Annotated in this window: 50 protein-coding genes and 2 other RNA genes (2 of these 52 running past the window's edge); 12 read left to right on the top strand and 40 right to left on the bottom strand. The window is 64.4% G+C overall.

Annotated elements, in window-relative coordinates; translation table 11 throughout:
- The 6 genes from hflC to ACS5Q0_RS10045 all read right to left on the bottom strand — a co-directional run.
- On the bottom strand, positions 1–776 hold the 5' portion of the coding sequence (gene hflC / locus ACS5Q0_RS10070; protein ID WP_473126488.1) for a protease modulator HflC. 145 nt of this gene lie to the left of the window's left edge; 776 of the gene's 921 nt are visible here — the first part of the coding sequence; its start codon is at positions 774–776; its stop codon lies off the left edge, out of view.
- Positions 773–1933 carry an FtsH protease activity modulator HflK gene (hflK, locus tag ACS5Q0_RS10065; RefSeq protein WP_473126487.1) on the bottom strand — a complete coding sequence of 387 codons (1161 nt, stop codon included), beginning with the start codon at positions 1931–1933 and terminating at the stop codon, positions 773–775. The genes hflC and hflK overlap by 4 nt, the downstream gene beginning before the upstream one ends.
- Before the next feature lie 140 nt (positions 1934–2073).
- The gene (locus tag ACS5Q0_RS10060) at positions 2074–2586 is read right to left on the bottom strand and encodes a dihydrofolate reductase (protein ID WP_473126486.1); all 513 of its coding nucleotides are present in this window, start codon (positions 2584–2586) and stop codon (positions 2074–2076) included.
- Positions 2583–3065 carry a GNAT family N-acetyltransferase gene (locus tag ACS5Q0_RS10055; protein WP_473126485.1) on the bottom strand — a complete coding sequence of 161 codons (483 nt, stop codon included), beginning with the start codon at positions 3063–3065 and terminating at the stop codon, positions 2583–2585. The genes ACS5Q0_RS10060 and ACS5Q0_RS10055 overlap by 4 nt, the downstream gene beginning before the upstream one ends.
- 31 nt (positions 3066–3096) lie before the next feature.
- On the bottom strand, positions 3097–3402 hold the full coding sequence (locus tag ACS5Q0_RS10050; RefSeq protein ID WP_473126484.1) for a DUF2293 domain-containing protein: 306 nt from the start codon (positions 3400–3402) through the stop codon (positions 3097–3099).
- A gap of 5 nt (positions 3403–3407) precedes the next feature.
- A complete protein-coding gene (locus tag ACS5Q0_RS10045) occupies positions 3408–4202 on the bottom strand; it encodes a thymidylate synthase (protein ID WP_473126483.1) in 795 nt (264 codons plus the stop codon).
- Between the two features lie 156 nt (positions 4203–4358).
- Here ACS5Q0_RS10045 and ssrA point away from each other — a divergent pair.
- Positions 4359–4715, top strand: a transfer-messenger RNA (tmRNA) gene (gene ssrA / locus ACS5Q0_RS10040).
- 24 nt (positions 4716–4739) lie between these two features.
- Positions 4740–5345: an SspB family protein gene (locus tag ACS5Q0_RS10035; protein ID WP_473126482.1), complete on the top strand. Its 606-nt coding sequence runs from the start codon at positions 4740–4742 to the stop codon at positions 5343–5345.
- Between the two features lie 725 nt (positions 5346–6070).
- Here the strand turns inward: ACS5Q0_RS10035 and ACS5Q0_RS10030 are convergent.
- The gene (locus tag ACS5Q0_RS10030) at positions 6071–7465 is read right to left on the bottom strand and encodes a cytochrome P450 (protein ID WP_473126481.1); all 1395 of its coding nucleotides are present in this window, start codon (positions 7463–7465) and stop codon (positions 6071–6073) included.
- 88 nt (positions 7466–7553) lie between these two features.
- Here ACS5Q0_RS10030 and fumC point away from each other — a divergent pair, with 88 nt between their 5' ends.
- From fumC to ACS5Q0_RS10015, 3 genes are read left to right on the top strand one after another with little or no spacing between them, the layout of a single operon-like run.
- Entirely contained in the window at positions 7554–8948 is a 1395-nt protein-coding gene (gene fumC, locus ACS5Q0_RS10025) for a class II fumarate hydratase (protein ID WP_473126480.1), read from the top strand.
- Positions 8949–8962: 14 nt separating this feature from the next.
- Complete coding sequence (locus ACS5Q0_RS10020; protein ID WP_473126479.1) at positions 8963–9151, top strand: DUF4169 family protein; 189 nt, start codon at positions 8963–8965, stop codon at positions 9149–9151.
- A 1-nt stretch (position 9152) separates the two neighbouring features.
- Positions 9153–9368: a ribbon-helix-helix domain-containing protein gene (locus ACS5Q0_RS10015; protein ID WP_473126478.1), complete on the top strand. Its 216-nt coding sequence runs from the start codon at positions 9153–9155 to the stop codon at positions 9366–9368.
- 32 nt (positions 9369–9400) lie between these two features.
- Here the strand turns inward: ACS5Q0_RS10015 and ACS5Q0_RS10010 are convergent, their stop codons facing one another.
- Positions 9401–12964: an AsmA family protein gene (locus tag ACS5Q0_RS10010; protein ID WP_473126477.1), complete on the bottom strand. Its 3564-nt coding sequence runs from the start codon at positions 12962–12964 to the stop codon at positions 9401–9403.
- A gap of 82 nt (positions 12965–13046) precedes the next feature.
- Positions 13047–14462: an FAD-binding oxidoreductase gene (locus tag ACS5Q0_RS10005; protein WP_473126476.1), complete on the bottom strand. Its 1416-nt coding sequence runs from the start codon at positions 14460–14462 to the stop codon at positions 13047–13049.
- Between the two features lie 182 nt (positions 14463–14644).
- Here ACS5Q0_RS10005 and ACS5Q0_RS10000 point away from each other — a divergent pair, with 182 nt between their 5' ends.
- Positions 14645–15187, top strand: a complete 543-nt coding sequence (locus ACS5Q0_RS10000) for a thioesterase family protein (protein ID WP_473126475.1) — start codon at positions 14645–14647, stop codon at positions 15185–15187.
- Between the two features lie 51 nt (positions 15188–15238).
- On the opposite strand, the gene ACS5Q0_RS09995 is transcribed toward ACS5Q0_RS10000, so the two are convergent.
- Both ACS5Q0_RS09995 and ACS5Q0_RS09990 read right to left on the bottom strand, forming a co-directional pair.
- Positions 15239–16297: an acyltransferase family protein gene (locus tag ACS5Q0_RS09995; RefSeq protein WP_473126474.1), complete on the bottom strand. Its 1059-nt coding sequence runs from the start codon at positions 16295–16297 to the stop codon at positions 15239–15241.
- Between the two features lie 155 nt (positions 16298–16452).
- Positions 16453–16728 carry a hypothetical protein gene (locus ACS5Q0_RS09990; RefSeq protein ID WP_473126473.1) on the bottom strand — a complete coding sequence of 92 codons (276 nt, stop codon included), beginning with the start codon at positions 16726–16728 and terminating at the stop codon, positions 16453–16455.
- A gap of 142 nt (positions 16729–16870) precedes the next feature.
- Between ACS5Q0_RS09990 and ACS5Q0_RS09985 the strand changes: the two genes are divergently transcribed.
- Positions 16871–19249, top strand: a complete 2379-nt coding sequence (locus tag ACS5Q0_RS09985; RefSeq protein WP_473126472.1) for an ATP-dependent helicase — start codon at positions 16871–16873, stop codon at positions 19247–19249.
- 134 nt (positions 19250–19383) lie between these two features.
- On the opposite strand, the gene ACS5Q0_RS09980 is transcribed toward ACS5Q0_RS09985, so the two are convergent.
- Positions 19384–20295, bottom strand: a complete 912-nt coding sequence (locus tag ACS5Q0_RS09980) for a manganese catalase family protein (protein WP_473126471.1) — start codon at positions 20293–20295, stop codon at positions 19384–19386.
- A gap of 207 nt (positions 20296–20502) precedes the next feature.
- Between ACS5Q0_RS09980 and ACS5Q0_RS09975 the strand changes: the two genes are divergently transcribed.
- Positions 20503–21774 (top strand): class I SAM-dependent methyltransferase, encoded by a 1272-nt coding sequence (locus ACS5Q0_RS09975; RefSeq protein WP_473126470.1) that lies wholly within the window; start codon positions 20503–20505, stop codon positions 21772–21774.
- A gap of 33 nt (positions 21775–21807) precedes the next feature.
- Here the strand turns inward: ACS5Q0_RS09975 and ACS5Q0_RS09970 are convergent, their stop codons facing one another.
- Positions 21808–22683, bottom strand: coding sequence for an SDR family NAD(P)-dependent oxidoreductase (locus ACS5Q0_RS09970; RefSeq protein ID WP_473126469.1), 876 nt, complete (start codon positions 22681–22683; stop codon positions 21808–21810).
- Between the two features lie 143 nt (positions 22684–22826).
- Here ACS5Q0_RS09970 and ACS5Q0_RS09965 point away from each other — a divergent pair, with 143 nt between their 5' ends.
- Positions 22827–23747 carry a 50S ribosomal protein L11 methyltransferase gene (locus ACS5Q0_RS09965; RefSeq protein WP_473126468.1) on the top strand — a complete coding sequence of 307 codons (921 nt, stop codon included), beginning with the start codon at positions 22827–22829 and terminating at the stop codon, positions 23745–23747.
- A 149-nt stretch (positions 23748–23896) separates the two neighbouring features.
- On the opposite strand, the gene ACS5Q0_RS09960 is transcribed toward ACS5Q0_RS09965, so the two are convergent.
- Positions 23897–24121, bottom strand: coding sequence for a hypothetical protein (locus ACS5Q0_RS09960; RefSeq protein ID WP_473126467.1), 225 nt, complete (start codon positions 24119–24121; stop codon positions 23897–23899).
- A 294-nt stretch (positions 24122–24415) separates the two neighbouring features.
- Here ACS5Q0_RS09960 and ACS5Q0_RS09955 point away from each other — a divergent pair, with 294 nt between their 5' ends.
- Positions 24416–26236 (top strand): aminopeptidase P family protein, encoded by a 1821-nt coding sequence (locus ACS5Q0_RS09955; RefSeq protein WP_473126466.1) that lies wholly within the window; start codon positions 24416–24418, stop codon positions 26234–26236.
- Here the strand turns inward: ACS5Q0_RS09955 and ACS5Q0_RS09950 are convergent.
- The 26 genes from ACS5Q0_RS09950 to ACS5Q0_RS09825 all read right to left on the bottom strand — a co-directional run bounded on the left by ACS5Q0_RS09950 (position 26233) and on the right by ACS5Q0_RS09825 (position 55958).
- A complete protein-coding gene (locus tag ACS5Q0_RS09950) occupies positions 26233–26532 on the bottom strand; it encodes an AzlD family protein (RefSeq protein WP_473126465.1) in 300 nt (99 codons plus the stop codon). The genes ACS5Q0_RS09955 and ACS5Q0_RS09950 overlap by 4 nt on opposite strands.
- A complete protein-coding gene (locus ACS5Q0_RS09945) occupies positions 26529–27239 on the bottom strand; it encodes an AzlC family ABC transporter permease (RefSeq protein WP_473126464.1) in 711 nt (236 codons plus the stop codon). Before ACS5Q0_RS09945 ends, ACS5Q0_RS09950 begins: the two co-directional genes overlap by 4 nt.
- A 63-nt stretch (positions 27240–27302) precedes the next feature.
- Positions 27303–28184, bottom strand: coding sequence for a helix-turn-helix transcriptional regulator (locus ACS5Q0_RS09940; RefSeq protein WP_473126463.1), 882 nt, complete (start codon positions 28182–28184; stop codon positions 27303–27305).
- 47 nt (positions 28185–28231) lie between these two features.
- On the bottom strand, positions 28232–30391 hold the full coding sequence (ligA, locus tag ACS5Q0_RS09935; protein ID WP_473126462.1) for an NAD-dependent DNA ligase LigA: 2160 nt from the start codon (positions 30389–30391) through the stop codon (positions 28232–28234).
- Positions 30392–30472: 81 nt separating this feature from the next.
- Positions 30473–31678: a multidrug effflux MFS transporter gene (locus ACS5Q0_RS09930; RefSeq protein WP_473126461.1), complete on the bottom strand. Its 1206-nt coding sequence runs from the start codon at positions 31676–31678 to the stop codon at positions 30473–30475.
- Positions 31679–31842: 164 nt separating this feature from the next.
- On the bottom strand, positions 31843–33519 hold the full coding sequence (gene recN, locus ACS5Q0_RS09925) for a DNA repair protein RecN (protein ID WP_473126460.1): 1677 nt from the start codon (positions 33517–33519) through the stop codon (positions 31843–31845).
- Between the two features lie 12 nt (positions 33520–33531).
- Entirely contained in the window at positions 33532–34428 is an 897-nt protein-coding gene (locus ACS5Q0_RS09920) for an outer membrane protein assembly factor BamD (protein ID WP_473126459.1), read from the bottom strand.
- Positions 34429–34605: 177 nt separating this feature from the next.
- A complete protein-coding gene (gene lpxC / locus ACS5Q0_RS09915) occupies positions 34606–35550 on the bottom strand; it encodes a UDP-3-O-acyl-N-acetylglucosamine deacetylase (protein ID WP_473126458.1) in 945 nt (314 codons plus the stop codon).
- Positions 35551–35816: 266 nt separating this feature from the next.
- The gene (gene ftsZ / locus ACS5Q0_RS09910) at positions 35817–37490 is read right to left on the bottom strand and encodes a cell division protein FtsZ (protein WP_473126457.1); all 1674 of its coding nucleotides are present in this window, start codon (positions 37488–37490) and stop codon (positions 35817–35819) included.
- Positions 37491–37591: 101 nt separating this feature from the next.
- Entirely contained in the window at positions 37592–38914 is a 1323-nt protein-coding gene (ftsA, locus tag ACS5Q0_RS09905; RefSeq protein WP_473126456.1) for a cell division protein FtsA, read from the bottom strand.
- Positions 38911–39873, bottom strand: a complete 963-nt coding sequence (locus ACS5Q0_RS09900; protein WP_473126455.1) for a cell division protein FtsQ/DivIB — start codon at positions 39871–39873, stop codon at positions 38911–38913. Before ACS5Q0_RS09900 ends, ftsA begins: the two co-directional genes overlap by 4 nt.
- Complete coding sequence (locus ACS5Q0_RS09895; RefSeq protein ID WP_473126454.1) at positions 39840–40763, bottom strand: D-alanine--D-alanine ligase; 924 nt, start codon at positions 40761–40763, stop codon at positions 39840–39842. Before ACS5Q0_RS09895 ends, ACS5Q0_RS09900 begins: the two co-directional genes overlap by 34 nt.
- 64 nt (positions 40764–40827) lie before the next feature.
- On the bottom strand, positions 40828–41751 hold the full coding sequence (gene murB, locus ACS5Q0_RS09890) for a UDP-N-acetylmuramate dehydrogenase (RefSeq protein ID WP_473126453.1): 924 nt from the start codon (positions 41749–41751) through the stop codon (positions 40828–40830).
- Positions 41748–43163 carry a UDP-N-acetylmuramate--L-alanine ligase gene (murC, locus tag ACS5Q0_RS09885; RefSeq protein WP_473126452.1) on the bottom strand — a complete coding sequence of 472 codons (1416 nt, stop codon included), beginning with the start codon at positions 43161–43163 and terminating at the stop codon, positions 41748–41750. Before murC ends, murB begins: the two co-directional genes overlap by 4 nt.
- A complete protein-coding gene (murG, locus tag ACS5Q0_RS09880) occupies positions 43160–44281 on the bottom strand; it encodes an undecaprenyldiphospho-muramoylpentapeptide beta-N-acetylglucosaminyltransferase (protein WP_473126451.1) in 1122 nt (373 codons plus the stop codon). The genes murC and murG overlap by 4 nt, the downstream gene beginning before the upstream one ends.
- A complete protein-coding gene (locus tag ACS5Q0_RS09875; RefSeq protein WP_473126450.1) occupies positions 44278–45420 on the bottom strand; it encodes an FtsW/RodA/SpoVE family cell cycle protein in 1143 nt (380 codons plus the stop codon). Before ACS5Q0_RS09875 ends, murG begins: the two co-directional genes overlap by 4 nt.
- Before the next feature lie 2 nt (positions 45421–45422).
- Positions 45423–46814, bottom strand: a complete 1392-nt coding sequence (gene murD, locus ACS5Q0_RS09870) for a UDP-N-acetylmuramoyl-L-alanine--D-glutamate ligase (protein WP_473126449.1) — start codon at positions 46812–46814, stop codon at positions 45423–45425.
- Between the two features lie 4 nt (positions 46815–46818).
- The gene (gene mraY, locus ACS5Q0_RS09865; RefSeq protein WP_473126448.1) at positions 46819–47904 is read right to left on the bottom strand and encodes a phospho-N-acetylmuramoyl-pentapeptide-transferase; all 1086 of its coding nucleotides are present in this window, start codon (positions 47902–47904) and stop codon (positions 46819–46821) included.
- A gap of 7 nt (positions 47905–47911) precedes the next feature.
- Entirely contained in the window at positions 47912–49345 is a 1434-nt protein-coding gene (locus ACS5Q0_RS09860; RefSeq protein ID WP_473126447.1) for a UDP-N-acetylmuramoylalanyl-D-glutamyl-2,6-diaminopimelate--D-alanyl-D-alanine ligase, read from the bottom strand.
- A complete protein-coding gene (locus ACS5Q0_RS09855; RefSeq protein WP_473126446.1) occupies positions 49342–50808 on the bottom strand; it encodes a UDP-N-acetylmuramoyl-L-alanyl-D-glutamate--2,6-diaminopimelate ligase in 1467 nt (488 codons plus the stop codon). The genes ACS5Q0_RS09860 and ACS5Q0_RS09855 overlap by 4 nt, the downstream gene beginning before the upstream one ends.
- Before the next feature lie 2 nt (positions 50809–50810).
- Positions 50811–52574 carry a peptidoglycan D,D-transpeptidase FtsI family protein gene (locus tag ACS5Q0_RS09850; protein ID WP_473126445.1) on the bottom strand — a complete coding sequence of 588 codons (1764 nt, stop codon included), beginning with the start codon at positions 52572–52574 and terminating at the stop codon, positions 50811–50813.
- Between the two features lie 5 nt (positions 52575–52579).
- The gene (gene ftsL, locus ACS5Q0_RS09845; protein ID WP_473126444.1) at positions 52580–52975 is read right to left on the bottom strand and encodes a cell division protein FtsL; all 396 of its coding nucleotides are present in this window, start codon (positions 52973–52975) and stop codon (positions 52580–52582) included.
- Complete coding sequence (gene rsmH / locus ACS5Q0_RS09840) at positions 52972–54021, bottom strand: 16S rRNA (cytosine(1402)-N(4))-methyltransferase RsmH (RefSeq protein WP_473126443.1); 1050 nt, start codon at positions 54019–54021, stop codon at positions 52972–52974. The genes ftsL and rsmH overlap by 4 nt, the downstream gene beginning before the upstream one ends.
- Positions 54018–54515 carry a division/cell wall cluster transcriptional repressor MraZ gene (gene mraZ / locus ACS5Q0_RS09835; protein WP_473126442.1) on the bottom strand — a complete coding sequence of 166 codons (498 nt, stop codon included), beginning with the start codon at positions 54513–54515 and terminating at the stop codon, positions 54018–54020. Before mraZ ends, rsmH begins: the two co-directional genes overlap by 4 nt.
- Positions 54516–54825: 310 nt before the next feature.
- An RNA gene (rnpB, locus tag ACS5Q0_RS09830) (RNase P RNA component class A) lies at positions 54826–55206 on the bottom strand.
- A gap of 47 nt (positions 55207–55253) precedes the next feature.
- A complete protein-coding gene (locus tag ACS5Q0_RS09825; RefSeq protein WP_473126441.1) occupies positions 55254–55958 on the bottom strand; it encodes a transglycosylase SLT domain-containing protein in 705 nt (234 codons plus the stop codon).
- Between the two features lie 326 nt (positions 55959–56284).
- On the opposite strand from ACS5Q0_RS09825, the gene ACS5Q0_RS09820 reads away from it, so the two are divergent.
- Both ACS5Q0_RS09820 and ACS5Q0_RS09815 read left to right on the top strand, forming a co-directional pair.
- Positions 56285–56563 (top strand): glycine zipper domain-containing protein, encoded by a 279-nt coding sequence (locus tag ACS5Q0_RS09820; protein WP_370436716.1) that lies wholly within the window; start codon positions 56285–56287, stop codon positions 56561–56563.
- 87 nt (positions 56564–56650) lie between these two features.
- Positions 56651–56747, top strand: partial view of a TerB family tellurite resistance protein gene (locus ACS5Q0_RS09815; protein WP_473126440.1) — the start only. It continues 629 nt past the right edge of the window; 97 of the gene's 726 nt are visible here — the first part of the coding sequence; the start codon lies at positions 56651–56653; its stop codon lies beyond the right edge, outside the window.

The raw sequence follows: 56747 nt of genomic DNA, 5'->3' as shown, positions 1-56747 counted from the left end.
TGCATGGAGCGGTAGAAAGAGAAGAACTCGGGATCCTGGCCAAAGGCCTCGGCCAGAATGCGGTTGCGATCGGCGTCGCCCTCACCGCGCAGTTCTTCGGCCTTCTGGTTCGCCTCGGCGCGAATGACCGTCGCCTCGCGCTCGGCGCGGGCGCGGATGGTCTGCGCCTGCTGGTTGCCGTTCGCGCGAAGATCGGCCGCCTCACGCTCACGCTCGGTGCGCATGCGCTGGTAAACCGCCTGGCTGTTGGCGTTGGGCAGGTCGACCCGGGTGAGCCGCACGTCGATCATCTCGATGCCGAGGCTGGAGGCCTGCTTGTTGACCTCCTCCTGAATGCGATCCATCAGCTGCGGGCGCTCGGTGCGCACGATGGCGTCGCGCGAGGCGCTGGCGAGGATGTTGCGCATGACCGAGTTGGTGAAGCTCTGCAGGCGCTGATTGGCGAGCGGGATATTGCCGACCGCCTGGTAGAAGCGCAGCGGATCGACGATCCGGTAGCGGGTGAAGGCGTCGACCTCCAGGTTCTGCCGGTCGGCAGAGAGCAGCGTCTGCACCGGCAGATCGAGATCGAGAACCCGCTTCTCGAAATAGGTCACATTGTCGACCAGCGGCATCTTGAACTTCAGGCCCGGCTCCGAGATCGCGGACTGCACCGCGCCGAAGCGCAGCACGAGCGCATATTGCGTCTGCTGGACGATGAAGGTCGAGCTGTAGAGGACGATCGCCGCCACGGCCAGAAGGATCAGCAGACCTGTGCGAAGGACGGAGTTATTCATCGCGTGGTCCCCTGATTGCTGCCTTGGTTGCCGCCCTGATTGCCGGTGGCGTTGTTCTGGGATTGTGGCACCTGGTTGAGCGGCAGGAAAGGCACGACCCCCTGCCCTTTCTGATCGACGATGATCTTATCCACGCTGCCGAAGACGCGCTCCATGGTTTCGAGGAAAATACGCTCGCGGCTCACGTCGGGGGCCTTGCGGTACTCTTCATAAACCTGGCGGAAACGCGCGGCCTGACCGGTGGCGTCGGCCACGGATTGCTCGCGGTAGGCTTCCGCCTGCTGGACCGTGCGGGACGCCTCACCGCGCGCCTCGGGAACGATGCGGCTGGCATAAGCCGACGCTTCGTTCTGCACGCGCACCGCGTCCTGCTGCGCGGCGTTCACGTCGAAGAAGGCCTGCTGGACTTCCGACGGTGGACGCACAGCCTGAAGCTGGACCACGTTGATGAGCACGCCCGCGCCATAGGCGTCGAGGGCCTCCTGCATGATCTGACGCACTTCCTGGGCGACGCTCGCCTGCTCGGTGGTGAGGATAGCCTGGATGTTGCGGCGGCCGATCACCTCACGCATGGCGCTTTCGGCCACGGACTTGATGGTGCCGTCGGGATTCTGCAGGTTGAAAACGTAATCCTGCGGACGGGCGGGATTGATCTGCCAGACCGCATCGAAATCGATGTCGACGATGTTCTCGTCGCCGGTAAGCATCAGGCTTTCCTCGATCACGTCGCGGGCGCGTCCCTGGCCCGTCGCCGTGGAGCGGTAGCCGACCTCGACCCGCTGCTGCGCCGTCACGTTCGGCTTGATCACCCGGCCGATCGGATAGGGATAATTGTACCGCAAGCCCTCGCCGCTGGTGCTGCTGTACTTCCCGAAGATCATGTTGATGCCGACCTCGTTGGGCCGCACCGTGTAGAAGCCGGTCAGGAGCCAGATGGCGATGACGGCCAGAACGAGAAGGACGAGGCCCTTGCCGCCCATGGAGCCGCCGGGGATGAAATCCCTGAGGCGGTCCTGGCTGCGGCGCAGAATATCCTCCAGGTCGGGGGGATTGCCGTTGCCCTGCGGCCCGCCGGAGCCCCATGGGCTCTTGCCGCCGCCTGATCCGCCGCGCTGCCCCCAGGGGCCACCGCCGCCGCTTTGGTTACTCCAAGGCATAGGACGCCTTTCCTCACTCTGAAAAGACCGGCCGGGAAAGCCGAAGGGAAACTATATAGACGGGTTTTGGGTTTTCCCTCTTCCGCCTGTCAAGCCTGCGAATTGGGGTTTCTAGAGGCGTTCGTCAACCTTGGCGTCGGTCAGGGACGCCTTTCCAGGTCAATAAAGGTAAACGGGTGCTCGTCATCGGGGCTTTTGGGATGCGAGATCCGCGCCACTTCACGAAAGCGTGTGCGATCGACCGGCGGGAAGAAGGCGTCTCCTGCAGGGGTGGCTGCGACCTCCGTAAGGTAAATCGTCCGCACGTGCGGCAGGGCGAGCTTGTAGATCTCGGCTCCGCCGACCACCGCGACCGCATCGGCGCCCATGGCCCCGGCGAGCGCCTCCCCCTTCGCCACAGCCGCGTCCCACGTGTGAGCGACATGGATGCCGGGCGCGGAGAAGCCGCTGTCGCGCGTCAGCACGATGGTCTCCCGCCCCGGCAGGGGCTTGCCGATGGATTGATAGGTCTTGCGGCCCATGATCATGGGCTTGCCCATCGTCAGATCGCGGAAACGCCTGAGATCCGTCCGGAGGCGCCAGAGAAGCTGGTTGTCGCGACCGATCACGCCGTTCTCGGCGACGGCGACCACAAGGATGAGAGGAAACGTCATTCTGCCGCCGCCAGTCTTGTCAGCGCCTCGCCGGTGACGCGCTGCACGGTCCATTCGTCCATCGGAACGGCCCCGATGGCGCGGTAGAAGTTCAGCGCGGGCTCGTTCCAGTCGAGCACCCACCATTCGAGCCGCGCCAGCCCCTCCGTCACGCAGCGGTGCGCGAGGTGCTTGAGCAGGGCCTTACCGATGCCCTTGGAGCGGAACTCGGGCCGCACGAAGAGATCCTCCAGGTAGATCCCGTGGCGTCCCCGGAAGGTGGAGAAATTGTAGAACCACAGGGCAAAGCCCGCGGGGCGTCCCTCCCACTCGGCGATATCGGCGAAGGCGCGCGGATCGGGCCCGAAGAGCGCCTTCGCGATATCGGCCTCGGTGGCGTCGACCTCATGCGCGAGACGCTCGTATTCGGCGAGGTCGCGAATGAAGGAGTAGACGAGCGCCGTGTCGCGCTCTTCGGCTTTGCGGATCGTCAGTGCCATCGGTCCGTTCTGTTTCTTGAAAACTGCATCGTCAATCCGCTTCGTCCTCGGCCGCGACGCGGCGCGGCGAACCCCATTCTTCCAGAATGGCGTTCATGTCGTCGAGCACGAAGAAGCGGGCGCTTTCCACGTCGTAGCCCTCATCAAGCAGATTGTCGTAATCCGTCAGGCGGTGACGGATATAGGACGTGATGGAGAGCCAGGCCGCGGTTTCGGGCGAGGCCGTGTGAAGGCCCCTGCTGCCGAGGGCGTGATCCGTCACGGACTCGAATTCATGCTTCGGGATCCGCGGAGCAAGAACCCGGACGGCGCTTTCAATGAACTCGCGCCTGTTCATGGAAATCAGACCGCGACGGGAGCCTTGATGGCGGGATAGGGATCGTACTCCTCGATGGCGATGTCATCGAAGGTGAAATCGAACAGCGATCGCACGGTGGGATTGAGCCGCAGCTTCGGCAGGGCGCGCGGCTCGCGCGAGAGCTGCAGGCGCGCCTGCTCCAGATGGTTCAGATAGAGATGCGCATCGCCGAAGGAATGCACGAAATCGCCCGGCTGAAGGCCCGTGGCCTGCGCCATCATGTGCGTGAGCAGCGCATAGGACGCGATGTTGAACGGCACGCCGAGGAAGACGTCCGCCGAACGCTGATAGAGCTGGCAGGAGAGTCTTCCTTCCGCCACGTAGAACTGGAACAGGCAATGGCAGGGCGCGAGCGCCATCTTGTCCAGCTCAGCCGGGTTCCAGGCCGAGACGATGAGGCGGCGAGAATCGGGATTGCGGCGGATCTCGTCGAGCACCCACTGGATCTGATCGACCGTGCCGCCGTCCGGCTTCGCCCAGGAGCGCCACTGCTTTCCGTAGACCGGGCCGAGGTCGCCGTTCTCGTCGGCCCACTCGTCCCAGATCGTGACGCCGTTCTCCTGCAGGTAGCGGATGTTGGTGTCGCCCTTCAGGAACCAGAGCAACTCGTGAATGATCGAGCGGAGATGCAGCTTCTTCGTCGTGACGAGCGGGAAGCCCTGGCTCAGATCGAAGCGCATCTGGTGCCCGAAGACGGAAATCGTCCCGGTTCCCGTGCGGTCGTCCTTGCGGACGCCCTCGTCCATGATGCGGCGAAGAAGATCGTGATAGGCTTGCATTGGGTGCTCCTCGGCTCATCATAGGATAGGAACCGCCCGCCTCCGAGTCATGAGTTCTCGTTTTATGTGAATCATATGGATCCGGAAGCCGCGCGGAGCCAGCCTGGCGCTGCACGTCTGCAACACCCGCCGAAGTCTCATTTCAACGCCATCCCCGCTCTTTCAAATTCGATCCGGCCTCCCTATATTGGGGATGCTGGTCGCGAGACCGGCTATGGCGATAAACGGCTATCGGAATAAACCCATCGGACCCGGGGGCGGTACCCGGCGCCTCCACCAAAACCCAGGCCGAGCTTGGGTTTCGGCGGGGGCGAAATAGGATCGACGAGGGCGTAAAGGGTAGACTTTCGCTCGGCATGGTTCCGCCGATATCGGGCCGCTTCAATAGTTGCCAACGACAACTATGCTCCGGTTGCAGTGGCTGCGTAAGCAGTCCCTAAAGCCGACTCAAAGCCCTGGCGGGTAGCACCGTTAGGCGGGGTTCGGAGGCACCTGGCAACAGAAGCCTCCACTTCTGTTTCTCGATAGGGACCGCGTATGGCCGGCAAAGACCTGATCCGCTACGATCTTCTGGTGCAGGACGCGCTGAAGGGCGTCGTGCGGAAAGTGCTGATCGATGCCGGCAAGGATGGCCTTCCTGGCGAGCACCATTTCTACATCTCCTTCCAGACGGATTATCCGGGCGTCCGGCTCTCGAACCGGCTGCGCGAAAAATATCCTCAGGAGATGACCATTGTCCTCCAGCATCAGTTCTGGGACCTGAACGTCACGGAGCACACCTTCGAGGTGGGGCTCTCCTTCTCCGGCGTTCCCGAGCGGCTGCTCATCCCCTTCGATGCGCTCACCGGCTTCTTCGATCCGTCCGTCCAGTTCGGCCTCAAATTCGACGGCCAGGACGACGAGGAGGAAGAGGTCGCCGAAGCCCCGCCCGCGCCGCAGCCGATTCGCGGATCCGAGCCCGTGGAGCTGAAGCAGTCCCGCAAGCCTGGCCCCGCGGCGGACAAGAAGCCCGCTCCCGAGAAGGCTCCGGCCAAGGCCGAGCAGTCCCCGGGCGAAGCGCCCCCCGCACCGAAGCCGGAAGCCGCCGATGCCGCCGGCAGCGCCGAGGTCGTGAGCCTCGACGCCTTCCGCAAGAAGAACTGACACCTCCCCTTTTCTTCCCAGTCCACTGGTTCCGCCACGGCCTTCCCGGCCGTGGCGTTTGCTTGTCGTGGTCCTCACATCGTCATGATCCGCCGTCGTGCCCGTCCCGTCGTTTTCCTCCCGTCATGGCCTTCTCTCGTCATGGCCGGGCTTGTCCCGGCCATCCCCGTCTTGGGACCCGCCACGGCGTAAAGACGTGGATCCCCGGCTCAAGGCCGGGGATGACGGGGAGGGTGGTCGCATGGGGACGAGGTGGCATGTTCCACTTTTGTTCTTGACAGGCTCGGCAAGCTAAGCTATATCGTGACCTGTCCCGGCTCACCGAGGGGCGCGCTCGCGAGGCGTCGCAGGTTGTGGAGCCGGGGCACGGTCCCGCGCTCCAGGCCACGCAGCCTGAGCTGACGGGAGGCCCTGGCTCGGCCCAGGGGTCCGGGCATGCACAGCCGCCCGCCTGCTCCGGCGCGTCGCAGGGCGCAACGGCAGGCGCGCTCGCCAACGGCATCCCGGAGCCTGCGCCGACAGTCCGCCTAAAAGAACCGTGCGCGAGGAGCCGTCGGGTTCCAAAGCCATCACCATTCTCCATCGAGCCGGACCGCTCCTCGCGCGACCCCTCGACTGCTCCCCCTCGGTGCCAATCCGCTCCGAGGCCGATCCTCCATGCCCTGCGCTCTTTGACAGCTCCGCTCATCTTGCATCATGCCCACGCCTGCCACGCGCCCCATCGCTCACGGCAAGCGATGCGTCAGACGCATCGGAAGGCCCCCGTGCGGTCGCAGCGTGATGCGGTGCAGGGGCGTGACCTGGTGCCCTTCCCTAAGGTCCAGCCGCACCGCCTTCACGATGGTGGCGAGAACGATCACGGCTTCCTGCAGGGCGAAGGCCGCCCCGATGCAGACCCGCGGGCCCGCTCCGAAGGGGAGATAGGCGAAACGGTCGATCTTGGCCTTCTCCTCGGGCAGGAACCGCTCGGGCCGGAAGGCGTCGGGCTCTTCCCAGAGGGTCCGATGGCGGTGAAGCACGTAAGGGGCGATCGTCACCACCGTCCCGGCAGGGATCGTGAGGTCGCCGATCCGGTCGTCCTCGATGGCCGCGCGGCTCAGGAAGGGCGCGGGCGGATAAAGGCGCATCGCTTCGTCCAGCACCGCGCGCGTATAGACGAGCCTGTCCAGGTGCCGAGGCTCGATCGGGCCCTTCCCCAGAACCTCATCCACCTCCCGCTCGATCCGGCGGCGGACGCGCTCGTCCTGCGAAATCAGATAGATCGACCAGGCCAGGGCATTGGCCGTCGTCTCATGGCCCGCGCCGATGAAGGTCACGATATTGGCGCTCACCTCCAGGTCGCTGAGCCCCTTGCCGGTTTCCGGGTCGGCGGCTTCGAGAAGCAGGGTCAGGAGATCGCGGGGAGCGGGCTCGCCCCGTTCGAGCAGGGCCTTCCGGCTCTGGATGAGTTCATTCACGAGCTCCTCGAAGAAGCGGATGGCGGGCCGGGCGCGCCAGCGCCCGATGCGCGGCACCCAGTCCGGCAGGCCGAAGATGTCCACGGGATCGATCCGGCCCAGGCCCTCGAAATAGCGGGTGATGGCGCGCCCCAGGGCATCCGGATCCCGCGCCACGCCCTTCGAGAAGATCGTCCGCTCCAGCACGTCGAGGGTCACGCGGGTCATTTCGAGGGAGATATCGACCTCCCTCCCGTCGGGCCGCCGCTGCCAGCGGCGCACGAGGCGCTCCGCCGATTCGACCATGGCGGGGAAAAACCCGGCCACGACGCGCGGCGGAAACAGGGGAGCGATGGTGCGGCGCTGGAGCTTCCACTCCTCCCCTTCGGCCGTCAGCAGGCCCCGCCCGAGCCCGGGAGCCAGAACCCGCAGCTGCAGATCGTCCTTCCGGTAGTTGGCGGCGTTGTCGACGAGGATGTGGCGGATGACATCCGGATCGTTCACCACGGTGATGCGCCCGAGCGCGCCGCTGCCGGAGATGATCCGCTCCTCGAAATGGCGCTCGGTCCATGTCGTCAGCGGATTTCGACGCACGGCCCAGAGAAACGAGAGCAGCCCCGGCGCCTCCTGGAGCGGTTTGGGCGCCGGAGGGCGGAAATGGGGAGCGTCGAGCATGTCGGTCATCGGAATTTGCAAGCCCTGTATGTGCGTTCGATGTTGCGAGAGCGTCAGTTTGAGATAAGAACACCCAACTCCATCGAAAGAGGTCAGGATGTCGCCCGCAACCCGCATCGAAACAGATACCTTCGGCCCCATCGAAGTTCCCGCCGACAAGCTCTGGGGCGCTCAGACGCAGCGTTCCCTCCAGAACTTCCGGATCGGCACGGACCGCATGCCGCTCCCCCTCGTCCACGCGCTGGCCATCGTCAAGCAGGCCGCGGCCCTCGTGAACAAGGACCTCGGCAAGCTGGATCCCCGCCTCGCCGACGCCATCGCTGCGGCCGCTGCGGACGTGGTGCAGGGCAAGTACGACGACGAATTCCCGCTCGTGGTCTATCAGACGGGTTCGGGCACCCAGTCCAACATGAACATGAACGAGGTGCTCTCGAACCTCGCCATCGAGCGCCTCGGCGGCGAGCGCGGCAGCAAGAAGCCGGTTCACCCCAACGATCACGTGAACATGGGCCAGTCGTCGAACGACTCATTCCCCACCGCCATGCACATCGCCGTGGCGCGCGAGATCCACGACCGCCTCATCCCCGCCCTCAAGCATCTGCTCAAGGCCCTCGAAGCCAAGGCGGAAGCCTTCAAGGACCTCGTGAAGATCGGCCGCACGCACCTCCAGGACGCGACGCCGGTCACGCTCGGCCAGGAATTCTCCGGCTATGCGGCGCAGGTGCGTCTCGGCATCGCCCGCATCGAACAGACGCTGCCCGGCATCTATGCGCTGGCACAGGGCGGCACCGCCGTCGGCACGGGCCTCAACGCCCATCCCGAATTCGCGGATCGCTTCGCCGCCAAGGTGGTCGAGCTGACCGCCCTGCCCTTCACCTCGGCCACCAACAAGTTCGAGGCTCTCGCCGCCCATGACGCCCTGGTCTACACCCATGGCGCATTGTCGAGCCTCGCCGCCGGCCTGTTCAAGATCGCCAACGACATCCGCCTCATGGGCTCCGGCCCGCGCTCGGGCATCGGCGAGATCTCGCTGCCCGAGAACGAGCCCGGCTCGTCGATCATGCCAGGCAAGGTGAACCCGACGCAGGCCGAGGCCATGACGATGCTGTGCTGCCAGGTGGCAGGCAACCAGACCACCGTCACCTTCGCGGGCAGCCAGGGCCATTTCGAGCTCAACGTGTTCAAGCCAGTGATGGCGAATGTCGTGCTGCAATCGATCCGTCTGCTCGCCGACGGTGCGATCAGCTTCACCGACAACTGCGTCGTGGGGATCGAGGCCAACGAGGACCGCCTCAAGGAGCTGCTGGGGCGCTCCCTCATGCTCGTGACGGCTCTGGCGCCGAGCATCGGCTACGACAAGGCCGCGGCGATCGCCAAGTCCGCGCACAAGAACGGCACGACGCTGAAGGAAGAAGCCCTCAAGGCGGGCGTCTCCGAGGCGGATTTCGAAGCCGTCGTCCGTCCCGAGACGATGCTTCAGCCGGGCGAATAAGATACAATCGCGCCATGGCTGAGATCATCAATCTGCGCCAGGCGCGCAAGCAGAAGGCGCGGGCCGAGAAAGAGGCCCGCGCCGAACAGAACCGCGTCACCTTCGGCCGCACCAAGGCGGAGAAGGAACTGACCAGGGCCGAGCGCGAGCTGGCGCAGCGTCGGATCGACTCTCACAAGCGCGACGAGCCCGAGACGCCCTGAAATGGCCGCCGGCATCGTCAAGCGCTCGGTCTCGATTGCCGGTCACCGGACCAGCATTTCGCTCGAAGAGCCGTTCTGGCAGGTCCTGCGGGAAATCGCCGAGCGCGAGAAACTCTCCATCCAGGCCCTGATCGGGCGCATCGACGCCGAACGCGGAGAGCAAAACCTTTCATCCGCCATTCGCGTGTTCGTGCTGATGGACCTGCGCAACCGCTGACGCCGCGTTCCCAGCAAGCGGTGGAAGCGCCTTTACCGCTCGGGACTGCCGTAGACGGGCGGTGGGGCACTCAGCTCGACAGGAGAATTCAGCGGCGGCAGCGAGGTCCGGGGCGCAGGCGTTCCATCCTCCGGTTGCTGCCGTTGCTCCAGCTGAAGGCGCTCCGCGTCCCGGCGCGCTTTCTCGGCCTCCGCCTGCGCCTGAGCCTGGCGAGCCGCCTCTTCGGCGGCAGCCTTTGCCCGTTGCCGCTCCGCCTCCTGCTGCGCCTGGATCTGGCGCTGACGCTCGGCGGCCGCCCGCTCGAAGGCCTCGATCTTTTCGAGTTCCCGCTTGAGGACGATGGCGGCAAGCCCATTGCGGAACGGGCCTGCATCCACCTCCCGTACGGGATTGGCGAGCGGGCCGCGCCAGTTCAGGCCGATGGAGGGCGGCGCGCCGGTCCATGCGGCGGGCGATGTTTTCGCAACGAGGGAACCGCGCGCATCGAGTTCCAGGGTATTGAGATCGAACGTCACCGCGCCCTGCCAGGTGGACGGCCCGCCATCGACGAGGAACGGGGACAGCCGCAGCGATCCACCGACGAGCGCCGCCGATGTGGCGACCGTTTGCGCCGTAAGCGCGGAGCGGCCTAGCTCCCCATTGATGATGCCTTCGGCCTTCCCTTCGACGAGAGGTTCGTTCTCGGCCAAGGCGCGCTTGAGTGCACGGTCGAACACGGCGGGATCGGCGGACGGAACGCGCAGCTTCGTGATCTTCCAGTCGCCGGCGCCGCCGAGCGCGGAGATCAGCTGCGACATGCTCTCGCCCGCCGTGCCGAACTTCAGGTTGCCCGACAGGATCGCCTCGATGGGCGTCGTTGCGCCCAGAGCCCAGAGCGGCACGCTGTCGAGGGCGCCCTCGCCCACGACGGTGGCCGCCGTCCCCTGGCGGGTGATGGTCGTCGAGCCCGTCAGGCGCCCCGTGCCGAGGCTCGCGTCGAGATTGCGGATCGAGATGCCGTCCGGTTGCGCCTCGACGGTAAAGCTCGCGCGGGTCGTCTGAACGCCGCGTCCCATGTCCAGGGCTCCGACCCGGAAGAGCACCTGCCCGCCGCTCACGAGCCGTCCGCTCTGGCCGAACGTGGCATTGGACCAGATGGCGGTGGCGTTCGGATCGCCCGGCACATTCAGCGCAAGGGCCGCCGTCAGCCACGGCAGGGACAGCTTATCGAGCGAGACCTCGCCGTCGATCTCTGAACGGGAACGCACGTTGAGGCTGGCCTGCACGGCATTGCCCGCCACCTGTCCGGCGACATCGAGATGACTCGAATCACGAGCACGGCCCAGGGTGACCCGTGCCTTGACCGGCACTGGCGGCTTCACGCCCGCGCCGTCGCCCAGGAGCAGCATGAACGGCGTCACGTCCGCCGTGGTGAACTCCGCTTCGCCGCTGTCCACGACATCGTCGCCTTCGCTCAGGGCGAAAGGCCGCGAGGTCGTGATCTGTGCTCCTGCAACATTGCCCGAAACGGCGACGTTGAACTGGCCGGATCCGACCCGGGCGCCGCGCAGCTCGATCCTGGATGGACGATCCAGGCCCGCCATATTGGCGCGGTTCACCCAGCGGCCGGTATTCTCGGTCGTGAGGGCGAGGTTCAAGCTCTCGGTGCGCCCGTCGACGGCATCCACGCTGCCCTCGATGGCGCCTCCTGCGGCCGTGCCCCTCATCGTCGTGCGCAGGCGCAGCTCGGTGGAGCCTGGAGGCGGAGCCACGCGCTCGGCTCCCACCTGCACGTTGAGCGCGCCTTCGCGCAGGAAATACGGCACCAGCTTCGAGACGCCGCCGATCCACACGCTGCCGATCAGATCGATCAGGGGAGCCGCGCGTTGTGCCGTGACCCTGCCGCTGATGCTGCCGGATCCGTCAGGCGCAATGCGCCCGCTCACGCGGGCATTGGCCCCAGCGAGATCGACGATGTCGAGATTCTCGACCAGCAGAGCCTTGCCGTCGGAGAGGATGCGCGCCGCGATGCGGCCCGTTGCCGGACTCTTGCCCGCGCTGACGCCGCGCGCATCGAGAATGAATCCGACATCCAGGTTCTGGGTCGCCTCGAACACGCTGGAGACCTGCGGCAGCTGATCGAGATTGAGGTTCTGAACGGCGACCTGAGCTTCGAGCTTGCCGCGCTCGTCGGCTTCGGGAACCGTGTAGCGCAGATTGCCGGTGGTGAGCGCGTCGCCGATCTTCAGCCGCATCCGGCTCAGAGACAGAACCGGGTTGCTGAAGACGACGTCCGAGGACGCTTCGATGGGACGCCCGTCGAGCATATCGAGGAACGGCGAGCGGATCTTGATGCGGTTGAGATAGCGCGCCAGCCGATCCGAGGCGTTCGAGGCCAGGGCCACCTTGCCGTGGATGCCGCCCTGGGTCGTCAGGCCCAGCTGACCTTCCACAGCGACGCGGGTTTCGCCCGGCGCATTGAACTCGACGCGGTCGAGCCGTGCCTTTCCGCGCTCCAGCGACAGGCGGAGATTGGCGTTGGTCAGGTCCTCCTGCCCCAGGCCGATGCTGTCGATCTTGAGATCGAGATCGATCGGGAGGGCGATGGGGGGCAGAGACCATTGCTTGAGACGGGAGGCGAAATCCTGGCCGTTGGAGGAGAGGATGAAACTGTCGGCATCGAGCCGCCGCCCCTCGAGCTTCAGCGCGATGCGGGGATCGGCGATGCCGATGCTGCCCGTTCCCGTCATGCGCAGGCTCGCGCCGCCCTCGCCAGCTTCGACAGCGACGGTCTCCAGCGCCACGGCGCCATTCGCCGTTTTGAAATCGGATTCGACGGCGATGGGGATGGGAATGCCGGCGGCCGCGATCTGCGCCGGGGGGCCGAACAGGACCTTGGCCTTGCCGGAGATATCCGGAATAGTGTTGCCGGACGCCGTATCGCCCAGGGCGACCCGGGCGTCGATGTCGAAGCGCGGATAGATGTCGCCGCCACCTGACAGCTTGACCTGGACGCTCTTGTCCTCGGCGAGTTCGCCGGTCGCCAGCCGGAACGGCACCCCGGCCGTGGTGCCCTCGACCCGCCAGGGACCGATGAGCTTCTGGCCCTCGATGTGGACGTTCTCCGCGAAGGCCTGATTCGTATGCCCCGTGGCCGGCGCCTGGGTGGTGACCAGAAGCTGGCCGATGCCGAGGCTCTCGATGGCCCATTCACGGCTGCGTCCGCTGCCGGACACGAGATCGGGTGGCAGGCGCCAGTCGCCTTTCCCCGAGACGGGAACGCGGATATCGGCCCGGCCGACCCGCGTCTCCGTGAAGCGGACCTCGCCCTTGAGGAGCGGCGTCAGGGCGATTTCGGCCAGGACATCGTCGGCGGTCAGCGTTGGGGAATCGGCGGTCTTTCCGCCGAGCCGCAAGCGGTCGAGAACGATTTTCGGCGCGGGCAGCAGGCGAATGGAAATGGCCCCTTCGGTCCGGGCCTCGGTGCCCGACGCGCGCGAGATCATCCCGTCGACGGTGTCACGGTAATCCTTCCAGTCGATGAAAGGAGGGGCAGCGACGGCAACCGCCAGGATCAGGATCACGATGGCTGCGATGATCGTCAGGATATCGCGCAAGAGGGTTCTGGTCTCCGTTTCACTCTAGCTCTCTAGCCCATCGATCGGGCGATCGGGAGCGCACCAGGCGCTCCTTCCACCGTCAAAGTGCAACGATCTTACCCGGATTCATGATGTTGTGCGGGTCCAGGGCCCGTTTCAAGACACGCATGAGGTCGAGCGCGGCTTCTCCATGCTCGATTTCCAGGTATTTCATCTTTTTCTGGCCCACGCCGTGCTCGCCGGTGCAGGTCCCCTCCATGGCGACGGCCCGCTTCACCAGGCGATCCACGAAGGCTTCGCAGGCCGCGACTTCCGCGGGGTCGTCCATGTTCACCAGCGGCTGAACGTGGAAATTGCCGTCGCCCACATGCCCGACGATGGGCGCGATCATGCCGCTCTCCAGGATGTCGTGCTTCGTTGCGTCCACGCATTCGGCCAAGCGCGAGATCGGCACGCAGACGTCCGTCGCCACCGATTGCGCGCCGGGGCGCAGGCCCCGCGCCGCCCAATAGGCGTCGTGCCGGGCCTGCCAGAGGCGCGAGCGCTCCTCGGGTTTCGTGGCCCATTCGAACGGCTGGTCCGTGAATTCCGCCGCGATCTCCCCGAACCGCTCGGCCTGCTCCCGGACGCCCGCATCGGTGCCGTGGAACTCTAGCAGCAGCAGGGGGCTCTCCGGCAGGGAGAGTTTCGCGTGCAGGTTGACGGCCCTCACCTGCACCTCGTCGAGGAGCTCGATGCGCGCCACCGGGATCCCCGACTGGATCGTCATGATCACCGCGTCGCAGGCGGCTTTGACCGTCGGGAAAGGACAGATCCCGGCCGAGATGGCTTCCGGGATGCCCTGCAGCTTGAGCGTAACCTCGGTGATGATGCCGAGCGTGCCCTCGGAGCCGATCATCAGACGGGTGAGATCGTAACCTGCCGAGCTTTTCCGGGCGCGGCTCGCGGTCTTCACGATCTCGCCATTCGGCAGCACGACCGTGAGCGCGAGCACCGCATCCTTCATCGTGCCGTAGCGGACAGCGTTGGTTCCGGACGCGCGGGTGGCGACCATGCCGCCGATGGAAGCATCGGCACCCGGGTCGATGGGAAAGAACAAGCCCTTGTCCCGCAGGAACTCATTCAGGGCCTTGCGGGTCACACCGGCCTCGACCACGCAGTCCAGGTCCTCCTCATGGACGGCGATGATGCGCTTCATGAGGCTCAGGTCGATGCAGACGCCCCCGTCCGGTGCGTTGATGTGGCCCTCGAGCGAGGTGCCCGTCCCGAAGGGGATGATTGGCACGCCCCGTGCCGCGCAGAGCTTCACGATCTCGGCCACTTCCTCCGTGGTCTGCGCGTAGACCACGATGTCCGGCGGCTGGTTCTTCACCCAGGTGAGCGTGTGCCCGTGCTGCTCCCGCACAGCGGCGGAAGTGACGACGCGATCGCCGAAACGGCTGGAGAGATCGGCCGATAGAGAGGCGACAGTAGCCTCCGAAGGTTTGGGGCGGCTGGGCGAGAGGGGAGCGTTCATAATGGTTCTGTCGGTTCCGATTGGGATGATCGTTATCCATACCTAACAAAACCTGCCCTAACGCAATACTCTAGAAGGCAAATGGGCCAAAAAGCCCATGCATGACTCGAAGATACGTGCTAACATTCCTACTCTTAGGAAGGGACGATGCTCGTGACCCGTACGGAAACAAAGAGCTGACCATGGAGAGGAAGACCCCCGTGTTCTTCTTCGCACCCTTCGTCTCGTCCGCGATGCAGGTCGAGCCTGCCTGGATCGACTACAACGGCCATATGAACATGGCCTATTACCATGTGCTGTTCGACCGGGCCGTCGAGGAAGGCTTCGGGCTCGCCGGGCTGGGCCGCGAATACATGGAGGAACGCAACGCGTCCTTCTTCGCCGCAGAGACCCACACGCTCTACAGGCGCGAGCTGACAGCCCGCGATCGGGTTCGCGTGACGCTCCAGCTGATCGATCACGACGAGAAGCGGATTCACTACTACCTCGAAATCCGCCATGCGGAAGAAGGCTGGATTGCCGCCACGATGGAGGGACTGTCCCTTCACGTCGACATGGAAACCCGCAAGGTCTCATCCTTCCCGGACGATATCGCCGCCAATCTCGCCGTCATGAAGGCGGCTCACGCGCGGCTCGCCAGGCCGCAATCCCTCGGGCGGATCATCGGCATCCCGACGCGGCTCGAGCGTCACGAAGCCCTGCTCGCCTCCAGCACGCGCCACTAGATCCGTTCGACACGCAGATCCCGTTTGCCCGTCCGGCGCGATCCGCTCGGATCACGCCAGCTTCAGCCGTCCCGGCTCCGACCGCCGGCGAATCCACTCGGTCATGGGGCGCTCGTACCAGCGGAAGACCAGGAGGGAGGCCGCAACGGCGCCCGCGAGAACCAGCGCGATATAGCCCCACGGCCCAAGCACGGTGCCGAGGCCTGTCCGGAGAATGGCTTCCCGCCCGGCCCGAATGACGAAGGGGTGGATGAGGTAAAGCGCATAGGACGCCTCCCCCAAGGAATTCCCCAGGCGGGCGAACCACGTCTCCGGTCTCGCGCGGTCGGCGCCGAGGGCCACAGCGGCGACGAGAAGTGCGGCCGGGAGGCCATAGGCGAACGGTCGCGGCATGTGGGAGCTCTCTCCGGCGAGGAGCAAAGCGATCCCGCCGACCGCGAGAACGGCACGCAGGCTGCGCGGAAGAACGAATCCCTGAGCCTTGAGGAGAGCGAGCGCCATGCCGAACGCGAATTCCAGGACGATCGGCTTGGTCCAGAAGTCCAGGGGCTGCGGGAGCGGGACGATCCTGCCGATGACCACCGTGGCGAGCAGGATGCCGATCAGCATCACGACCGGTTTCCGCTTCGACCACACAAGGGTCAGGGCGAAAAGGGCGTAGAAATACATTTCGTAATTGAGCGTCCAGCCCAGGGAATAAAGCGGCTGGGCCGCTCCGTCCGGGCGCTCCACGGGTATGAACAGATAGGAAGCCAGGACGAAACCGGGCTCGAGAACTTCGCTGTTGAGGATCCCGGGCAGCGCAAGGGCGACGGCGAGGTAAAGGCTCGTGGTGGCCCAGTAAAGGGGAACGACACGCCCCAGGCGACGGGCGAGGAAAACCCTGGCGGCGCCGGGAGAGCCGACCAGCTTCTGCGACGAATAGACGATGATGAAGCCGGAGATGACGAAGAAGACATCGACCCCGGCGACCCAGGGAATCCCATCGAGCGGCTGGAACGACCGGCCAAGCCGTGCGGCCACCGCACCCGCATCGAACTGGGCATGGTGGATGGTGATCGCCAAAGCTGCGCAGGCCCTGAGAATTTGGATGTATAGCAGCTTCGACATTCTGCGGGCCCGCCCCCACACGCCTAAACCTCGTGCTTAACCAGGGGAGCCTGTCATGACAAGGCGGCGAGCGAGACCAACCGGCAGAGCAGGAAGGCTCAATGCGCAACGGGGCAGCGTTTCAGAGAACGCCGGTCAACCAGGATCGGCGACCTTTAATAGCAGCGAACCGCTTCAGGGGGGCACGAGGTTGCCCCGATGGGCGGCCTCGAAAACAGCCTGTCCCGGTCGAGATTCTGCCTGTAGAGGTTGTGCTCGACCTGGTTCTGCTGCTGCAGGCTTTTCAGGCGCTGCTCGTCCTGAATGTTGCGGTTGATATCCTCCACCTGCCGTTCGTTGACGCTCTTGCGCGGCAACCTGGCCGTCTGCGCCTCTGCAGCCAGAGGCAGGACGACGCCCAAACAGAGGACGGCCGTGACGAAGAAACGCATGGGAACATTCCTTTAAAAGCCATGGATCCTTATATGGCGATGAGAGCCCAGTCCGACAACGGCGGCGAGCTTTGGGTCACCCGCGGACCAAAGGGCATTTCCGGGCTCGACGCAGTTCGCCTTTTGATCCATGGTCGCGCCGATGAATCAGCCTGATAACAGCCCCGATCCCCAGAACGATCTGGCGCACCAGCCGTCCTCCGGCTCCTTGAGCGCCCGTGCCCGCGCGGCGGTCGCGCCGCAAATGGCCTATCTGAACGGCTTGAACCCCGAGCAGCGGGCGGCCGTGGAGGCCACCGAGGGCCCCGTCCTCGTGCTCGCGGGAGCTGGTACGGGGAAGACGCGTGTGCTCACCACCCGCATCGCCCATCTGATCGCCACCGGCAAAGCGTGGCCGTCGCAGATCCTGGCGGTCACCTTCACCAACAAGGCGGCCCGGGAGATGCGGGAACGCATCGGCCGCGCCATCGGAGAGGTGGCCGAGGGCATGCAGTGGCTCGGCACCTTCCACTCCATCGGCACCAAGATCCTGCGCCGCCATGCAGAGCTCGTGGGCTTGCGTTCGGACTTCACCATTCTCGGCACGGACGATCAGCTTCGCCTGATGAAACAGGTGATCGAGGCGGAAGGAATCGACGAGAAGCGCTGGCCTGCGCGCCAGCTCGCCGGTCTCATCGACAGCTGGAAGAACCGCGGCCTCGGCCACGATCAGGTCGCCGCCGGGGAAGCGGGCGCATTCGCCAATGGCAAGGGCGCACGCCTCTACCGCGCGTATCAGGAGCGCCTGAAGGTTCTCAACGCCGTCGATTTCGGCGACCTGCTGCTCGAATGCCTGCGCCTGTGGCGCGAGCATCCGGATATCCTGGAACAGTACCAGGAACGCTTCCGCTACATGCTGGTGGACGAGTATCAGGACACCAACGTCGCACAATACCTTTGGCTGCGCCTGCTTGCGCAGAAGCGCAAGAACCTGTGCTGTGTCGGCGACGACGACCAGTCGATCTACGGCTGGCGCGGCGCGGAGGTCGACAACATCCTGCGCTTCGAGCACGACTTCCCGGGTGCCACCGTCATCCGCCTCGAGCGCAACTATCGCTCCACCGGCCACATCCTCTCCGCGGCGTCCGTTCTGATCGCCAAGAATCAGGGACGGCTGGGCAAGACCCTGCGCACCGAGGACGAGCTCGGCGAGAAGGTGACGATCACCGGCGCCTGGGATTCGGAGGACGAAGCGCGCCTCATCGGCGAGGAGATCGAGGCGCTGCACGCCAAGAAGCATCCGCTTTCGGAAATAGCGATCCTCGTGCGCATCTCGGCCCAGATGCGCGAGATCGAAGATCGTCTCGTGCAGCTCGGCGTTCCCTATCGCGTTATCGGCGGCCCGCGCTTCTACGAGCGCGCGGAAATCCGCGATGCTCTGGCTTACCTGCGCGTCGTGAACCAGCCCGCCGACGATCTGGCCTTCGAGCGCATCGTCAACGTGCCGAAGCGCGGCTTGGGCGACGCGACGATCCAGGTGCTCCACAACCATGCGCGCGCCGCGCGCGTGCCGCTGACGGAAGCGGCCCGTTTCATCGTCGAGACGGACGAGCTGAAGCCGAAGCCGCGCGCGACCCTGCGCGACCTCCTCATCTCCTTCTCGCGCTGGTCGAAGCTGTCCGAGACCATGTCCCAATCGGAAGTGGCGCAGACGGTGCTGGAGGAATCCGGCTACACCGACATGTGGCAGAAGGAGAAATCCGCCGACGCCGCAGGCCGCCTCGAGAACCTCAAGGAACTCGTGCGCTCCATGGAGGAATTCCCGGACCTTCAGAGCTTCCTGGAGCACGTCTCTCTCGTCATGGAGGCGAACGAAAGCGATACCTCCGAGCGCGTGAGCCTGATGACGCTCCATGCGGCCAAGGGCCTCGAATTCGATACCGTGTTCCTGCCCGGATGGGAGGAAGGCCTCTTCCCCAATCAGCGCGCCCTCGACGAGAGCGGCCGCGCCGGTCTGGAGGAAGAGCGCCGCCTGGCCCATGTGGGCCTCACCCGCGCGAAGCGGCATGCGAAGATCTACTTCGCCTCGAACCGGCGCATCCATGGCCTGTGGAACTCGACGGTGCCGAGCCGTTTCATCGACGACCTGCCGGAAGCGAACGTGGAAATCGTGGAAGCGCCCGCGAACTTCTCCTATGGGGGCGGATACGGCGGCGGTTCGCGCTTCGACCGGATGCAGCCGTTCGGCGGCTCGTCCTATCAGACGCCCGGCTGGCAGCGCGCCCAGGCGCATCGCGCGAGCACCACAGATGGCGGCTATTCCGGCCGCCGCTCGGGCGACCGTCGCGGTCCGATGATGATCGAGGGCGAGCTTGTCGCGAAATCCACCGGTGCTTCGGGCTTCTCCGTGGGCGGCCGCGTCCTGCACGCAAAATTCGGCCCCGGCACCGTCGAGGCCGTGGACGGCAACAAGCTCACCGTCGAATTCGACAAGGCCGGCCGCAAGATGGTGCTCGACAGCTTCGTCGAGGCGCTGGGTTAGTATCCCGAGCAAGCTCCATTCGTCATGGCCGGGCTTGACCCGGCCACCCACGCCTTGAGCATCTCAACGCGTTGAAGACGTGGATGCCCGGCACGAGGCCGGGCATGACGATGAGGGATCGCTGACGCGAAACGTCACTCCGCGGCAGCGGGCGGCACCGGCATGGCGGGCGTGCCATAGACGCGCGGATCGACTTGGCTGAGCTGGCCCTCGTCCTCGGTGTAGGCCGGGGGACGATCCACATAGCTGAACTGCCCTTTGCCATCCGGCGAGGGGCCCCTTGCCCAACGGCCGTCCTGGCTTTCCATGCCTTCCGAATGATTGAGGAACTGATAGGCGACTTCGCTCTTCTCGAGATTCTGCGGGAAGTTCGAAGGTACCGGGGTCATTTCGAGTCCGTCCTCCTCCAATTCCTTGATCGCGGCGAGCCATTGGTTCTGGTGCATGGTATCGCGGGCGATGAGGAACGAGAGCATGGTATCGCGGGCGATGAGGAACGAGAGCATGTCCCTCACTCCAGAATCGTTCGTCATGTTGTAGAGGCGGCTCACCTGAAGCCGGCCCTGGCTTTCGGCCGTCACGTTGAAGCGAAAGTCCGCGAGCAGATTGCCGCTTGCGATCGTATAGGCGGAGGTCCACGGATTGCCGATGCTGTCCGACGGGCGCACTCCCAAACCGGAGACGATCATGTGCTGCGGGTTCATGCCGGCCACGATGGCGTCTTCCACACGGGCGCCGCCCATCACTGCGCCGACGATCGAGTTCTTCGCCATGTCTTCCTGCTGCTCGACGGGCGAGGTTTCGAGCAGGCGCGCGATCATGGTGGCGAGCATCTCCACGTGACCGATCTCCTCGGTCCCGATATCCATGATCATGTCCTTGTACTTCTGCGGGCCGCGGCAATTCCAGCCTTGGAAGAGATAGGTCATCATGACGCTGATCTCGCCCCATTGGCCGCCGAGGGGCTCCTGAAGCATCTTGGCGAAGAGAGGATCGGGCCTCTCGGGCTTGGCTTGATAGGCCAATTGCCGCTGACGGAAGAACATCGGCTTGCTCCTGTCTGGATTGGGGGTGGCGACTCCGTCCCTCGGATGAAGAGTCAGCCTTCCAACAAGAGCGATTTGCGGTTGTTCCCGATTTTTGGGCCAAGACCCCTTACTTTAGACTAGTTCCGATCCGCATTTAACCTCTAGCTTCAGGTGGGTAACTGTGGAACCATTCGCCCCGCACGGGTATGGTCGAGAGAGGTTCTCATGTTCCCCCTGTCCCACATGTTGAGGTCCTTCGTGCGAACGGGGACGCTGAAGGTCATCGACGCGGATGGCGGTGTGCATGTCTTCGGCGGAACGAAGCCGGGCCTGAACGTCACTATGCGGCTCACGGACCGCTCGCTTTATCACAAGCTCTTCCTCAATCCGGAGCTGCATGCGGGCGAGGCCTATATGGACGGCCGCATGAGCTTTGAGGAAGGCTCCACTTTACGGGACTTCCTGAATCTCTTCTCCCAGAACCGCTCGACCCTGGCCAATTATCCGCTTCAAAACGTGCTCAAGCGGATCTCCCGCACCGTGAAGCGGTTTCAGCAGGCCAACCCGGTCGGCAAGGCGCAGCAGAACGTCGCGCATCATTACGATCTCGGAAACGACTTCTACAAGCTCTTCCTGGACAAGGGCATGCAGTATTCCTGCGCCTATTTCATCAACGATGACGACACGCTGGAAGAGGCTCAGCAGAACAAGCTTCGTCTGATAGCAGCGAAACTGCAGCTGAAGCCCGGCCTCAAGATTCTCGACATCGGCAGCGGATGGGGCGACCTGGCGCTCTATCTCGCGGCTATGGAGGATGTGGACGTCACCGGGGTAACGCTTTCGAAGGAGCAGTTCGAACTCTCCAACGAGAAGGCGCGGCGCGCAGGACTGTCCCATCGCGTGCGCTTCGAGCTTCTCGACTACCGCAAGATGGACAGACGCTTCGACCGCATCGTGTCGGTCGGCATGTTCGAGCATGTGGGCGTGCACCATTACGGCGAGTTCTTCGCCAAGATCAACGCGCTTCTCGACGATGACGGCCTGATGGTGCTGCACTCCATCGGCAAGATGAGCCCGCCCGGAACCGCAAGCCCGTGGCTGCGGAAATACATCTTCCCCGGCGCGTATTCCCCGGCCCTGTCGGAGGTCTTTCCTGTGGTGGAGCAGAACAGCCTCTGGGTCACCGACCTTGAGTTCCTGCGCCTGCATTACGCGAAGACCCTCAACCATTGGCACAGGCGTTTCGAAGCCAACCGCGAGACGATCGCGGCTATGTACGACGAGCGCTTCTGCCGAATGTTCGAGTTCTATCTCATCAGCGCCGAGACGATGTTCACCACGGGCAGCCAACTCGTCTTCCATATGCAGCTCGCCCGCAAGCGCGATGCCGCACCCATTGTACGCGATTACGTCACCGACACGCAGCGCGCCTACATGGCGAAGGAAAAGGAACGCCTCAAGGTTCTCGACGCCGCAAGAGAGCTGACGCCGGTCTGATCTCCGGCGTCGGCGCCCGTCAGGATCGTGGCATCAGGTCAGCGTCTCGTAGTCCTTGTTCTTCAACCCATCGTGGGAATGGCGCGTCGGCAGCGTGCCCTTCGGCTGCGTTTTGAAGTGGGAGGATGCCTTGGCTCCCACGGGGCCCTTGGAAATCGTGATGCCGCCATCGACCGCGTAGAGCGCGCCGGTGACGAAGCTCGCCTCGTCCGAGGCCAGGAAGCAGAACACGTTCGCCACCTCCTCCGGCGTGCCAGGCCGGCCCATGGGGGTCGCCTGCGTGATCATGGTGGCCAGTTCCGCATCCATCGGACCGCTCGACTTGCGCGTCCAGGCCGTATCGATCGGCCCCGGGCAGACGCAGTTCGCGCGCACGCCGTACGGCACCTGCTCGGCCGCGACGCCGCGAACGAAGGAATGGATGAAGGCCTTCGTGCCTCCATAAGGCGTGTTCTTGGGATGGCCGAGCATGCCGGCTTCGGAGCCAGTGGCGATGATGTTGCCGTGCGTCTCCTGCAGGTGAGGCAGGGCGAATTTCGTCATCAGGAAGACCGAGCGCACGTTGGAGCGGAAGGTCTCGTCGAACTTGTCGATGGGATAGTCCTGTGTCTCCGCGACGGCCAGGAACACGCCCGCATTGTTGACGAGCACGTCGATGCGTCCATAGGCGCTCACGCAGGCCTCGACGGCAGCTTGAGCGTGATGCTCCTCGGCGATATCGCCAAGGTAAACCTCCGCGAAGCCCCCTGCCCCGATGATGAGCCCGGCCACGTCCTCGACGGGATCGTCGGGCAGGCCGACGAGGAGAAGGCGCGCGCCCTCGCGGGCGAATTTGAGCGCGATGGCCTCACCGATCCCGGTGCCGGCACCGGTGATGATGGCGACCTTATCGAAAAGGCGTCCGGACATGGGGATCTCCTGCGGGGCGCACCCGCCATTGCAAGCACATGAGGGATTTGGCGTTTGCAAAACGGGCGTGACTCCGGGCAGTTCCGGTTCCTGCGCCGCCATGGTCGCTTGAGGCATGACACAGGGGGTGCTAGAGCAGCCCCATGCTTGAAGGTCTGCATCCCAATCGCCCTACCCATGTCTTCCGGATTACCACGGACGAGCGCTCCGCGCGCGCCATGACGGATCTGATCGGAGAGATTTTCGATCCGGTCGAAACGGCCGTCGCCGCCTTCGAGACGACGGAGGACGGCCCCTGGCTGCTCGAGGCCTATTTTGCCCACGAGCCCAACGAGACCGCCATCCGCGACCTCGTTCGTCCCGTTGTCGGAGCAGAAGCCGACAAGGGTGTGTTCCTGCCTCTGGAGCAGAAGGATTGGGTGAAGACGTCCCTCGAAGGGCTGAAGCCCGTACGGGCCGGACGCATCCTGGTTCACGGCTCCCATGACCGGGAGCAGCGCCGGAGCAACGACCTTGCCATCGAGATCGAGGCGGGCCTTGCCTTCGGCACGGGTCATCATGGTACGACGCTGGGATGTCTGAAGGCGTTCGCGGACGAACTGAAGATCCGCACGCCCCGCCACGTGCTGGATGTGGGAACCGGCACCGGCATTCTGGCCTTTGCCGCGGCCAAGGTTCTCAAGCGCCCCGTGGTCGCGGGCGATATCGATCCGGAAGCGGTGCGCGTCGCGAAGGAGAATGCGCGGCTCAACGGCATCGGGCCGTGGATGAAACTCTATGTAGGACCCGGCACGCGCAGCCCGGAAGCCGACCGGACGGGCCATTTCGACTTGGTCTTCGCCAACATCCTGGCAAGGCCCCTGCGGATTCTGGCGCCCTCGCTGGCGCGTGTGGCGAGCAACGACGGGACGCTGATCCTGTCAGGGCTCCTCGCCCATGACGTTCCCGGCGTGCTGTCGGCTTATGCGCATCAGGGCTGGTATCTTCAGCGGCGGTATGATCTCGAAGGCTGGGCTGCCCTCGTGCTGAAGCGGGGCAGCGCGCGTCCGCAACCCCGCCACTGACGTTAAGGCTTACTCGACGAGAACGCCGGGATAACGCTTCGCCAGCTCGCGGCGGAGCTTGATGGTATCGGCGACGATCTCGCGGATGGCTTTCATGGCGGCAACGATCAACATGGCTTGTCTCTTCTTTCTTCAGTAAAACTCTTGTCTCAGATCTTGAACGGCAGATCATTGCTCTGCATCAAGAAGCCTGCGGTGTGCTCCTGTCTGCGGCTCAAATCCGCCATCAGAGCTTCGTGTCGGCGCAGCTGGCGCGCGGCGCTCCGGGAACGGCTCTCGGCAAGAGCGTTCACGACATTCCTGACGATCAGCGAAAACGTGGACGGGGTCTGGATCCGACCGGCATAGACGGGCGCTAAAGTGGCTGTATTCATGGGCTCATCTCCAACGGATTGGTGTTGAGACCCTTCAGATCAGCGTTCCTCTGTTCTTGTTACGGTATATGTAAGCCATACTCGACTTTAGTAGTAGACGGCCCGCCTGCATGCGAGCCATGCGCCTTTTGCACCGCACAATCAGACGATGCCCTCTCACGGGCAGATCACGCCCCATAGACAGGCAAATCGCCTGCGGCATATGCATTTCCATCGGCAGCGTCGCGGTTGCAGGGCATCCCGCTCCGGCATAGCGTGCTGCCTTCCTCATTTCGCATTTCCGGTGCTGCTCGGATGGCTCAGTTTCAATTCTTCGACGATACGACCTCCCCCTCCCAGGGGCCTGCCCATATTGCCAAGCTGCGTGCCGAGCTGATCCGGCGGGGCTTCGACGGCTTCATCGTGCCCCGGGCCGACGAGCACCAGGGAGAATACGTGCCCAAGAGCGCCGAGCGCCTGGCTTGGCTTACCGGCTTTACCGGATCGGCGGGCACGGCCGTCATCCTGCAGGACAAGGCCGCTCTCGTGGTCGATGGGCGCTATACGGTCCAGGCCGCCGAGCAGCTCGACACCTCCGTGATCGCCCCGGTACAGCTCGCCGACATGTCGGCGGAAGACTGGATCGCCGCGAATCTGCCTGAAGGCGGCACGCTCGCCTACGATCCCTGGCTCCACACGAGCGACAGCCTCAAACGCCTGGAACAGGCGGTGGCATGCGCCGGGGGCTCTCTCTCACCCGTCGACATCAATCTGGTCGACGTGATCTGGATCGACCGCCCTGCCCCGCCCCAGGCGCCGGTCCGCCCCCATCCGCTCGACTATGCTGGCGAGACGGCCGAATCGAAGCTGGAACGGGTCCGGAAGAAGATGGCGGAGGCCAAGCTCGAGGCGCTCGTGATTTCCGACCCGCACAACCTCGCCTGGGCCTTCAACCTGCGTGGCGGTGATGTCGGCCACACGCCATTGCCGCTCGGCTATGCGATTCTGCCGAGGCAAGGCCGCGCGAGCCTGTTCTTCGACCCCGCGAAGATCACCAACGAAGCCGGAGCCGCAGTGGGCGATCTCGCGGAGTTTGCCCCGATCGCCTCCTTCCAGAGCGCCCTGGACGCTCTCGGCCAGAAAGGCGGCAAGGTGCGCATCGATTCGGCGACGGGCGCAGTTGCCCTGATCCGCCGCATCGAAGCCGCCGGGGGCACGGTGGATGTGGGGGCAGACCCCATCGCGCTCATGAAGGCGGTGAAGAACAAGGCCGAGATTGCGGGCTCGCATGCGGCTCACTTACGCGACGGCGTTGCGGTCGCCCGCTTCCTCGCGTGGCTCGACCGTGAGGCACCGAAGGGGCAGCTCACAGAAATCGACGCGGTCGAGGCCTTGGAAGCCTTCCGCATTGAGACGGGAGCGCTGAAGAACATCTCGTTCCCGAGCATTTCCGGCGCGGGCCCCAATGCGGCCCTGCCCCATTACCGGGTGACCGCTTCGAGCAATCGCAGGATCGAGAAAGACCAGATCTTTCTGATCGATTCCGGCGCGCAATATGAGGACGGCACCACGGACATCACGCGTACGATCATCGTGGGCCAGCCGACGGCCGAGATGAAGGATCGCTTCACCCGCGTGCTGCAGGGGCACATCGCGATCGCGCGCGCGGTCTTTCCGAAGGGCACCACGGGCGCGCAGATCGACTCCTTCGCCCGCAAGCCGCTGTGGGATGCGGGTCTCGACTTCGATCACGGCACCGGCCACGGCATCGGGAGCTATCTCTCCGTGCACGAAGGCCCGCAGCGCATCGCTAAGACCGGGACGACGCCGCTGGAGATCGGCATGATGCTGTCCAACGAGCCGGGCTTCTACAAGCGGGGCGCCTACGGCATCCGCATCGAGAACCTGATTCTCGTGGAGCCGCGCACGATTCCCGGCGGCGACCGCGAGATGATGGGCTTCGAGACCCTGACCTTCACGCCCATCGATCTGCGGCTCGTCGAGCCCGCTCTAATGAATGCGGACGAGATTGCATGGCTCAACGACTACCACGCCAAGGTGCGTGAGAAGATCGGCCCGCTTCTCGATGCCGAGACACGGAGCTGGCTCGAGGACGCGACCCGCCCCATCGGCTAGATCAGGCTGCGCAGCACCACGACGGACACGACACCGACGGCGATTGTCGCCAGAAGCGGCAATCGGAACGCGACAATGGCGGTGATGGCGGCGGCAATCGCCTCCGCCCACCCGGTCGTCAGCGCTGTCGGCGCGATCACGGAGACCAGCACCGCGGGCGGGATCGCGTCGAAGGCCGCCTTGGCGCGTCCGGTGAGCACGAGACGGTCAGCCACGAAAAGTCCCGCGATGCGCGTGAGATATGTCACCACGGCCATGGCCACGATGGTGAGAAGGGTCATCGTGTCGAGGCTCATGACTGCACCTCCCTGGAGGCCGTGAGATAGGCCGCAGCGATGCCTGCCAGCGCGCCTGAGGCCACGTGCCATGGCGCTCCGACGAAATGATGGACGAGAGCCGCGACAGCCGCGCTGACGCCCACCGTCACCAGGGTCACGCGGCTGCGCCCGAAACCGGCAACCAGGCCGATGAAGAGAGCCGTGAAGGCGAAGTCCGCGCCGATGCGCGCGGGATCCCCCATGAAGGAGCCGAGCACGGCGCCAACTGTCGTCGATACGGTCCAGTTCGCCCAGAGGACGAGGGCCATCGCTGCCCAATAGGCGCCGGTGACGGGCCGTTCGAGGGCCCGGCGCTCCGACAGGGCCCACGCCTCGTCCGTCAGAAAGAAGAAGGCCGAGAATCGCTGAATTCCGGAGAGATGGACCTTCGGCCCGAGCGAGGCTCCCATCAGCACGTGGCGGGCGTTGATGAGCAAGGTCGCGAAGGTGAGAGCCGCAATCGGCACAGGATGCGCCCACGCCTCGATGACGGCGAATTGCGCTCCGCCCGCATAGACGAAGGCGGACATCAACGCGACTTCGAGCGCCGACAGCCCCTTGGCCGCGGCGATCGCGCCGAAGAGAAGGCCGATGGGAACCGCGGCAACGGCCACGGGAGCGATATCGCGCAGGCCCGCGCGGATCTCACGCTTGTACGTGGGGAAAAATGGGGTGGGTTGATCCATGGTCATCCTCGTTCCCTCTCATATGAGACGGAGATGAGGAAGCGTCTTGGATGAAATTGCGGTTCACGCCCGGCCGCAAGCGCCTTGGCGATAGGCTCCCGGGGTCACGCCCATCCGCGCCTTGAAGACCCGGTTGAGATGGCTCTGGTCGAAGAACCCACAGGCCACGGCCACATCGCCCGGGGGCTCGCCTTTCGCCAACAGGCGGCTTGCCGCCCTGAAGCGCCGGTCCATGAGATAGGCATGGGGCGTCAGGCCTGTTTCCCTGGTGAAGGCCCGGATGAAATGGCTTCGCGACAGTCCCGCAAGCCGGGCGAGCTCTGTCAAATCGACCTCACCGTCGAAATGAGCCTCCAGATAATCGGTCACCTGCGTCATATCCCTCGACGCGTAGCGCACAGGCGGAAGTCCATCGAGATCGGCCCAGCGGGCGATCAGCCTGGTCAGGAAGGCGATGAGGCGCGTATCCTGCTCAAGCTCGGACGTGTGGACTCCCTCCTGCCCCAGGCAGGCGAGAAGCCGGGCAAGCGTGAGGGCAAGTTCGGGGTCGTGGATCACGGAATGGCGGAACCAGGGGGCGTGCGGCAGCGGCCGTTCAGCGACGTCCTCGGCAATCTCCTTCATCAGCTCGGGCGACGGATAGAAGGTCCGATAGACGAACCCCTCCCCGTAAGGCTCACCGTCATGGATTTCATCCGGACAGACGACGGCGATGCTGCCGGCGGGGGCATAGCGCTGCTCGCCGCGGTGAAAGAAGGTTTCGCATCCTGCCAGGATGGCCGCGATGGCGTAGGTTTCATGAGTGTGGCGAGCATAGGAATGTCGTCGGAAGGTCGCGCGCAGGCACTCCAGGCCACGCAGCCGCGACACCCGCCAGAAATGCGTCACATCGCCCGCTACCCTATGGTCCGGATCGATCGAAAGCTCAGGAGCGATCACCGTCATGCCGCCGATCATGCCATATCGGCGGGCTCACGTCTTGGACGGGAGTCTCATCCCCGCCCCACGAGAGCGAACCAGCCGTCCTCGTCCATGACCTGCACGCCGAGTTCGGCCGCTTTGGCGAGCTTCGACCCGGCTCCGGGGCCGGCGACCACGATGTCGGTTTTCTTGGATACCGAACCCGCGACCTTGGCGCCGAGACGCTCGGCCATGGCTTTCGCCTCCTCGCGGGTCATCTGCTCGAGGGAGCCGGTGAAGACCACCGTCTTGCCTGCAACGGGCGAGCTGATGCTTGCAGGCGCTTCCATGACCTCGACACTTACCTGCGCCAGTAGCGCATCGAGCATCTCCTCGTTGTGCTCCTCCTTGAAAAACTCGACGATGGCCTCGGCGACCACGGGGCCGATTCCACCGATGGCGGTGAGTTCCGCATGGGCTTCCGAAGCCGGATCCGCTGCGGCCTTCGCCGCCTCGCGCAAGGACTCGAAAGTGCCGAAATGCCGGGCGAGCAGGCGCGCGGAGGTTTCGCCCACATGCGGAATGCCGAGGGCGAAGACGAAGCGGTTGAAAGCGATCGAGCGCCGCGCCTCGATGGCTGCGAAGAGATTGCGCACGCTCGTCTCGCCCCAGCCCTCCCGGTTCTCCAGTCGCTTGAGGCCGCGCGCGTTGCGCTCCGCCAGCGTGAAGATGTCCTGCGGGCGCCGCACCAGACCTTCTTCATAGAACTCGTCGATGCGCTGCTCGCCCATGCCCTCGATGTCGAAGGCGTTGCGCGACACGAAATGCTTCAGGCGCTCGCGCGCCTGCGCCGGGCAGATGAGGCCGCCCGTGCAACGGCGCACCGCATCCTCCTTGCCCGTGCGCGGATTGACCTCGCGCACCGCGTGACTGCCGCAGGCCGGGCAATGGGTTGGAAACTCGTAAGGCTTCGCGTCAGCGGGCCGCTTCTCCAGCACCACATCGAGCACCTTCGGGATCACGTCGCCCGCACGATTGATGATGACCGTATCGCCGATGCGGATATCGACGCCGTTGCGGATCTTCTCGCCGTTTCCGCCGATGCCCTTGATGTAATCCTCGTTGTGCAAGGTGGCGTTCGAGACCACGACGCCGCCCACCGTCACCGGGCGCAGACGCGCGATCGGATTGAGCGAGCCCGTGCGCCCCACATTGATCTCGATGTCCTCCAGCACGGTCACCGCTTTCTGCGCGGGAAACTTGTGCGCGAGCGCCCAGCGCGGCGAACGGGACACGAAGCCGAGACGCTGCTGGAGAGCAAGATCGTCGACTTTGTAGACGACGCCGTCGATGTCGTAACCGAGATTGGCGCGATCGGTTTCGATGGCATGGTAATGCTCGAGCATTTCCGCGACGCTGGAGCAGCGGCGCGTGATCGGGTTCACCTTGAAGCCGAAGCCTCTCAGCGCTTCCATCATGCCGTACTGCGTATCGGCGGGCATCGCACTCACCTCACCCCAGGCATAGGCGAAGAAGCATAACGGACGCGAAGCCGTGATCTTTGGATCGAGCTGGCGCAGGCTGCCGGCTGCCGCGTTGCGGGGATTGGCGAAGACGGGTTTACCCGCAGCCTCCTGCCGCTCGTTGATGGCCGCGAAATCCTTGTGGGAGAGATAGACCTCGCCGCGGACCTCGAACACGTCAGGGATGTTCTTGCCCTTCAGCACGTGCGGAATGTCTCCGACCGTGCGGGCATTGTTGGTCACATCCTCGCCTTCGGTGCCATCGCCCCGGGTGGCTGCCGTCACGAGCCTTCCCTTCTCATAGCGGATGCTCAGCGAAAGGCCGTCGATCTTGGGCTCCGCCGTGAACACCAATGGCGCATCGGCCTTCCATTGCAGGAAGCGGCGAATGCGTTCGACGAACTCCTCCACCTCCTCGTCGGCGAACCCGTTGGCCAGCGAGAGCATCGGCACGCGATGCCGGATCTTGGCGAATTTCTCCGACGCCTTGGCGCCCACCTTCTGCGTCAGGCTCTCGGAGGTCTTGAGTTCGGGAAACAGCCCTTCCAGAGCCTCGTAGCGCTTGCGCAGGGCATCGTATTCCGCGTCCGAGACCGTGGGCGCGTCTTCCTCGTAATAGCGTCGATCGTGCTCCGCGATTTCGCGCCCCAGAGCCTCGTGCTCGGCACGGGCTTCCGGGAGTGTCAGTTCATCGACGGGCTTCAAGGCGGGAGCGTGTTTTGCGGACATGATCGAATCGAGGTTGGTGTGAGATGAACCATAGCGCCTTGGCCGCGACTCTCCAGGGGGCCAGAGACACGAAGGCTCAAGCTAAACCTTGAAGGTCCCCTCCTGCCGCAAGGCAATCCAGAAGGCGGCCTGGCTGATCACCCCGGCTACGGCTAGAACGCCCGCGGCGGCAAGCGCCGGGTCTGGCCCTAAGCCGGACAGGGAGGTGCAGACGGCTCCGACCGCCATCTGCGAGAACCCGTAAAGGCCCGACGCCGAGCCGATCATCCGCGGATTGACGCTCACGGCCTTGGTCAGAGCGGCGGGACTCGACAGACCGGCACCGATCGTGAACAGGACCATCAGCCCGATCATGGAGAACGCATCCACCGTCCCCAGCAAAACGAGCCCGAGGAGCACCAACGCCGCGCAGGTGCTCAGCGCATTGGCCCCGATCATCAGATGCTCCATCCTCACCCGCCCGATGAGGCGGCTCGCAAGGGCGCTGCCGATGGAAGCGCCCACCGCCAGCAATCCGAGCGCGATCCCGACGTCATGCGCAGGGCGACCCAGCTCCTCGAAAATGAAGGGGCTCGCCGCGATAAAGGCATAGCTCGACGTCGTCGCGCAGCTTCCGCCGACCGCATAGCCGAGGAAAGAGCGTGAGCCCAATAGCCCCTTGTAATCGCGCGCGAGGGACACGGCGCTGATCGTGCCGGATCGTGGCCCGGTTTCCGGCAGCAGCCGCCATGCGCACAGGATGTTCGTGGCCCCCAGCACGACGAGCAGCAGGAAGATGGAACGCCAGCCGAAGCTCGAAGCCAGAAGGCCGCCGAAGAGGGGCGCGAGAGCCGGCCCGACGACCACGATCAGGTTCATCACCGCGAGCTGCCGGGCGGCAGCCTCGGGCCCCGAAATGTCCCGCACCATGGCCCGCCCCAGAACCAGCCCGGCGCAGCCGCCGAGCGCCTGGAAGAGCCGCGCAGCGATCAGGGCATAAACACCGGGTGCGAGGCCCGCGGCAATTCCGGACGCCGTATAGAGGACGAGCCCCACCATGAGGATCGGCCGGCGCCCGAAACAATCGGACAGGGGTCCGTAGACGAGCTGACCGAAGGCAAGGCCGAGAATGTAGAGGCTGATGGTCATCTGCATGGCGGCGAAGCTCGCGCCCAGATCCTGGGCCGCAATCGGGAGCGCCGGCACGAACATGTGCATCGCCAGGGTGCCTGTGAACGTGATCAGCACCAGAAGCCAGAGAGCGGGCTTGCGCTTCGTCTCGCCTACAGAAAAGGGACTGTGCCTCACAAGGATGAAGCCTTGCCAAAGGATGAGGAGTGAAGGTCCGAGCCGGCTCATGGAGCCTGACCTTAAGTGAGCCTCCTGTTTGCGCCCTAATTTCTTATCAACTCGTTAGCCGGCTCTCCCCGGCAGGACGACAAGAGCCCGGCGTCGCTTCGCCGGTGCCGTCCTCAATGCGCGGCCGCTTCCAGCAGGCGGGCGGCGGCGGCGCGGGCTTCCTCGGTGATCGTTGCGCCGGCGAGCATGCGGGCGATCTCCTCCCGGCGGGGAGCCGCATCTAGGGGGATGACCCGGGTCGCGACGCGGTCCTCGGCGCCGACGATGCCTTCCTTGGCGATGAGGAAATGGCTCGAAGCCCGGGCTGCGACCTGCGGAGCATGAGTCACGGCCATGACCTGAACGCGCTTGGCCAGGCGCGCGAGGCGCTGGCCGATGGCATCCGCCACCGCACCGCCGACGCCGGTGTCGATTTCGTCGAAAACCAGGGTCGGGGCGGAGCCCTTGTCCGCCAGCACCACCTTGAGCGCCAGCATGAAGCGGGAGAGCTCGCCGCCGGACGCCACCTTCATGAGCGGGCCAGGACGGGTGCCGGGGTTGGTCTGCGCCCAGAACTCCACGCGCTCGAATCCGGCAGGATCGCGGCTGTCCTCGTCGGTCTGGATGTTCGTGATGAAGCGGGCGCGCTCCAGCTTCAGGGGCGGCAGTTCGGCCTGCACGGCCGCATCGAGTGCCTGCGCGGCCTTCCCGCGTCCCTCCGACAGTTTCCTGGCGGCAGCGAGATAGGCTCGGTCAGCCTCCTTCAGGGCCTTTTCCAAGGCGGCAAGTTGCTCCTCGCCCGCGTCGATCGCCGCCACATCGCCTTCATAGCGCTGCCTCAGGGCAGCCAATTCGTCGGCCGGCACATCGTATTTGCGGGCGGCGGCCCGGAGCGCGAAGAGACGTTCCTCGGTCTGCTCAAGTTCGCGAGGATCGTATTCGGTGGCGCGGATCGCCTCTTCCAGGGTGGCGCGGGCCTCATCGATGGCGACCAGCGCCGCATCGAGGGCCTTGACGGATGGCTCCACGAGAGCCGGAGCCTGGGCGCTGCGCCGTTCGAGCTTGCGCACGGCAGCCGAGAGCTCCGGGATCGGGGACGAATTGCCCGCGACGGCCTCGAAGGCCTCGTTGAGGTCCTGAGCGACCTTCTCCGACTGCATCATCACGACCCGGCGCTCCGCCAGGGCCTCCTCCTCCCCCGCCTGAGGGTTGAGCGTGGTCAGTTCCTCCACCGCATGGCGGAGGAAATCGGCTTCCTTGCGGGCCTTTTGGATGCGGCTGCGATGCTCCTGGAGGGCCGTACGGGCTTCCCGCACGCGTCGGGCTGCTTCGCCGACCGCCTGCAATTCGCCGGAAAGGCCGCCGAAAGCATCGAGAATTGCCCGGTGGCTGACGGGATCGACGAGGGCGCGGTCGTCATGCTGGCCGTGAATCTCGACCAATGTCGCGCCGATGGCCTTGAGCACCTGCACGCTGACCGGCTGATCATTGACGAACGCGCGAGTGCGCCCGTCCGCCACCTGGACACGGCGCAGGATCAGGTCCCCGTCCACATCGATTTCCGCCTCGCGCGCGATGCGACGGGCGGGATGATCCATCGGGCAGTCGAAGACGGCCGTGACCTGTCCCTGGGACTCGCCGTGGCGAACGAGACTTCCGTCGCCGCGCCCGCCGAGGGCCAGAGCAAAAGCATCGAGCAGAATGGATTTGCCCGCGCCCGTTTCACCCGTAAGGACGGAGAGCCCCTCATGGAAGAGGAGCTCTAGCCTGTCGATCAGGACGATGTCGCGTATCGCCAGCTGGATCAGCATGGAAAGTGAGGCTTACCCCGCCCGCTGACCGACCTGGGGAACGCCACGGAAGGCCTTGCTGATCCAGGACTGGGAATCCTCGCGCGGCTCAACGCCGCCCTTGGTCAGCAGGGCATAGGCGTCCTTGTACCAAGGACTGTCAGGGAAGTTATGGCCGAGAACGGCGGCGGCGGTCTGCGCCTCGCTGACGATGCCCATGGCCATATAGGCCTCGGTGAGACGCTCGAGCGCCTCTTCCGTGTGACGGGTCGTCTGGTAGCGCGAAACCACGGTGCGGAACCGGTTGATGGCACCGGAATAATTGCGCTTCTGCAGATAGAAGCGACCGACCTCCATCTCCTTGCCGGCGAGCTGGTCGCTGGCGACCTGGATCTTCTTCTTCGCGTCGGCCACGTATTCGGATTGAGGATAACGCTGGACCAGGTCCTGCAGTGAGGCGATGGCGCGCTCGGAGGCAGCCTGGTCACGGGTGATATCCGGGATTTGATCGTAGTAGGACGACGCCATCAGGTACTGGGCATAAGCCGCATCCGGCGTATTCGGATGCTGCTGCAGGTAGCGCTTGGAGGCGGTGATCGCCTCTTCGTACAGGCCGCCCTCGTAGTTGGCGTAGGCCTCCATGATCAGCCCTTTGCGCGCCCACTCGGAATAAGGGTATTGGCGGTCGAGGCTGTTGAATTTCTTGGCGGCGCCTTCGTAATCCTTCTTCTGGATCCGTGCGAGACCGTCATTGTAGATCTCTTCGGCCGGAACGTCCGCGACGATCTCCGGCTTGTAGGCATCGCTCTTGTCGAAGGGGTTGATTGACGACAGCGTATCGCAGCCGGCGAGCGCCAATCCGCACGCACCAACCAACAGCGTGCGCCCGGCGGCGGCCCTCAAACTCACGTAAACCTTCGCGAAAGACATGCCTCGCGGTCCTCCAAAATCCGTGCCCGGTGATTTTTAACGATGCACTGAGGTTCTTTAACCTATGCAGGGGGCAACAGCCAACCCCATCCGAGAGGCTTTACCCACATGGATGGGGCAAAGCCGCGCGAAATCATGCGGCCAAAAGGCGCTCGATGCGACTTCGTCAGGAAAGTCTTAATGGATCTCGGGAGCGAAAGCAGCCATCGCCGCGCTGCCGACTTCCGCATAGCCGGGCTCGCGACGCAGCACGGCATCCACGATGGCGTAGTTCGAACGGCTCGAGAACAGAGCCTCCAGCACGGAAAAGTTCAGGCGATGCCCCCCGCAATAGGACCGATAGGTCCCGAGCAGCGGAAGACCGGCGAGAGAGAGGTCGCCGACCGCATCGAGCAGCTTGTGACGAACGAACTCGTCGCTGTAGCGCAGCCCCTCCGGATTCATGATGCCGTCGTCGCCGATGGCTACGGTGTTCTCGAGCGAAGCGCCAAGGGCGAACCCGGCCCCCCAGAGCTTCTCCACGTCGCGCATGAAGCCGAAGGTACGGGCGCGGGAAATTTCACGGCGAAACACGGAAGGCGAAAGATCGACGGCCTTGCGCTGGCGGCCGATCACCGGGGTCGGGAAGTCGATCTCCACGTCCAGGCGGAAGGCGCGCTCGTTCGGGAAGAGCTCCGCAAAAGCCTTGCCCTGGGTCACCCGGACCGGCTTGAGAACCTTGAGGTAACGGCGCGTCGCGCTCTGAGCGACGATACCGACCTGGTCGATGGCATCGATGAAAGGCCCCGAACTGCCGTCGAGAATCGGCACTTCCGGCCCGTCGATCTCGACGAGCACGTTATCGATGCCGAGGCCGGTCAGGGCCGCCATCAGATGCTCGATGGTCGCCACGGCTCCGCTCTCGCGATCTCCGATCACGGTGCAAAGCTCGGTGGCCGTCACCGCGAGATGACGGGCATCGATGAGGCGGTCCAGGCCGCCCGGCAGGCCGGTGCGCAGGAAGGCAATGCCATGATTCACCTCCGCCGGGTGGAGGATCATCTTCACCTCATCCCCGGAATGGACGCCGATGCCTACGAGCGTAACGGCGGCGCGGAGCGTGGTTTGATGGCTTTGCTTCATTATCTTTGAACCTCGAACTTGATCGCCGCTTGTGAGATCCGCTGCGCGATGCGTTCGCTGTAACTGTTTGACTGGCGGGATCGAAGTGGACTCCGCCCTTTCGACAAGGGCAACATAGGCTCCCGCTCAGGCTAGGCCAAATCACGCTTTCTTACGATCTGTTACAAACTCGACAATTCTTAACCCTTTGTTAATTAAGGGCTTTACGAAAAAGGCCCCGGTTGCGCGGGCAACCGGGGCCTTTTCTTGTAACGATTCAATCGGGCTTAGTTGGCCTGGCGGCGGAGGAAGGCGGGAATCTCCAGCTGATCATCCTCCATGCCCCGCTGAGCCGGAGCGGGGCGCTGGGCCTGGGGAGCCGGACGCCGGGCGTACTCCGCGTGAACCGGAGACATCTGCTGACGCGGAGCCTCCTGACGCGGAGCGGGCTCCGCAGGCGCATGCTGAGCCTCTTCGCGACGGCCGAAGCCCATCGTGGCCAGACGCTGGATCAGGGACGGCTTGTGCTCCTGAACCGGATCAATCTCGCCACGGCTGGCGCGAATCTGATTCTGGGCCGGAAGCGGCAGCTCGTCGATCCGCGGCATCCGCGCCGGACGCATGGCGCGCTCGGCCTGCGGCGGGATGAAGGTCTCGTCCGTGGCCGGCTCGTCATAGACGGGCTGCTGGGGAGCCGGAGTCTCATAGACCATGGCGGGCTTGGGCTGAGCGGGCGTCAGGACCACGTCGTCGCGGACCATCGGCTGCGGAGCCGGCTCGGCCGGGCGGGGAGCGGCGGCAGGAGCCTGGGTCAGGACCGGGTGCGTCTCGGCCATGACCTGATGAGCCTTCACCGGCTCGGCCTGGGCAGTGGCGCGAGCGCCCGGCACGGCCTGGGTGTGGGTGGCGCGAGCCCGGGCCTCGGCGCGCAGGCGCTCAGCCACCTCGGAGATCCTCTGCTCGGTGGCAGTGAGATCGCCCGAATTCTCCAGCAGAGCGTGATCGATGCCGGTGGCGACCACGGACACCCGGATGATGCCCTCGAGGCTCTCGTCGAAGGTCGCGCCGAGGATGATGTTGGCATCCTGGTCCACTTCCTCACGGATGCGGGTGGCAGCCTCGTCGAGTTCGTAGAGGGTGAGGTCGTTGCCGCCCGTGATCGAGATCAGCAGGCCGCGAGCGCCCTTCATCGACACGTCGTCGAGGAGCGGGTTGGCAATGGCGGCCTCGGCGGCGCGGATCGCGCGCTTCTCGCCGGACGCCTCGCCCGTGCCCATCATGGCCTTGCCCATGCCGCGCATCACCGAGCGCACGTCGGCGAAGTCGAGGTTGATGAGGCCTTCCTTCACCATGAGGTCGGTGATGCAGGCCACGCCCGAATAGAGCACCTGGTCGGCCATCGCGAAGGCGTCCGCGAAGGTTGTCTTCTCGGTGGCGACGCGGAAGAGGTTCTGGTTCGGGATGACGATGAGAGTGTCGACGGCCTGCTGCAGTTCGGCGATTCCCGCTTCAGCCAGACGCATGCGGCGCACGCCCTCGAACTGGAACGGCTTCGTGACGACGCCGACAGTCAGTATACCAAGTTCGCGGGCGGCGCGGGCCACGACCGGGGCCGCGCCCGTGCCGGTGCCACCACCCATGCCAGCGGTGATGAACACCATGTGGGAACCGGCGAGCTGATCGCGGATCTCGTCGATCACCTCTTCAGCGGCTGCGCGGCCGACTTCCGGCTGCGAGCCCGCACCGAGACCTTCCGTGACCTGGATGCCCATCTGGATCACGCGCTGGGCCTTGGAGGAGGCCAGCGCCTGCGCGTCGGTGTTCGACACTACGAACTCGACGCCCTCCAGACCGGACTCGATCATGTTATTCACGGCGTTGCCGCCGGCGCCGCCGACACCGAAGACTGTGATGTGCGGCTTGAGTTCCCGGATGTCCGGAGCTTGCTGATTGATTGCCATGACCTGTGCCTCTTTGGCCCTTTAGACTGATAGCGTTTGGCCGACGCTTACCCTTGTTGACTGAACTCCCGCGATGACCCGCCGCGTCACCGCGTTACGCTTTAAAAACTATCGCGAATCCACCGGCTCACCCGCGAGAAGTAGCCGTCGGTTCCCGTACTCTGAAACAAGCCGCTCGAACGCGGCTCGAAATACTCGATATGCGCCACCTGGGGATAGACCAGGAGTCCGACCACCGCCGAAAAGGCGGGGCCCTTCGCCGCCTCGGGCAGGCCCTTGATGCCGAGCGGACGCCCGACACGAACCTGACCCTGCAGAATGCGGCGTGCCGTTTCCGGCAGCCCGACGAGCTGGCTTGCGCCGCCCGTCAGCACGACGCGCCGTCCGGCCTGGGCTGCGAAGCCCGCGCTCTTCAGGCGGTCGCGCACGAGTTCGAGGATTTCCTCGACACGCGGCTTGATGATGCGAACGAGGTGCGACTTCGGCAGATGGTTCGGAACGTCACGTTCGTCCTCATCGACCTGCGGCACAGCGATCATGTCCCGGTCATCCGCGCTCGACGTGATTGCGGAGCCGTAGAGAGTCTTGAGCCGCTCGGCAGCGGAGACGCGGGTCGTGAGACCGCGCGCGATATCCATCGTCACGTGGTGACCGCCGACGGCGATGGCATCCGTATGCACGAGATGCCCGTTGGAGAAAATGCCCACGCTCGTGGTGCCCGCACCCATATCGACGACGGCGCAGCCCATGTCGGCTTCGTCGTCCACAAGGGCCGACAAACCCGAGGCATACGGAGAGGCGATCACCGCCTCCACTCCGAGATGGCATCGCTCGACCGCCAGCATCAGGTTGCGTGCGGCAGCGGCCTCCGTGGTGACCACGTGCAGATCGACACCGAGCTGTTCGCCGATCATGCCGGCGGGATCGACGATGTGGTTCTGCGCATCGAGCGAGAAGCCTGTCGGCAACGCATGAAGAACCGCCCGGCCGCGACGCAGATCGTAAGAGGACGCCGCGTCGAGCACGCGATGGACGTCGCCATCGTTAACCGCGCCGCGCACCGGGACATGCGCCTCGAAATGCTCGGAGGCGAGACGGCCGCCGGTGAGGTTCACGATCACCGATTGAATTTCCACCTTCGCCATCCGCTCCGCCGCGTGAACGGCCTGACGAATGCATGTTTCGGCTGCTTCCAAATCAACGACGACGCCGCCCTTCAAGCCGGCGGAGCGCTGATGGCCGATGCCGAGGATGCGCGCCACATGGGTGCGGCTGCGCAGCGACTCGACCTCATCGGCCGGCTTCAGCTCCGCCACGACGCAGACCACCTTGCTCGTTCCGATATCCAGGACCGAGAGAATGGCGCTTTTGCGCGCGGACAAAGGCTTGAGGCGCGGCGTTAGCCCGTGACCCGAGAGACTCATGTGTCGACCCCCTTGCCGCGCATCGGTTTCTTCTTCAGCGACTCGGCGCGGGCCAGAGCCGCCTCCTCCGTGAGACGGACCACGACGCGGTCTGCCATGCGCAGATCGATCGCGAGCACGTCCTTTTCCAAAATCTTCTGCTCGTTCTCGAGCTTCACGAGACGAGCCAGCGAATCGGCAGCTCCCTTCTCGGGCAGGCGCACGTCCATGCCGTTGTCCATCTTCAGGGTCCAGCGACGTCCCGCGACGAGCGTGCCGGCGCGAATGCGCTCCTTCAGCGGGCCGGCCGCATCGAGAAGCGCGAGATATTCCTTGCTGCGGGTATTGGCACCCTCACCCACGATGAAAGGCAGGTTGATGAGGCGCTCGTCCTGCATGAGGTCGATGACCGTTCCATCGGCAGCGATGATGAAGAGCTCGCCGTTGTTCTGCCAGATGGCATAGGGCTGACGCTCTGTGAGTGTGATCACGAGCTCGTTTGGATAGAGTTTGCGCACCGTGGCGCTCTCGATCATCGGGACGCGTTCGAGACGCTCGCGCAGCTCGTTCACGTCGAGAAAGACCAGCGCCAGCCTGGAGTTGAGACCAGCAGCCGCCAGAACCTCGGTCTCACGCATCTGCGAGATCCCCGAAATCGTGATGCTCTCGAGCCCCAGCCCGAGCGCCCGCGCCAGGGCGTGATGCGGCTGGCCGTGATCACGGATGAAGCTATCGAGATGACCGCCCTGCCAGAGACCGAGGGTCACGACGCCCGAAAGGAAGCCGAGCGTCAGCCAGGTCCCCAGATAACGAGGGATCCGCTTCTCGAGCGGAGCGCCGGCGGACCGACGCCGGACGCTCTGCGAGGAGCCGAAGAATTTCTTGATTCGGGGGGACTGCCTGTTGGAGGCAGCGCGCGTCGCAACAACGCCGGCCGGATAGGCCGTCATCGATTGCAGGTAGCGTCCTCCACCATCCATTGCACAAGCTCGCCAAAACTGTAGCCCGCATGGGCTGCGATTTCTGGCACCAAGCTCGTCTCGGTCATGCCGGGTTGCGTGTTGACCTCCAGGACCACGAGTTCCCCGGTTCCACCGGGTGTGTCGTCGTACCGCAAGTCGGCGCGGCTGATTCCCCTGCAGCCGAGCGCTTGATGCGCCGTTAACGCCAACTCTTGGACCTTTTGGTAAATATTCGGTTTAATTTCTGCCGGGAGTACGTGAATGGAGCCCCCCTTCACGTACTTTGCGTCATAGTCATAGAAGACGCCGGTCGCAGGGCGGATGTCGATCACGCCCAGCGCCCTGTCGCCCATGACCGCGCAGGTCAGCTCACGGCCCGCAACATAAGATTCTACAAGGACTTGCTCGCCGAAGGCCCAGTCTTCCCTGAGCAGTTCCTGAGGCGGATGGGAGCGGTCTTCCCGGACGATGATGACCCCCACGGAAGAGCCCTCGCTCACCGGTTTGATCACATAGGGGGCCGGCAGAACGTTGCTTTTGGCCGCCTCTAATCTGTTAACAACTTTTCCTTGCGGCACCGGCACCCCGGCCGCCGCCATGACCACTTTGGCCTTGTCCTTCTGCATGGCGAGCGCCGAGGCGAGGACGCCGGAATGGGTATAGGGAATCCTCAAAATTTCCAGGAGGCCCTGGATGGTGCCATCCTCGCCGACGCGGCCATGGAGGGCGTTGAACACGACATCTGGCGCGGTGGCCTGAAGGACGGTCGCGATATCCGGCTGCACGTCGATGGGGGTGACCCGATATCCCTGCCCTTCCAGCGCCTTGCAGCAGGCTCTGCCGGTGGCCAAGCTCACCTCGCGCTCCGCGGACCAGCCGCCATAAAGAACGGCAACGTGCTTGGCCATAACATGCTCCTTCAACTGCGGGCGCTTCAGTGAAGCAGCCGAGCGTTAACAAAGTGATTCGGTTTTAGCCCCGGGCGAGACCGACCCGCTTGATCTCCCATTCGAGCTCAACGCCTGACATGTCGCGGACACGTCGGCGGACCTCCTCCCCGAGGTTCTCGATATCGGTCGCCGATGCGGAGCCATGGTTGATCAGGAAGTTGCAATGCATCTCGGAGACCTGCGCATCGCCGATGCGCAGTCCGCGGCAACCCGCGGCATCGACCAGCTCCCAGGCTTTCCGGCCGGGAGGATTCTTGAAGGTCGAACCGCCCGTGCGGGTGTTGACCGGCTGCGTGGAGGAGCGCGCCTCGGTGATGGCGTTCATCTCGGCCAGAATCTCTTCCGGATGTCCGGGACGGCCCTCGAACAGGGCTTCGGTGAAGATCACATCGTCCGGCACGCTCGAATGGCGATAGGTGAAGCCCATCTGCGCATTGGTGAAGGACACGAGTTCGCCGCTGCGGGTTACGCCCCTCGCCTCGACGAGCACGTCTTTGGTCTCTCCCCCATAGGCGCCGCCGTTCATGCGCAGCGCCCCGCCGATCGTGCCGGGAATGCCGCGCAGGAACGAGAGGCCCGCGATGCCCGCTTCGGCGGCGGCGCGGGCCACCTTCACGTCGGGCGCGGCGGCACCGGCACGAACGCGCAGGTCGGGTTCAACCGCAACCTCGGCGAAGCCTTTGCCCAAGCGGATCACGGCTCCTTCCCAGCCGCCGTCGCGGATGAGCATGTTCGAGCCCAATCCCACGACGAGCACCGGGATTTCACGGTCGAGCCGTTGCAGGAAGTAAGCGAGATCATCCTCATCCGAAGGCGTGAACAGCACCTGGGCCGGACCGCCGGTGCGGAACCAGGACAGCGGCGCTGTCAGCGCATTGGCCTCCAGCTTGCCGCGCAGTTCGGGCATTGCCGACTTCAGGTCGGGAGTGATGTCCGCAAACATCAAGCGGCCTTCTCGCCAAGCGCTTCGAGTTCGCCCGGGAGCGCATAAGCCCATTGCGTGATGTTGCCGGCGCCGAGACAGAGCACGTAATCGCCCGGCTTCGCGACGCCCTTGATGAGCCCTGCGAGATCTTCCGATTTCTCAAGCGCCATCACATTGCGATGACCGCGCGCCTTGAGGCCGGAGACGAGCGCGTCGCGGTCGGCCCCGGGGATCGGCTGCTCGCCTGCCGCATAGACCGGCGCGACGATGACGGAATCCGCATCGTTGAAGCAGGTGCAGAACTGATCGAACAGGGACGACAGACGCGAATAGCGGTGCGGCTGCACGACGGCGATCACCTGCCCGTCCGTCGATGCCCGGGCTGCTTTCAGCACCGCCGCGATCTCGATGGGGTGGTGACCATAATCGTCAAACACGGCGACGCCGTTCCATTCGCCCGTGCGCGTGAAGCGGCGCTTCACGCCGCCGAATCCCGCAAGCGCCTTGCGGATCGCCTCCGGCGAGACGCCGAGTTCATGCGCGACGGCGATGGCCGCCGTGGCGTTGAGCGCGTTGTGCGCGCCGGGCATCGGAAGCACGAGGTCTTCGAGCTCGAGGCGGAAGCCGGGGCGGCGATCGCGGATCATCACGCGGAACCGGTTCTGGCCGCCGTGCGAATCCACGTCCATCAGGCGCACGTCCGCCTGCGGATTCTCGCCATAGGTGATGATGCGGCGATCCTCGATACGGCCGACCAGATCCTGGACGGTGGGATGATCGATGCACATCACCGCGAAGCCGTAGAAGGGGATCGAGTCGATGAAGGAGCGGAAGGCGTCCTTGATCGCATCATAGGTGCCGAAATGGTCGAGATGCTCGGCGTCGATATTGGTGACGATGGCCACATCCGCCGGCAGTTTGAGGAAGGTGCCGTCGGATTCGTCCGCCTCCACCACCATCCATTGACCGTCGCCCATGCGGGCATTGGTGCCGTAGGCATTGATGATGCCGCCGTTGATGACCGTCGGGTCGAGGCCGCCCGCATCGAGAAGCGTCGCGACCAGCGAGGTGGTGGTGGTCTTGCCGTGGGTTCCCGCCACCGCGACGCAGGACTTGAAGCGCATGAGCTCTGCGAGCATTTCCGCGCGGCGCACGACCGGCAGGCGCTTTTCGCGGGCGACGACGAGTTCCGGATTATCGCGCTTGATCGCGGTGGAGACCACCACGATCTCGGCGTCATCGACGTTCTCGGCCCTGTGACCGATGAAGGTCTTGATGCCCTTGTCGGCCAAACGTTTCACGTTGTAGTTGTCGGCCGCGTCCGAACCCTGAACCGTGTAGCCCAGATTGTGCATGACCTCGGCGATTCCCGACATGCCGATGCCGCCGATACCGATGAAATGAATGGGACCTAGCTTCGGCGGCAGTTTCATGAAGGCATTCCGTTCTTGTTAATATGTATCAGATCGAGGACGGCATGAGCCAGACGCTCGGCCGCATCCGTGATGCTGGCGCTATGTGCGGCGGCAGCGGCTTTGGTCAAGCCTTCAGGCTCTTGGAAGTAGGAACGAATCTCGTTCGCCAGGCGCTCAGGGGTGAATTCCGTTTGTGGGCAAACGATGGCAGCGCCAATGTCTCCAAGGGTTTTGGCGTTGGCGGCCTGGTCCTGATCAAGGGAGCCCGGCAGAGGCACGAGGATCGAGGGACGGCCGACCGCCGCCAGCTCCGCCACCGTCGAAGCACCGGAACGGGCGATGACGAGGTGAGCGTCGCCCAATCTCCTGGGCAGGTCCGTGAAGAAGGGCTCGGCCTCGAATTCCACGCCGAGGCGCAGGTAATGGGCCCGCACCCGCTCCAGGTCCTCTCCCCTCGCCTGCTGGGTGATAACGAGGCGATTCCGCAAATCCTGAGGCAGAAGCTCGATGGCGGGCGGAACGATATCGCTCATCACGCGCGCCCCCTGGCTGCCTCCGACGACGAGAAGGCGCATCTTTCCATTCGGCTCGAGAGGAACATAGGCACCCTTTGCCGCCTCGATCACCGCCGGACGAATCGGGTTTCCGGTGTGGATCGCCCGGCCGGACACATTCGCCGGAACACCCTTGATATTGTGGAAACCTGTCGCGATCAGCGACGAACGGCGTGCAAGGAGCCGGTTCGCACGGCCCATCACGCCGTTGGCTTCGTGAATCACCGTTGGAACCTTGAGGAACGACCCGGCAACGACCGGCGGTACGGTCGGGTAACCGCCGAAGCCGACCACCGCGTCCGGCTTCAGGCGGCGGATGTTCGCCATGGCCTTCAGCGTGCCCTGCGCAAGCAGCAGCGCCGCCTTTGCCATCTTCGGCACTGAGCGGCCCGAGGGAGTCGCGGACGGGATCTCGACGATCTCATCCGCCGGGAAGGAGCCCGCATAGGCATTCGCGCGCTTGTCGGTCGCGAGCACCACCCGGCATCCCGAGGCTTTGAGCACATTGGCGAGCGCCTCCGCAGGGAAGAGATGGCCCCCGGTGCCGCCGGCGGTCAGAAGGATGAGAGGCTTATCGGTCAACGCTGCCAATCCTGATTGAAGTGCTCCATCATTTCCGCCCGCGGACGGCGGCGGGTGAGCGCGATGAGGAAACCCATGCCGAGTGCAAGGGACATAAGCGAGGAACCGCCGTAGGAGATGAAAGGCAGCGTCATGCCCTTGGCCGGCATGAGATGCACGTTCACCATCATGTTGATGGCGGCCTGGAGACCGAACATCAGGATGAGGCCCGTGGAGGCGAGGCGGCAGAAGGTATCCTCGTTGCGGCGCGCGAGCATCAGACCGCGCAGCACGATGAAACTGAACAGCAGCAACAAGCCGAGGCACACGATGATGCCGAACTCTTCCGCCGTCACGGCGAAGATGAAGTCGGTATGCGCATCGGGCAGGATGCGCTTCACCGTCCCCTCACCCGGCCCACGTCCGAGCCAGCCGCCGCGCGAGAATGATTCCATAGCCATGTCGACCTGAAAGGTATCGCCGGAGTCCTTGTCGAGGAACCGCTCGATACGGGCACGCACGTGCGGCAGGAACTCGTATGCGGCAACGATGCCGACAAGACCTGCGCCACCGAGGCCCATCACCCAGAACCAATGCAGGCCTGCGACGAAGAAGAGGCCGCACCACACGATGGTGACGAGCATGGTCTGCCCGAAATCGGGCTGAAGGATGAGCGGGATGATCGTCGCCGGAAGAATCATCAGCGCGAGCAATGCACCCGGCATGTCCTTGCGCCGCGCCCCCTCGGAGAAAGCCCACGCCGCGAGCACGACGAAGGCGGGCTTCACGAACTCGGACGGCTGAACGCCGAGCGGGCCGATCATGATCCAGCGGTGCGCGCCCTTGATTTCAGGCCCGAACTGAAAGGCCAGCATGATCATCACCATGCCGCCCGCATAGACGAGCAGGGCCAAGCGGCGAATGTGGCGCAGGGACAGGAACGACACCGGCAGCATGATCAGAAGCGCCGGAACCAGGAACATCACCTGGCGGCTCACGAAGTGGAATGTCGACAGCCCGAGGCGCTCGGCGACGGGCGGCCCGCCTGCCATGAGAAAGACGAGGCCCGCCAGCATGAGAACGGCGAGCGCGGCCAGGAGCAGCCGGTCAACCGTCCACCACCAATCGCTGAAGGCCGAGCGTTCCGCGCGCGATACCATCCTCAAGCCCCCCTGACTTCAAGGCCCGGCAACGCCCGGACCAATTCGCGGAAATGATTGCCGCGCACTTCGTAGTTCGGAAATTGATCATAGGACGCGCAGGCCGGGGACAGAAGAACGACCGCGGGCCCGTTCATGGCAGCGGCATCTGCGGCCGCCTGCCTCACTGCGTTGTCGAGGTTCTCGCTGCGAACAGAGGAAACGTCGCTGCCGAGCGTCTTCGCAAACTCGTCCGCCGCCGCGCCGATCAGATAGGCCTTACGGATCTTTGGGAAATAGGGCCGTAGCGGCTCGATGCCGCCTTCCTTCGCCTTGCCGCCCAGAATCCAAAGGATGTTGTCGAAAGATTTGAGCGCCTTCTCGGTGGAATCGGCGTTGGTCGCTTTCGAGTCATTGATGAAGAGCGCCTTGCCGATCCGGCCGACCTCTTCCATCCGGTGCGGGAGGCCTGGGAAGGTGTTGAGACCCGAACGGATCCGCTCGGGAGACACGTTCAAGGCCAGGGCAACTGCAACGGCCGCGGCGGCGTTCTGCGCATTGTGTGCCCCGCGCAGCGAACCAATGCCCGACAGATCGGCCACAGGGGCGGCCTCGCCTCCCATCACCCCGACGAGTGTTTCGCCGTCGGCGAAAACGCCTTTCCCGTCAATCGGCCCGACCGAGATATACGCGACGTTCACGCCCTTCTCTTGGCAGCGTTGTGCAATGGTGCGGCTCGCCGGGTCGTCGACGCCGACAATGGCAAGGCCCGCCTTCGTCACCAGCCGCTCCTTGATCGCCGCGTAACTCTCCATCGTCCCATGCCGATCGAGATGGTCGGGCGACAGATTGAGATGCACGCCGATCATCGGCGCCAGCGACGGGGCGAGATCGATCTGGAACGAGGAGCACTCGATCACGTGGACGCGGCTGTCGGATGGCGGTTCGAGCGAGAGGATCGCCGTGCCGATGTTGCCGCCCATCTGCACGTCGCGGCCCGCTTCGCGAAGGATATGGGCGATGAGCGCCGTCGTCGTGGACTTGCCATTGGTTCCGGTGATCGCGACGAAGGGAGCGTTGGGCGCAACCTTCGCGCGCTCGCGGCAGAAGAGCTCGATGTCGCCAATGATCTCGACCCCCGCCTCCCGCGCGAGCCTCGCCGACCAATGCGGCTCGGGATGCGTGAGAGGCACGCCGGGCGAAAGGATGAGCGCCGACACGGGAGACCAATCGAGCTGCCGCAGATCGGCCGTCTCGATAGCCTTGGAAGCCGCCTCGGCCACTTTTGCGGGATTGTCGTCCCAGGCGACGACGCGCGCGCCGCCTTCTTTCAAGGCAAGCGCCGTCGCGAGTCCGGATCCGCCGAGGCCGAAGAGAGCGACTGTTCTGCCGGAGAATGTCGTGACGGGGATCATCCGCTTACCGCAGCTTGAGGGTCGAGAGGCCGACAAGAGCGAGCACCACGGCGATGATCCAGAAGCGGATCACGACCTGCGGCTCGGTCCAGCCCAGCTGCTCGAAGTGATGGTGGATCGGCGCCATCTTGAAGACGCGCTTTCCCGTGAGCTTGAACGACGCGACCTGGATGATCACGGACATGATCTCCAGCACGAAGAGGCCGCCGACGATGGCGAGGACGATCTCGTGCTTGGTCGCTACCGCGATGGTGCCGAGAAGGCCGCCAAGAGCCAGCGACCCCGTATCGCCCATGAAGATCTGTGCGGGCGGCGCGTTGAACCAGAGGAAGCCGATGCCCGCGCCGATCAGAGCGCCGCAGATCACGGCGAGTTCGCCGGTGCCGGGCACGAAATGGATCTGCAGGTAATTAGCGAAGACCGCGTTGCCGGCGAGATAGGCGATAAATCCGAAGGTTCCCGCTGCGATCATCACCGGCACGATGGCCAGGCCGTCGAGGCCGTCGGTGATGTTCACCGCGTTGCCGGCGCCCACGATCACGAAACCTGCGAAGATGACGTAGAACCAGCCGAGATTGAAGATCAGGTCCTTCGAGAAGGGCAGCGCCAGCTTGTTCGCAAGGCCGGGAGCCTCCACGTAGGAGATGGCGATGCAGGCGACGGCCGCGATGATCGCCTCGATGGCAAGGCGGGACTTGCCCGAGAAGCCCTTGTGCGACTGCTTCGTGACCTTCAAGTAATCGTCATAGAAGCCGATGGCACCAAAGCCCACCGTGACGAAGAGCACGATCCAGACATAGGGATTTGCAAGATTGGCCCACAGAAGCGTGGAGACCAGAACGCCCGCCATGATCATCAGCCCGCCCATGGTCGGCGTGCCGCGCTTCGTTAGCAGATGCGATTGCGGCCCGTCCTCGCGGATCGGCTGCCCCTTGCCCTGGCGCACACGCAGCAGCGAGATGATCGCCGGCCCGAACAGGAACACGAAGAGCATGGCGGTAGCCGTCGCGCCCCCGGTGCGGAACGTGATGTAGCGGAAGATATTGAGAGGGCTGAAGTAGGGGCTGAGCTCAGCCAACCAGGTCAACATGGAGTGTTTATCCTTTCAGCGCGCGTGCCGGTGGACTCGCGCCGTAACGTTCTTTCAGTGCCTTGACAATCAGGGCCATCTTCATGCTGAGCGACCCCTTGACCGTCACGGCGTCGCCGGGGCGGATCGCCGCGCAGACCGCGTCGATGAGTTCGGCGGACGTCTCGGCGTGCAGCACCACCTTCGCCTTCGGAAGACGATCCATCAGATTGCGCATCAACGGCCCGGCTGCGAAAACGAGATCAATCTTGTTGGCTTCGATGGCCTCGGCGAGTTCCTCATGAAGGCGCGGCCCCGTTTCGCCCAGTTCCTTCATATCTCCCAGAACGGCAATGCGCCGGGCTTGGCGGCCCAACTCCACCGCTCCGAGATTGGCGAGCGCAGCGCGCATGGAGGCGGGATTCGCATTGTAGCTCTCGTCGATGAGAAGCGCTTCCTCGTGGCCGTCGACGGCGAGCATCGTCCGCTCGCCACGGCCGACGGGCGGCTTCAGCTCGGCGAAGGAGAGAGCAGCCTGCGCGAGATCGGCGCCGAGGGCATGACAGGCGGCGAGCACGCTCAAGGAATTGAGCGCGATATGCCGTCCCGCCGTACCGATCCGGTAGGTGACGAGCTGCCCGAGAACGCGCGCTTCGACGATCGATTGATCGGGCTTCACGATGATCCGCTCGGCGCGGATATCGGCGGCCTCATGCTCGCCGAAGGAGATCACGCGACCTGCCGCGGAGGCGAGCGCATGCGCCTTCATGCGCTCGAAATAAGGGCTATCGTGGTTGATGACCGCCGTCCCACCGGGTTCGAGCCCTGAAAAGATCTCGCCCTTGGCATCGGCGATGCCCCAGAGCGACGGAAAGAATTCGATATGCACCGGCTCGATCGTGGTGATCACGGCCACGTGCGGACGAACCATCGCGGTGAGCGGCAGGATTTCGTGGGCATGGTTCATGCCGATCTCGAACACGCCAAACGTGGTCTCGCGCGGCATGCGCGACAGGGTGAGCGGCACGCCCCAATGGTTGTTGTAGGAGGCGACCGACGCGTGGGTTGCGCCCTGGCGGGACAAGGCGAGGCGCATGGCCTCCTTCGTTCCCGTCTTGCCGACGGAACCGGTGATTGCGACGATTTGGGCGTCCGTGCGCTTGCGGGCCGCACGGCCCAACTGGCGCATGGCCTCCAGCACATCTGGCACGACGACGAGCCTGTCGGACGCGAAACCGGGAGCCTTCGCCTCGGAGACGACAGCGGCCGATGCGCCCTTCTCCAGCGCGGCAGGCACAAAATCGTGGCCGTCATGCACGTCGCCCTTGACGGCGAAGTAGAGATCGCCCGGTTCCAGGGTGCGCGTGTCGATGGAGGCTCCCGACGTCTGCCGGAAGCCGCTGCCGACCCGGGCGCCGGTGGCCGCAACAATCTCATCCGATGTCCACAAGGGCGAATTCATCCCTGCCTCTCCGCAATTGCCGCCCGGACCTCATCATGGTCCGAGAACGGCAGGGTCCGGTCGCCGATGATTTGGCCCGTTTCATGGCCTTTGCCCGCAACGACCAGAATATCGCCGTTTTGAAGCTCCTCCACGGCCGTGCGGATCGCCAGGGCCCTGTCGCCGATCTCCCGGGCGCCAGGGGCGCCTTTCAGCACCTCGGCGCGGATCGCCGCCGGGTCTTCAGAGCGAGGATTATCGTCCGTCACGATGACAATATCCGCCTTGTCGGCCGCGATGCTGCCCATGAGCGGGCGCTTGCCCCGGTCGCGATCGCCGCCGCAGCCGACGATGCAGATGAGCCGCCCCTTGGTGAACGGGCGCAGCGCATCGAGCACATGCGCCAGCGCGTCGGGCTTGTGCGCGTAATCGACGATACAGATGGCCCCGTTGACTTCGCTCACCTGCTCCAGACGGCCCGAGACGCCCTTCAGCGTCTTGAACCCTTCGAACACCTCGGCCGCCCGGCTCTCGCCCTCGACGGAAAGCACGAGGCCGGCCGCCACCAGCGCATTCTCGACCTGAAACGCGCCGAGAAGGGGCAGGGTCGTCTCAAAGGTTTTACGGAAGGCCTCGATGGTCAGTGCCTGTTTGAAGCCTTCCGGACGTGCCTCGACGAGCCGAAGCGTTTCGCCCTCGCCGCCCGTGGTAATCAGTGTCAGGCCGCGATTGCGGACGCCCTGTCGGAACATATCCGCGTAAGGGCCATCGGCATTGATGACGGCCGGCGCGTCGGCGGGCAGCAGCGTGTCGAACAGGCGGAGCTTCGCGGCCGCATAGGCTTCGGTGGTGTTGTGGTAGTCGAGATGATCACGACCGAGATTGGTGAAACCGGCTGCGCTCAGGTGTACGCCGTCGAGCCGGCGCTGATCGATGCCGTGCGAGGACGCTTCCATCGCCAGGCGCATCACCCCATCCTTCGCAAGCCTATCGAGGGTCTGATGAAGAGAAATAGGATCAGGCGTCGTGAGCGAGCCATAGGCAGCACCGTCCGAGGTGATCACACCGAGCGTGCCGAGGCTCGCGGACTTGTATCCAAGGGATGCGAAGAGCTGGCGGGTGAAATCGGCTACGGAGCTTTTGCCGCTCGTGCCCGTGACGGCAACGACCTTCTGCGGTTGCTGCGGGTAAAAGCGCGATGCCGCGAGAGCGAGAGCCCTTCGCACATCGCTGACTTGGACATAGGCTACGGTTCCGGGCAGATCGGCAGGGCGCTCCGCCTCTCCGACGATTGCGATCGCACCGGCAGCCGCGGCTTGCGGCACGAAGCTCATGCCGTCAACCTTCGTGCCCGGCACCGCGAAAAATACGCTGCCCTTCTCAACCTTCCGGCTGTCGGAGGCAAGTCCGGCCACAGACAAGGATGCCTCCGGAAGCCCTTGGGCCTCCGGAAGCAAATCGCTCAATCGAAATGTGTTCGTCATGGTCACCGAATGCCCCACGCGTTGAGGCGCGACATGAGAGGGAAAGGTTGTGCAGGCGGCTCGAAACGAGGAGGAATGCCAAGGAGCGGCGCGACGCGCTCGATGACGTTGCCCGTTACAGGCCCCGCGTTCCAGCCTGCCGTCGAGAATCCGTAGGTGCCCTCGATCGCCTGCGGCTCGTCCATGATGGTCAGGAACACGTATTTCGGCTTGTCGGCCGGAACCACGGCCGTGAATGTGGTGAAGTTCTTGTTCTTGGAATAACGGCCGTTGATGACCTTTTCCGCCGTGCCGGTTTTGCCGCCGACATAGAAGCCCGCGATGGCCGCCGATGCCGCGGAACCTGCCGGATTCGATGCGTTCAGTCGCATCACATAGCGCATTGCCTCGCTGGTTTCAGGCTTAATGACCTGCAGGGCGTCCTTGCGCGCCTCAGCCTCGTCACGCTTGAGGAATGTCGGCTTGATGAGCATGCCGCCATTCGCGAGCGCGCCGACCGCCATGAGGGCCTGGAGAGGCGCGACGGCAAGGCCGTGACCGAAGGCGATGGTCATGGTGTTGAGCTCGCCCCAGCGGGGCGGGATAATCGGCAGGGCGTTTTCCGGCAGCTCCGTCTCGAGGCGCGTGAGTTGGCCCATCTTGCGCAGGAAGGCCTTATGTCCCTCCACGCCGATACCGAGCGCCATGCGCGCCGTGCCGATGTTCGACGAGTGGATGAACACCTCCGGAACCGTGAGCACGCGATGCGTGGCATGGTAGTCGCCAATGGTGAACTTGCCGTAGCGGAGTCCCGAGCGCGCATCCAGGGTCGAGTTGATGTTGTACTTTCCGGAATCGAGCGCCATCGCGACGGTCAGCGCCTTGAAGGTCGATCCCATTTCGAAAACGCCGACATTGATGCGGTTGATCCGGTCCTTGTCGAGGGCATCGACGGGATTATTGGGATCGTAGTCGGGCAACGAGACGAGGGCGAGCACTTCGCCGGTGTTGACGTCCATGACGACGCCGGCCGTAGCCTTCGCCTTGAACTTCGTCATACCCTTCATCAATTCGTCGCGCAGCGCATGCTGCACGCGCAGATCGATGGAGAGCTGCACGGGCTTCAGATCAGCGGCGGAGATATTGAAGCCTGCGCCGTTGAGATCCTGCAGGCCCATGCTGTCGATATATTTCTCGATGCCCGCAATGCCAACATTGTCCACGTTGGCGAAGCCCAGCACGTGCGCCGCGGCCTCGGCGTTTGGATAGACGCGTTTGTTCTCCGGCAGGAAGCCGACGCCCGGAATGCCGAGCCGGTGCACTTCGGCCTGCTGGCGCGGCGTGATCTCGCGCTTCACCCACACGAAACCCTTCTTCGTGCTGAGTTTGTCGCGCAACTCCGTGGCATTGAGATCCGGGAGGACTGCGGTCAGCAGCTCCACAGCCTCGTCCTTGTCTATGATGTTGCGCGGCTCCGCGAACACGGACACCATCTTCACGTCGGTGGCGAGGATGTCGCCGTTGCGATCTACAATGTCCGGTCGGGCCGCGGAAATCTCGGACGAAGCCGCGCGGCGGAACTCGCTCGGGCTTTCGCTCGTGACGGCAAGCTGCACAAGCCGCCCGGCAATGGTGCTGAAAAGCATGGCAAAGCAGATCGCCGCCAGACTCACGCGGGACGTGCTCTTGTCGAGGCGCAACCGGAACAGCTCGCGCGCATGGGAGAGAATGCCCCTCTTGGGCGGAGGGCTCTTGGCCTTCAGTTCGGGTTGAGGCTCATGCAACACGGGAGTTACCGTCTCGGGGTTTGTGTCGATGGGATTCGGGCTTCGTTACCAGTGTCCTTGGGCGTCGCCGTAGGCCCGAGCAGGCCGAGCGCTTCGAGCTTGCGGCCGATCTCGTCCCCACGCTCCGGACGGTTCGGCAGATCGGACAAGCGTGCCAGCTGCTGGATCTTCAGGGGCTGGAGATCCAGATGCTGATCGGCGGCAGCCTGAAGGCGATCCGGGCGATCGAGATATTGCCACTCCGCCTGCAGCACGGCGATGGCCTCGCGCTCGCGCTGCACCTTCGATTTCAGCTTCGCCACCTGCTCAGCATAATAGAGCGTGTCGTATTTGATGGAGTAAGCATAGCCAGCCGATGCGATGAGGGCGGAGATCGCAATGATGTGGAGCAGCTTTGTCATCGCCGCCCTCCCCTTTTCTCCGCCGTCTGCGGCAGCTCGGCCAACATGGCGATGGCGCTCAATGGTTCCTGCGGCGGCACGTCCGTGCGAGCGCCGGCGCGCAGTTTCGCCGAACGCGCGCGCGGATTGCGCGCCATTTCCTGCTCGCTCGGACCGACAGGCCCCTTCGTGACGGCATGGAATGTCGGCTCGGCTGCGGCGAGCGTCGGCATATGACGAGAGCCGCTCGGCGTGCGCCCCGTGCGGGCCGCGAAGAATTGCTTCACGATCCGGTCTTCGAGCGAATGGAAGGTGACGACTACAAGACGTCCGCCGGGTTTCAGAATCCGCTCGGCCGCGTGCAGCGCGCGCACCAGCTCGCCCAATTCGTCGTTGACGGCGATGCGAAGTCCCTGGAACACGCGTGTGGCCGGATGAATGCCGCCCGGCTCCTGACGGATGAGCGACGCGACCAGATCGGCAAGCTGGCGTGTCGTCTGGAACGGCTCTCTGCGGCGCGCCTCGATGACGGCGCGAGCCACGGCTCGGGCGCGGCGCTCCTCGCCATAGTGATAGAAGATGTCCGCGAGCTCCGCCTCGGAGGATTCGTTGATGATGTCCGCGGCGCTCGGGCCTTCCTGCTCCATGCGCATGTCGAGCGGGCCGTCGTTGCGAAACGAGAATCCTCGCTCCGCCTGATCGAGCTGCATTGACGAGACGCCGATATCGAGAACGACGCCTTCTGCACCATCAAAGCCTTGATTGCGCGCGATTTCATCGAGATCGCCGAAGCGCCCCGGCACAAGCATCAGGCGCTTCTTGAATTTTCCAGCCAGCGACGCACCACCCGCGATCGCATCGGGATCGCGGTCGATGGCAATCACTTTGTTCTGTGGATGAGCATCGAGAATGGCGCGCGTATATCCGCCCGCGCCGAACGTACCATCGATGAAGAGGCCGCCGCGCTTCACATCAAGCGCGTCGCACACCTCCGCCAGGAGCACAGGAACGTGACGGGTCGGTCCGCCAGCGGCTCCGGCTCCTGGGCCGTCGCCGCGTCCCATCATTGCTCCCGCACTCCTGGTGAGGTGTTTTGTACCATACGTGGCTCCGCAACCCGGGTTCCGAGCATCTTCTTCAGGTCTCTGACCTTCGTGCGCGCCTCCTCCAAGTGCGCACGGAAGCGTTCGGGCTCCCAAATCTGGAACTTGTGACCGAGTCCGACGAACGTCACCGTATCGCCGATCCCGGCATGCACTTTCACTGTGTCCGTCAGGATGACACGCCCCTCCGGATCGACTTTGAGGATTTCGCTGGTCCCGAACAACGCGGTCGACAGCTGATCCCGTTCGTCCGAATAGGGCGACAGCGTCGACAAGAACGCATCGATCTCGTTCAGAAGCATATTGCCCCCTGCGTCCAACGCCTGCGCATCGAGCGCAGGATGAACGTAGAGTCCCTCGAACCCATCCCTGGCCAGAACAGCCCGGAAGGACGCAGGGATCGAGACGCGACCCTTCGAATCCAACTTGTTGGTGAAATTGGACACGAAGCGGTTCATTGGCCGCAGCTCGCAAGCTCCCGATTGTCAGCCCCCCGGCAGACCTCCGAGGCCTGCCACCCGCAGCCGGTGATAACGCCTCTTTTCGGAGCAGGGCGCCGGCGCTCTCGGTGCGCCTAGCGTCCCCTTCGAAAGAAACCGTCGACGGGATGATTTGGGATAACATGGGACAATATGGGCGTCAACGGAACGGGGACAGGACGCAAGCCTCGCGACATGCAGCCCCCATGAGACGCATTTAGGGTTAATGAATCGTAAGCAAACCAAGGCTTTGGTCCGCTTTGTCGCAGTTTCGGTCCTGTGGAAAAGAGGGGTCAGCCGGCCTGTAAGCCGGGTTCTGTATGGCCCAAGGTCGAAACCCTGAACGTGGCGGCCATTCCTCTGGGACGATCATTGCTGACCGCCTCAAGCAACCAACCCGGACGACGAGCCTAGAAGCAGGCCTGGCGCAAGCGCCTGTCGTCCCTATTCGGTTTTGCTCCTGGTGGGGTTTACCGTGCCGTCCGCATTACTGCGTCCGCGGTGCGCTCTTACCGCACCCTTTCACCCTTACCCTGCATCTGCAGGGCGGTTTGCTTTCTGTGGCACTATCCCTAGGGTTACCCCCGCCGGACGTTATCCGGCACCTTGCTTCCATGGAGCCCGGACTTTCCTCCTCGAGCAAGCTCGAAGCGGCCGCCCGGCCGGCTGACGATGGGGATGTGGTGCGAAATGCAGTGCCCCGTCAAGGGCGAACGATCACTCGGCCGCTGCAGTGATCACCTTGACCTTCGCGCAATAGGCGCGTGAAGCCCCGGTCATGGCCGTCGTGCGGTGGCCGAATTGGTAGCGAAGGATCGTGCCACAGGTATCGCCTCCCGCAAGCTTATAGGCCTGAGCGAGATATTTCAGGCCGTAATGCAGATTCGCCTCGGCATCGAGCAAGCCTGCGAGCTGCCCCTTGTAACCCAGCGCCTGGGCCGTGCGGAGATTGATCTGGGTCAGGCCGACATGGGCGCCGTTGCGAGCGCCGGGATTGTAGCGGCTCTCGAGACGCACCACCGCGTCTGCGAGTTCGAAAGGCAAGCCGTTTTCCGAGGCATGGCGGGCGATCAGGGACCTGAGAGCGCTCGCCTTGGCGGCATCGACACGCCCTAGGCCTGATTGTTCCGACAGGTCCAGCGGGAGAGCGGCCGTCTCTTCGACCGAGGTCCCATCCGCACCCTTCCAAGAGACTGCTGCGGCGTCAACGGCCTTCTTTCCTTTGGAGTTTCTGGCAGCCTTGTCGGGCTTCCCAGCTTCGGCAGCCTGAGGATCCGCTTCCTCCGCAAGAGCGCCAGCAGCAGCCTTCACTTCTTCGGCCTGCGCGTGAGCGAAGGCCTCAGCCTCATCCGGAGAGATAATATTGTTTTCGGCCCGAACCTGGACCGACAGTGCAGCCCAGACCAGAGTCGCAGCGGCCATTGGCTTTATACAATGCCGCAAAGTCATAATGGAACCTCAAATGGCATAGATGTCACGCGGCCGCGACGTGAAGGCCAAATAAGGCAAAGTTGTGACTTGGATAGTCGCAAAGCGGGTCCAGATCAGTGCGCCTTAAACGATGATTGTGCCTCAAACCGAGGCGCAGAAAGGGCTGGAATAGCCTGACGTCCTTAGCAAAAAAGTTTTTTCTACAGCTCATTTGGGGGACAAGGAACTTCTTCCCCCAGTCGGGAGTTGGCGTCTGCGTAAGGTCAAGCTAATTAGAACTGGGCAGCCTACAGCCCGCTAGACACAGGGAAGCCTCCATGAAGAAGATCATTACCGCGATTGCCGCCGGTGCTCTCACCCTCTCGATGGCAGCCTGCAACACGCCCGGCGAGCGCGCCGTGGGCGGCGCCGCTGTTGGCGGTCTTGCAGGAGCTGCAATTGGTGGTGCCGCTACGGGCCGCGCCGGCGGCGCTCTGGCAGGCGCAGCCATCGGTGCTGCCGGCGGTGCGGTCGTCGGCGCCGCAACGGCTCCGCGCGGACCCGCCTGCCCCTACGGCACCTATCAGGACATGTACGGCAACATCTACTGCCGCTAAGACGATCCTGAAGACTGAATTTAAGGGGCCGGGATCTTCTCGGCCTCTTTTCTTTTGCCTGGAGTTGGGCGTACCACTGATCTTACGATGATTCAGTCGATTTGGGGTAAATTGAGCGGTGCCGGCATCGGCTTGGCGCTCGGAGGGCCGATTGGCGCTCTCCTGGGTGGCGTGGCCGGGCACG

The sequence above is a fragment of the Microvirga sp. HS2 genome, assembly GCF_055792805.1.
The sequence above is the reverse complement of the archived record's forward strand: the minus strand, read 5'-3'. Positions and strand labels throughout refer to the sequence as shown.

Bases quoted from the DNA above. Each gene is read 5' to 3' on its own strand.
- hflK (WP_473126487.1), bottom strand. From the start codon at position 1,933: ATGCCTTGGAGTAACCAAAGCGGCGGCGGTGGCCCCTGGGGGCAGCGC.
- ACS5Q0_RS10060 (WP_473126486.1), bottom strand. From the start codon at position 2,586: ATGACGTTTCCTCTCATCCTTGTGGTCGCCGTCGCCGAGAACGGCGTG.
- ACS5Q0_RS10055 (WP_473126485.1), bottom strand. From the start codon at position 3,065: ATGGCACTGACGATCCGCAAAGCCGAAGAGCGCGACACGGCGCTCGTC.
- ACS5Q0_RS10050 (WP_473126484.1), bottom strand. From the start codon at position 3,402: ATGAACAGGCGCGAGTTCATTGAAAGCGCCGTCCGGGTTCTTGCTCCG.
- ACS5Q0_RS10045 (WP_473126483.1), bottom strand. From the start codon at position 4,202: ATGCAAGCCTATCACGATCTTCTTCGCCGCATCATGGACGAGGGCGTC.
- ACS5Q0_RS10035 (WP_473126482.1), top strand. From the start codon at position 4,740: ATGGCCGGCAAAGACCTGATCCGCTACGATCTTCTGGTGCAGGACGCG.
- ACS5Q0_RS10030 (WP_473126481.1), bottom strand. From the start codon at position 7,465: ATGACCGACATGCTCGACGCTCCCCATTTCCGCCCTCCGGCGCCCAAA.
- fumC (WP_473126480.1), top strand. From the start codon at position 7,554: ATGTCGCCCGCAACCCGCATCGAAACAGATACCTTCGGCCCCATCGAA.
- ACS5Q0_RS10020 (WP_473126479.1), top strand. From the start codon at position 8,963: ATGGCTGAGATCATCAATCTGCGCCAGGCGCGCAAGCAGAAGGCGCGG.
- ACS5Q0_RS10015 (WP_473126478.1), top strand. From the start codon at position 9,153: ATGGCCGCCGGCATCGTCAAGCGCTCGGTCTCGATTGCCGGTCACCGG.
- ACS5Q0_RS10005 (WP_473126476.1), bottom strand. From the start codon at position 14,462: ATGAACGCTCCCCTCTCGCCCAGCCGCCCCAAACCTTCGGAGGCTACT.
- ACS5Q0_RS10000 (WP_473126475.1), top strand. From the start codon at position 14,645: ATGGAGAGGAAGACCCCCGTGTTCTTCTTCGCACCCTTCGTCTCGTCC.
- ACS5Q0_RS09995 (WP_473126474.1), bottom strand. From the start codon at position 16,297: ATGTCGAAGCTGCTATACATCCAAATTCTCAGGGCCTGCGCAGCTTTG.
- ACS5Q0_RS09990 (WP_473126473.1), bottom strand. From the start codon at position 16,728: ATGCGTTTCTTCGTCACGGCCGTCCTCTGTTTGGGCGTCGTCCTGCCT.
- ACS5Q0_RS09985 (WP_473126472.1), top strand. From the start codon at position 16,871: ATGAATCAGCCTGATAACAGCCCCGATCCCCAGAACGATCTGGCGCAC.
- ACS5Q0_RS09980 (WP_473126471.1), bottom strand. From the start codon at position 20,295: ATGTTCTTCCGTCAGCGGCAATTGGCCTATCAAGCCAAGCCCGAGAGG.
- ACS5Q0_RS09975 (WP_473126470.1), top strand. From the start codon at position 20,503: ATGTTCCCCCTGTCCCACATGTTGAGGTCCTTCGTGCGAACGGGGACG.
- ACS5Q0_RS09970 (WP_473126469.1), bottom strand. From the start codon at position 22,683: ATGTCCGGACGCCTTTTCGATAAGGTCGCCATCATCACCGGTGCCGGC.
- ACS5Q0_RS09965 (WP_473126468.1), top strand. From the start codon at position 22,827: ATGCTTGAAGGTCTGCATCCCAATCGCCCTACCCATGTCTTCCGGATT.
- ACS5Q0_RS09960 (WP_473126467.1), bottom strand. From the start codon at position 24,121: ATGAATACAGCCACTTTAGCGCCCGTCTATGCCGGTCGGATCCAGACC.
- ACS5Q0_RS09955 (WP_473126466.1), top strand. From the start codon at position 24,416: ATGGCTCAGTTTCAATTCTTCGACGATACGACCTCCCCCTCCCAGGGG.
- ACS5Q0_RS09950 (WP_473126465.1), bottom strand. From the start codon at position 26,532: ATGAGCCTCGACACGATGACCCTTCTCACCATCGTGGCCATGGCCGTG.
- ACS5Q0_RS09945 (WP_473126464.1), bottom strand. From the start codon at position 27,239: ATGGATCAACCCACCCCATTTTTCCCCACGTACAAGCGTGAGATCCGC.
- ACS5Q0_RS09940 (WP_473126463.1), bottom strand. From the start codon at position 28,184: ATGACGGTGATCGCTCCTGAGCTTTCGATCGATCCGGACCATAGGGTA.
- ligA (WP_473126462.1), bottom strand. From the start codon at position 30,391: ATGTCCGCAAAACACGCTCCCGCCTTGAAGCCCGTCGATGAACTGACA.
- recN (WP_473126460.1), bottom strand. From the start codon at position 33,519: ATGCTGATCCAGCTGGCGATACGCGACATCGTCCTGATCGACAGGCTA.
- ACS5Q0_RS09920 (WP_473126459.1), bottom strand. From the start codon at position 34,428: ATGTCTTTCGCGAAGGTTTACGTGAGTTTGAGGGCCGCCGCCGGGCGC.
- lpxC (WP_473126458.1), bottom strand. From the start codon at position 35,550: ATGAAGCAAAGCCATCAAACCACGCTCCGCGCCGCCGTTACGCTCGTA.
- ftsZ (WP_473126457.1), bottom strand. From the start codon at position 37,490: ATGGCAATCAATCAGCAAGCTCCGGACATCCGGGAACTCAAGCCGCAC.
- ftsA (WP_473126456.1), bottom strand. From the start codon at position 38,914: ATGAGTCTCTCGGGTCACGGGCTAACGCCGCGCCTCAAGCCTTTGTCC.
- ACS5Q0_RS09900 (WP_473126455.1), bottom strand. From the start codon at position 39,873: ATGGATGGTGGAGGACGCTACCTGCAATCGATGACGGCCTATCCGGCC.
- ACS5Q0_RS09895 (WP_473126454.1), bottom strand. From the start codon at position 40,763: ATGGCCAAGCACGTTGCCGTTCTTTATGGCGGCTGGTCCGCGGAGCGC.
- murC (WP_473126452.1), bottom strand. From the start codon at position 43,163: ATGAAACTGCCGCCGAAGCTAGGTCCCATTCATTTCATCGGTATCGGC.
- ACS5Q0_RS09875 (WP_473126450.1), bottom strand. From the start codon at position 45,420: ATGGTATCGCGCGCGGAACGCTCGGCCTTCAGCGATTGGTGGTGGACG.
- murD (WP_473126449.1), bottom strand. From the start codon at position 46,814: ATGATCCCCGTCACGACATTCTCCGGCAGAACAGTCGCTCTCTTCGGC.
- mraY (WP_473126448.1), bottom strand. From the start codon at position 47,904: ATGTTGACCTGGTTGGCTGAGCTCAGCCCCTACTTCAGCCCTCTCAAT.
- ACS5Q0_RS09860 (WP_473126447.1), bottom strand. From the start codon at position 49,345: ATGAATTCGCCCTTGTGGACATCGGATGAGATTGTTGCGGCCACCGGC.
- ACS5Q0_RS09855 (WP_473126446.1), bottom strand. From the start codon at position 50,808: ATGACGAACACATTTCGATTGAGCGATTTGCTTCCGGAGGCCCAAGGG.
- ftsL (WP_473126444.1), bottom strand. From the start codon at position 52,975: ATGACAAAGCTGCTCCACATCATTGCGATCTCCGCCCTCATCGCATCG.
- rsmH (WP_473126443.1), bottom strand. From the start codon at position 54,021: ATGATGGGACGCGGCGACGGCCCAGGAGCCGGAGCCGCTGGCGGACCG.
- mraZ (WP_473126442.1), bottom strand. From the start codon at position 54,515: ATGAACCGCTTCGTGTCCAATTTCACCAACAAGTTGGATTCGAAGGGT.
- ACS5Q0_RS09825 (WP_473126441.1), bottom strand. From the start codon at position 55,958: ATGGCCGCTGCGACTCTGGTCTGGGCTGCACTGTCGGTCCAGGTTCGG.
- ACS5Q0_RS09820 (WP_370436716.1), top strand. From the start codon at position 56,285: ATGAAGAAGATCATTACCGCGATTGCCGCCGGTGCTCTCACCCTCTCG.